Source organism: Prosthecodimorpha hirschii (assembly GCF_001305515.1).
Classification (GTDB): Bacteria; Pseudomonadota; Alphaproteobacteria; order Rhizobiales; family Ancalomicrobiaceae; genus Prosthecodimorpha; species Prosthecodimorpha hirschii.
In genome coordinates this window covers 1,628,923-1,684,451 of sequence record NZ_LJYW01000001.1, presented here as the reverse complement: position 1 = coordinate 1,684,451, position 55,529 = coordinate 1,628,923, and the positions used below count along the sequence as shown (strand labels likewise).

The 55,529-nt window shown below is 69.9% G+C and carries 53 protein-coding genes and 1 tRNA gene (2 of these 54 only partly in view); 28 read left to right on the top strand and 26 right to left on the bottom strand.

What is annotated here, in order from left to right; translation table 11 throughout:
• Window positions 1-673, top strand: partial view of a sensor histidine kinase gene (locus ABB55_RS07295; protein WP_152981957.1) — the final stretch only. It extends 1,121 nt beyond the left edge of the window; the window shows 673 of its 1,794 coding nt (coding positions 1,122-1,794); its start codon lies beyond the left edge, outside the window; its stop codon occupies window positions 671-673.
• Window positions 670-1,749 (top strand): peptidoglycan-binding domain-containing protein, encoded by a 1,080-nt coding sequence (locus ABB55_RS07290; RefSeq protein ID WP_054358220.1) that lies wholly within the window; start codon window positions 670-672, stop codon window positions 1,747-1,749. The genes ABB55_RS07295 and ABB55_RS07290 overlap by 4 nt, the downstream gene beginning before the upstream one ends.
• 337 nt (window positions 1,750-2,086) lie before the next feature.
• On the opposite strand, the gene ABB55_RS07285 is transcribed toward ABB55_RS07290, so the two are convergent.
• From ABB55_RS07285 to ygfZ, 4 genes are all read right to left on the bottom strand, one after another.
• Window positions 2,087-3,748 carry a methyl-accepting chemotaxis protein gene (locus tag ABB55_RS07285; RefSeq protein ID WP_054358219.1) on the bottom strand — a complete coding sequence of 554 codons (1,662 nt, stop codon included), beginning with the start codon at window positions 3,746-3,748 and terminating at the stop codon, window positions 2,087-2,089.
• Between the two features lie 202 nt (window positions 3,749-3,950).
• A complete protein-coding gene (locus tag ABB55_RS07280) occupies window positions 3,951-4,472 on the bottom strand; it encodes a tyrosine phosphatase family protein (RefSeq protein WP_054358218.1) in 522 nt (173 codons plus the stop codon).
• 21 nt (window positions 4,473-4,493) lie between these two features.
• Window positions 4,494-5,120: an HD domain-containing protein gene (locus ABB55_RS07275; protein WP_054358217.1), complete on the bottom strand. Its 627-nt coding sequence runs from the start codon at window positions 5,118-5,120 to the stop codon at window positions 4,494-4,496.
• A 133-nt stretch (window positions 5,121-5,253) separates the two neighbouring features.
• Window positions 5,254-6,123 carry a CAF17-like 4Fe-4S cluster assembly/insertion protein YgfZ gene (gene ygfZ, locus ABB55_RS07270; protein ID WP_054361892.1) on the bottom strand — a complete coding sequence of 290 codons (870 nt, stop codon included), beginning with the start codon at window positions 6,121-6,123 and terminating at the stop codon, window positions 5,254-5,256.
• A 170-nt stretch (window positions 6,124-6,293) separates the two neighbouring features.
• Between ygfZ and ABB55_RS07265 the strand changes: the two genes are divergently transcribed.
• Window positions 6,294-7,628: a dihydroorotase gene (locus ABB55_RS07265; RefSeq protein WP_054358216.1), complete on the top strand. Its 1,335-nt coding sequence runs from the start codon at window positions 6,294-6,296 to the stop codon at window positions 7,626-7,628.
• 336 nt (window positions 7,629-7,964) lie between these two features.
• On the opposite strand, the gene ABB55_RS07260 is transcribed toward ABB55_RS07265, so the two are convergent.
• The 6 genes from ABB55_RS07260 to ABB55_RS07235 form a co-directional block, all read right to left on the bottom strand.
• Complete coding sequence (locus ABB55_RS07260) at window positions 7,965-8,591, bottom strand: hypothetical protein (protein WP_054358215.1); 627 nt, start codon at window positions 8,589-8,591, stop codon at window positions 7,965-7,967.
• A gap of 223 nt (window positions 8,592-8,814) precedes the next feature.
• The gene (locus tag ABB55_RS07255) at window positions 8,815-9,210 is read right to left on the bottom strand and encodes an acyl-CoA thioesterase (protein ID WP_054361891.1); all 396 of its coding nucleotides are present in this window, start codon (window positions 9,208-9,210) and stop codon (window positions 8,815-8,817) included.
• 56 nt (window positions 9,211-9,266) lie between these two features.
• Window positions 9,267-9,902, bottom strand: a complete 636-nt coding sequence (locus ABB55_RS07250) for a Uma2 family endonuclease (RefSeq protein WP_054358214.1) — start codon at window positions 9,900-9,902, stop codon at window positions 9,267-9,269.
• Between the two features lie 66 nt (window positions 9,903-9,968).
• Window positions 9,969-10,541, bottom strand: a complete 573-nt coding sequence (locus tag ABB55_RS07245; RefSeq protein ID WP_244471987.1) for a Uma2 family endonuclease — start codon at window positions 10,539-10,541, stop codon at window positions 9,969-9,971.
• Window positions 10,542-10,684: 143 nt separating this feature from the next.
• Window positions 10,685-11,263 (bottom strand): Uma2 family endonuclease, encoded by a 579-nt coding sequence (locus ABB55_RS07240; protein WP_054358212.1) that lies wholly within the window; start codon window positions 11,261-11,263, stop codon window positions 10,685-10,687.
• 51 nt (window positions 11,264-11,314) lie between these two features.
• Window positions 11,315-12,916 carry a hypothetical protein gene (locus tag ABB55_RS07235; protein ID WP_152981955.1) on the bottom strand — a complete coding sequence of 534 codons (1,602 nt, stop codon included), beginning with the start codon at window positions 12,914-12,916 and terminating at the stop codon, window positions 11,315-11,317.
• A gap of 185 nt (window positions 12,917-13,101) precedes the next feature.
• Between ABB55_RS07235 and ABB55_RS07230 the strand changes: the two genes are divergently transcribed.
• Window positions 13,102-13,629 (top strand): DUF1993 domain-containing protein, encoded by a 528-nt coding sequence (locus tag ABB55_RS07230; protein ID WP_054358210.1) that lies wholly within the window; start codon window positions 13,102-13,104, stop codon window positions 13,627-13,629.
• A gap of 422 nt (window positions 13,630-14,051) precedes the next feature.
• Here ABB55_RS07230 and ABB55_RS07225 read toward each other — a convergent pair whose 3' ends face one another.
• Both ABB55_RS07225 and ABB55_RS07220 read right to left on the bottom strand, forming a co-directional pair.
• Window positions 14,052-14,627, bottom strand: coding sequence for a Uma2 family endonuclease (locus ABB55_RS07225; RefSeq protein ID WP_054358209.1), 576 nt, complete (start codon window positions 14,625-14,627; stop codon window positions 14,052-14,054).
• Between the two features lie 93 nt (window positions 14,628-14,720).
• Window positions 14,721-15,011, bottom strand: coding sequence for an HlyU family transcriptional regulator (locus ABB55_RS07220; RefSeq protein ID WP_054358208.1), 291 nt, complete (start codon window positions 15,009-15,011; stop codon window positions 14,721-14,723).
• Between the two features lie 288 nt (window positions 15,012-15,299).
• On the opposite strand from ABB55_RS07220, the gene ABB55_RS07215 reads away from it, so the two are divergent.
• Window positions 15,300-15,809: a hypothetical protein gene (locus ABB55_RS07215; protein WP_054358207.1), complete on the top strand. Its 510-nt coding sequence runs from the start codon at window positions 15,300-15,302 to the stop codon at window positions 15,807-15,809.
• Between the two features lie 56 nt (window positions 15,810-15,865).
• On the opposite strand, the gene ABB55_RS07210 is transcribed toward ABB55_RS07215, so the two are convergent.
• The 4 genes from ABB55_RS07210 to ABB55_RS07195 form a co-directional block, all read right to left on the bottom strand.
• Window positions 15,866-16,132: a hypothetical protein gene (locus ABB55_RS07210; RefSeq protein WP_054358206.1), complete on the bottom strand. Its 267-nt coding sequence runs from the start codon at window positions 16,130-16,132 to the stop codon at window positions 15,866-15,868.
• Between the two features lie 73 nt (window positions 16,133-16,205).
• Window positions 16,206-18,206 carry an RNA polymerase sigma factor RpoD gene (rpoD, locus tag ABB55_RS07205; RefSeq protein WP_054358205.1) on the bottom strand — a complete coding sequence of 667 codons (2,001 nt, stop codon included), beginning with the start codon at window positions 18,204-18,206 and terminating at the stop codon, window positions 16,206-16,208.
• A 389-nt stretch (window positions 18,207-18,595) separates the two neighbouring features.
• Complete coding sequence (locus ABB55_RS07200; RefSeq protein ID WP_054358204.1) at window positions 18,596-19,420, bottom strand: dienelactone hydrolase family protein; 825 nt, start codon at window positions 19,418-19,420, stop codon at window positions 18,596-18,598.
• 154 nt (window positions 19,421-19,574) lie between these two features.
• Window positions 19,575-20,171, bottom strand: coding sequence for a histidine phosphatase family protein (locus tag ABB55_RS07195; RefSeq protein WP_054358203.1), 597 nt, complete (start codon window positions 20,169-20,171; stop codon window positions 19,575-19,577).
• A 207-nt stretch (window positions 20,172-20,378) separates the two neighbouring features.
• Between ABB55_RS07195 and ABB55_RS07190 the strand changes: the two genes are divergently transcribed.
• A complete protein-coding gene (locus tag ABB55_RS07190) occupies window positions 20,379-21,311 on the top strand; it encodes a GGDEF domain-containing protein (RefSeq protein ID WP_054358202.1) in 933 nt (310 codons plus the stop codon).
• 25 nt (window positions 21,312-21,336) lie between these two features.
• Here the strand turns inward: ABB55_RS07190 and fabI are convergent, their stop codons facing one another.
• A complete protein-coding gene (gene fabI, locus ABB55_RS07185; RefSeq protein WP_054358201.1) occupies window positions 21,337-22,155 on the bottom strand; it encodes an enoyl-ACP reductase FabI in 819 nt (272 codons plus the stop codon).
• A gap of 293 nt (window positions 22,156-22,448) precedes the next feature.
• Here fabI and ABB55_RS07180 point away from each other — a divergent pair, with 293 nt between their 5' ends.
• Window positions 22,449-23,879, top strand: coding sequence for an FAD-binding oxidoreductase (locus ABB55_RS07180; protein ID WP_054358200.1), 1,431 nt, complete (start codon window positions 22,449-22,451; stop codon window positions 23,877-23,879).
• A 15-nt stretch (window positions 23,880-23,894) separates the two neighbouring features.
• On the opposite strand, the gene ABB55_RS07175 is transcribed toward ABB55_RS07180, so the two are convergent.
• A complete protein-coding gene (locus ABB55_RS07175; RefSeq protein WP_054358199.1) occupies window positions 23,895-24,734 on the bottom strand; it encodes an SOS response-associated peptidase in 840 nt (279 codons plus the stop codon).
• Between the two features lie 350 nt (window positions 24,735-25,084).
• Here ABB55_RS07175 and ABB55_RS30270 point away from each other — a divergent pair, with 350 nt between their 5' ends.
• The 4 genes from ABB55_RS30270 (at window position 25,085) to ABB55_RS07155 (ending at window position 27,191) form a co-directional block, all read left to right on the top strand.
• On the top strand, window positions 25,085-25,609 hold the full coding sequence (locus ABB55_RS30270; RefSeq protein ID WP_160321182.1) for a hypothetical protein: 525 nt from the start codon (window positions 25,085-25,087) through the stop codon (window positions 25,607-25,609).
• Window positions 25,610-25,668: 59 nt separating this feature from the next.
• Complete coding sequence (locus tag ABB55_RS30265) at window positions 25,669-26,127, top strand: NUDIX hydrolase (protein WP_054358197.1); 459 nt, start codon at window positions 25,669-25,671, stop codon at window positions 26,125-26,127.
• 221 nt (window positions 26,128-26,348) lie between these two features.
• The gene (locus ABB55_RS07160) at window positions 26,349-26,750 is read left to right on the top strand and encodes a TIGR02301 family protein (RefSeq protein WP_083463425.1); all 402 of its coding nucleotides are present in this window, start codon (window positions 26,349-26,351) and stop codon (window positions 26,748-26,750) included.
• Between the two features lie 180 nt (window positions 26,751-26,930).
• Window positions 26,931-27,191, top strand: a complete 261-nt coding sequence (locus ABB55_RS07155) for a hypothetical protein (RefSeq protein ID WP_054358196.1) — start codon at window positions 26,931-26,933, stop codon at window positions 27,189-27,191.
• Between the two features lie 65 nt (window positions 27,192-27,256).
• Here the strand turns inward: ABB55_RS07155 and ABB55_RS07150 are convergent, their stop codons facing one another.
• Both ABB55_RS07150 and ABB55_RS07145 read right to left on the bottom strand, forming a co-directional pair.
• Window positions 27,257-27,898 (bottom strand): LysE family translocator, encoded by a 642-nt coding sequence (locus tag ABB55_RS07150; protein WP_054358195.1) that lies wholly within the window; start codon window positions 27,896-27,898, stop codon window positions 27,257-27,259.
• Window positions 27,899-28,182: 284 nt separating this feature from the next.
• On the bottom strand, window positions 28,183-28,617 hold the full coding sequence (locus tag ABB55_RS07145) for a septal ring lytic transglycosylase RlpA family protein (RefSeq protein ID WP_083463424.1): 435 nt from the start codon (window positions 28,615-28,617) through the stop codon (window positions 28,183-28,185).
• A 599-nt stretch (window positions 28,618-29,216) separates the two neighbouring features.
• Here ABB55_RS07145 and ABB55_RS07140 point away from each other — a divergent pair.
• Window positions 29,217-29,292, top strand: a tRNA-Ile gene (locus tag ABB55_RS07140).
• A gap of 183 nt (window positions 29,293-29,475) precedes the next feature.
• Here the strand turns inward: ABB55_RS07140 and ABB55_RS07135 are convergent.
• On the bottom strand, window positions 29,476-30,666 hold the full coding sequence (locus ABB55_RS07135; RefSeq protein WP_054361888.1) for a pyridoxal-phosphate-dependent aminotransferase family protein: 1,191 nt from the start codon (window positions 30,664-30,666) through the stop codon (window positions 29,476-29,478).
• Window positions 30,667-31,009: 343 nt separating this feature from the next.
• Here ABB55_RS07135 and ABB55_RS07130 point away from each other — a divergent pair, with 343 nt between their 5' ends.
• From ABB55_RS07130 to ABB55_RS07090, 9 genes are all read left to right on the top strand, one after another.
• Window positions 31,010-32,539: a trimethylamine methyltransferase family protein gene (locus ABB55_RS07130; RefSeq protein ID WP_152982240.1), complete on the top strand. Its 1,530-nt coding sequence runs from the start codon at window positions 31,010-31,012 to the stop codon at window positions 32,537-32,539.
• Window positions 32,540-32,600: 61 nt separating this feature from the next.
• Window positions 32,601-34,226, top strand: a complete 1,626-nt coding sequence (locus ABB55_RS07125) for a (2Fe-2S)-binding protein (RefSeq protein ID WP_054358193.1) — start codon at window positions 32,601-32,603, stop codon at window positions 34,224-34,226.
• Between the two features lie 8 nt (window positions 34,227-34,234).
• Window positions 34,235-35,410, top strand: a complete 1,176-nt coding sequence (locus ABB55_RS07120; RefSeq protein ID WP_054358192.1) for an NAD(P)/FAD-dependent oxidoreductase — start codon at window positions 34,235-34,237, stop codon at window positions 35,408-35,410.
• Between the two features lie 83 nt (window positions 35,411-35,493).
• A complete protein-coding gene (locus ABB55_RS07115) occupies window positions 35,494-36,492 on the top strand; it encodes a GlxA family transcriptional regulator (protein ID WP_054358191.1) in 999 nt (332 codons plus the stop codon).
• 99 nt (window positions 36,493-36,591) lie between these two features.
• Window positions 36,592-37,245, top strand: a complete 654-nt coding sequence (locus tag ABB55_RS07110; protein ID WP_054358190.1) for an ABC transporter permease — start codon at window positions 36,592-36,594, stop codon at window positions 37,243-37,245.
• Window positions 37,242-38,348 carry an ABC transporter ATP-binding protein gene (locus tag ABB55_RS07105; protein ID WP_054358189.1) on the top strand — a complete coding sequence of 369 codons (1,107 nt, stop codon included), beginning with the start codon at window positions 37,242-37,244 and terminating at the stop codon, window positions 38,346-38,348. Before ABB55_RS07110 ends, ABB55_RS07105 begins: the two co-directional genes overlap by 4 nt.
• A 1-nt stretch (window position 38,349) precedes the next feature.
• Entirely contained in the window at window positions 38,350-39,078 is a 729-nt protein-coding gene (locus ABB55_RS07100; protein ID WP_054358188.1) for an ABC transporter permease, read from the top strand.
• A gap of 92 nt (window positions 39,079-39,170) precedes the next feature.
• Window positions 39,171-40,061, top strand: a complete 891-nt coding sequence (locus ABB55_RS07095) for a glycine betaine ABC transporter substrate-binding protein (RefSeq protein WP_054358187.1) — start codon at window positions 39,171-39,173, stop codon at window positions 40,059-40,061.
• A gap of 134 nt (window positions 40,062-40,195) precedes the next feature.
• Window positions 40,196-41,029, top strand: coding sequence for a nitrilase-related carbon-nitrogen hydrolase (locus ABB55_RS07090; RefSeq protein ID WP_054358186.1), 834 nt, complete (start codon window positions 40,196-40,198; stop codon window positions 41,027-41,029).
• Between the two features lie 22 nt (window positions 41,030-41,051).
• Here ABB55_RS07090 and ABB55_RS07085 read toward each other — a convergent pair whose 3' ends face one another.
• Window positions 41,052-42,419, bottom strand: coding sequence for an MmgE/PrpD family protein (locus tag ABB55_RS07085; protein ID WP_054358185.1), 1,368 nt, complete (start codon window positions 42,417-42,419; stop codon window positions 41,052-41,054).
• 283 nt (window positions 42,420-42,702) lie between these two features.
• On the bottom strand, window positions 42,703-43,650 hold the full coding sequence (locus ABB55_RS07080; protein WP_054358184.1) for a LysR family transcriptional regulator: 948 nt from the start codon (window positions 43,648-43,650) through the stop codon (window positions 42,703-42,705).
• A 159-nt stretch (window positions 43,651-43,809) separates the two neighbouring features.
• Here ABB55_RS07080 and ABB55_RS07075 point away from each other — a divergent pair, with 159 nt between their 5' ends.
• Window positions 43,810-44,751, top strand: coding sequence for a ring-cleaving dioxygenase (locus ABB55_RS07075; protein WP_054358183.1), 942 nt, complete (start codon window positions 43,810-43,812; stop codon window positions 44,749-44,751).
• Window positions 44,752-44,874: 123 nt separating this feature from the next.
• Here the strand turns inward: ABB55_RS07075 and ABB55_RS07070 are convergent, their stop codons facing one another.
• From ABB55_RS07070 to ABB55_RS07060, 3 genes are read right to left on the bottom strand one after another with little or no spacing between them, the layout of a single operon-like run.
• A complete protein-coding gene (locus ABB55_RS07070; protein ID WP_054358182.1) occupies window positions 44,875-45,690 on the bottom strand; it encodes an enoyl-CoA hydratase/isomerase family protein in 816 nt (271 codons plus the stop codon).
• A gap of 21 nt (window positions 45,691-45,711) precedes the next feature.
• On the bottom strand, window positions 45,712-47,007 hold the full coding sequence (locus tag ABB55_RS07065; RefSeq protein WP_244471986.1) for an NAD(P)/FAD-dependent oxidoreductase: 1,296 nt from the start codon (window positions 47,005-47,007) through the stop codon (window positions 45,712-45,714).
• A 7-nt stretch (window positions 47,008-47,014) separates the two neighbouring features.
• The gene (locus tag ABB55_RS07060) at window positions 47,015-47,647 is read right to left on the bottom strand and encodes a helix-turn-helix domain-containing protein (RefSeq protein ID WP_054358181.1); all 633 of its coding nucleotides are present in this window, start codon (window positions 47,645-47,647) and stop codon (window positions 47,015-47,017) included.
• 98 nt (window positions 47,648-47,745) lie between these two features.
• On the opposite strand from ABB55_RS07060, the gene ABB55_RS07055 reads away from it, so the two are divergent.
• The 6 genes from ABB55_RS07055 to ABB55_RS07030 all read left to right on the top strand — a co-directional run.
• Window positions 47,746-49,329 (top strand): phytoene desaturase family protein, encoded by a 1,584-nt coding sequence (locus ABB55_RS07055; protein WP_054358180.1) that lies wholly within the window; start codon window positions 47,746-47,748, stop codon window positions 49,327-49,329.
• Window positions 49,326-50,174 (top strand): ABC transporter permease, encoded by an 849-nt coding sequence (locus ABB55_RS07050; protein WP_054358179.1) that lies wholly within the window; start codon window positions 49,326-49,328, stop codon window positions 50,172-50,174. Before ABB55_RS07055 ends, ABB55_RS07050 begins: the two co-directional genes overlap by 4 nt.
• Complete coding sequence (locus ABB55_RS07045; protein WP_054358178.1) at window positions 50,171-50,947, top strand: ABC transporter permease; 777 nt, start codon at window positions 50,171-50,173, stop codon at window positions 50,945-50,947. Before ABB55_RS07050 ends, ABB55_RS07045 begins: the two co-directional genes overlap by 4 nt.
• Window positions 50,944-52,002: an ABC transporter ATP-binding protein gene (locus ABB55_RS07040; protein ID WP_054358177.1), complete on the top strand. Its 1,059-nt coding sequence runs from the start codon at window positions 50,944-50,946 to the stop codon at window positions 52,000-52,002. Before ABB55_RS07045 ends, ABB55_RS07040 begins: the two co-directional genes overlap by 4 nt.
• Window positions 52,003-52,183: 181 nt before the next feature.
• Complete coding sequence (locus tag ABB55_RS07035; RefSeq protein WP_054358176.1) at window positions 52,184-53,239, top strand: ABC transporter substrate-binding protein; 1,056 nt, start codon at window positions 52,184-52,186, stop codon at window positions 53,237-53,239.
• 222 nt (window positions 53,240-53,461) lie between these two features.
• A protein-coding gene (locus ABB55_RS07030; RefSeq protein ID WP_054358175.1) for an acetate--CoA ligase family protein crosses the window boundary here: on the top strand, window positions 53,462-55,529 show its 5' portion. The gene runs 20 nt beyond the window's last position; 2,068 of the gene's 2,088 nt are visible here — the first part of the coding sequence; it begins with the start codon at window positions 53,462-53,464; the stop codon falls past the right edge of the window.

Sequence of the window (55,529 nt, the reverse complement as noted above, 5' to 3'; positions counted from 1 at the left end):
GGATCCGCGCCAGCGCGACTATGTCCGGCTGATCAACGAATCGGGTGCGCATCTTCTTCAGGTGGTCAACGACATCCTGGATATGTCCAAGATCGAATCGGGCGCCTTCGACGTGGTGCCGGAACCCTTCGACGTGCCGCTCCTGATCGAGGGCACCCGTCAGATGATGAGCCACCAGGCCGCGGCGCGCGGGCTCAGGATCGTCACGGCCATCGGGCTCGGCCTGCCGGAATTGCAAGCCGACCGGCGCGCCTGCAAGCAGATCCTGATCAATTTGTTGTCCAATGCAGTGAAGTTCACCAATGCCGGCGGCACGATCACGGTCGGCGCGCGGCGCGAGGGCGATCTCGTCGCCCTGTTCGTCCGCGACACCGGCATCGGCATCGCCGACGGCGATCTCGGCCGGCTCGGCACCCCCTTCGTGCAGGCCGACTGCGGCTACGACCGTCGCCACGAGGGGACCGGGCTCGGCCTGTCGGTGGTCAAGGGACTGGCCAGCCTGCATGGCGGTTCGATGCATATCCAGAGCCGGCTGGGCGAGGGCACCTGCGTCACCGTGCGCCTGCCGGTGACCTCCGAGATCGCCGCCGGGGATCGTCGGACCGCCGCCGTCGTCGTGCCGCTTTCGGCCGACAAGGATCAGGCTCAAGAACCGAGGCAGATGCGCGCATGAGCCGGGTCCAACTCGCCACCACCCCGCGCGGCCCCGTCGTCCACGGCCGCAGCCCCGCCCGACCCGCCGGCGCCCGTCCGGGGCCGGCGCGCGGCGGCGATGTCGAGGCGCGCCGCCGCTATGCCGACGACGATCGCGACGATGTCGCGCAGGGCCGGGACGGCGCCGATGCCGGCGGCTGGGACGACGGCCGCCCGCGCCCGGGCGGGCTGCCCTACCGGCTGGCCATCGCCGCGATGGCCAATCCGGTGCTGACCGGCGGAACGATTCTGTCGCTGGTCGCCGCGGTCGCCATCGTCACCAACGCCCTGTCCAACCAGACGCGCCGGCATCCGGCGCCGCTGTTCGAGACCCGTCCCTTCGCCGCCGCCCCGGCCACACCGACCCGGACGGCCGGCCTTGGCGGCGCCGGCCAGATCCCGGTACCCGTCCCGGCGCCCGCGGCAGCGCCGGCCCCGGCCGCCGCCCAGATCCCCGCGCCCGCCCACGGCACGGGGGCGGTCGACACCATGGCCACGGCCGCGGTGCCGCGCGCCAAGCCGCGGCTCGACGGCACGCAGCTGATCCGCGACGTTCAGGTCGCGCTGCGCGAACGCAATTTCTACAACGGCCCGATCGACGGCATTCCGGGACCGGCCACGGCCGATGCCATCCGCGTGTTCGAGCGGCTGGCCGGCCTGCCGGTGACCGGTGAGGCCAACGAGCGGGTGCTCAGCGCCGCCATGGTCGGCGCGCAAGGCCAGGGCAGCCCGGCCGGCGCTGCGACGGTCGCGAACAATCAGGGCCAGGGTCAGCGGATGGCCCCGATCCCGGTGCGGACGACCGCGGTCACGCCGCCGGCCCCGCTCGGCCGCTCGTCCGGTCCGGAGCCGCTGGCATCCGGCGGCGACGAGAAGCTGCAGCGGGTTCAGCGCGCCCTGAATGCGGCCGGCTACGGCCCCCTGCGCGGCGACGGCCGCATGGACGAGCGGACCCAGGACGCCATCCGCCGCTACGAGCTGGAACGGGGATGGCCGGTTACCGGCCGCGCCTCCGATCGCCTGGCACTCGATGTCATGATGCAGCCGCCCCGCTGACCCGCTGAACGGCGGCCGGCACGACCGGGTGCGGGTCCGAGGACGGACCCGTACGGCCCTTGGCGGTGCAGGGCTGGGCCGCGCTCTCTGTCCGAAATTCGATTGGCAGGATGGACCTCGGCGCGCGCGCCGCGGCCTGATCTTGAGCGCCGTGCCGGGCTATGTCATAGCCGAAGATCTCCCAATCCCTCCGTCCGGCCGAGAGGGCTGCGCCTCGCGGGTGCGGCGGCGCATGTCCGTGTCGTCGCCGGTTGGGAGCCGCGGCGGCGCGGCGGCCGTGAACCGGGGAGCGTCGGCGGGGCCGACGCCTGCGGCTCGGCCTCCGTCCGGTTCCCGGTCAGGCCGCGCGGATATCGGCCAGGAAGCGGCCGAGCGCCGATTCCAGAACGGCCGACTGGCGGTCGAGATCGGCGGAGGCGGCCGACAGCGCCTCGGCGCGGCCGGCGGTCTCCTGGGAGGCTTCGGTCACGGTCGAGATGCTGCCGGCGATCGCCTGGGCGCCGCGTGCCGTGGCGGAGATCGACTCCACGATCGACCCGGTGGCGGCCTGCTGGGCATGGGTGGCCTCGGAAATGCGCTGCGACAGGCTGTCGATGTCGCGGATCGACTGCGCCACGGTGGCGATGGAGCCGACCACATCCTCGGTCGCCGTCTGCACGGCGGCGATCTGGCGGGTGATGTCCTGCGTTGCCTGCGCCGTCTGGCCGGCCAGCGCCTTGACCTCGTTGGCCACCACGGCGAAGCCGCGGCCAGCCTCGCCGGCCCGTGCGGCTTCGATGGTCGCATTGAGGGCGAGCAGGTTGGTCTGGCCGGCGATGGCCTGGATCAGCGTCACCACGTCGCTGATCCGCTGCGCCGCCGTGCCGAGCGTGCCGGCCTGATCGGCCATGTGGCCGACCTCGCCGACGGCGCGCGCTGACATGACCGAAGACTCGGCCGTGAAGCCGGAAATCTCGCCGAGCGCCTGGCCCATACGGGCGGCCGCTTCGGAGACCGCGACCGTGCTGCGCGTCGCATCGGCGGCGGTGCTGTCGACCTGACTGGCCTCGTCGGCGGTCCGGCGCGCGATGCCCTGCATGGCGCCTGCACCGGCCTGGACGCGCCGGGCGGTGTCGCGCAGGGCGGTCGCGACACCGCTCAGCGATTGCTCCAGGCCCGCGGCCAGCGATGTGGTCAGGCGCTGCCGCTCCTCGGCCTGGGCGTGTTCGGCGCGGATCCGCTCCGCCTCGAGCGCCCGGCCGCGCACCATGGCATCGCGGAACACGCCGAGCGCCGTGGCCATGGTGCCGATCTCGTCGGCACGGGACCGATGCGGGATGGCCGTATCCAGGCGGCCCTCCGCCATCACCGCCATGGCGCCGGTAAGGTCCCCGAGCGGCCGCATCACGCGCCACGCGATCATGAACACGATCGCGATCACGGCCAGACCGGCTGCGATGGCGCCGCCGAGGACCACACGGCCGCCGGACAGAATCGCCCCGCGCATGGCTTCGATCTCGCCCGCGACGGCATTGTCGGAAGCCGCCATGGCCTCGTTGGCCTTCGCGGCGAAGCCATCCAGATCGTAGTTGAGGGCTTCGGTCAGGGCCGCGAACGGGGCCATGGCGTCGTTTCCGGCCTCGACGCCCTGATCGACATAGATGCGGGCCAGTTCGAGACCCTGTTCGTAATAGGCCTCGAAACTCTCCTTCAGATCGGCCGCGATCTTGGTCATGGCGGGCGAGCCGGCCGCCTTCACGGCGGCCTCGATCTCGACGATCTTGGTCCGGAACCGCGCCGCGGCCTGCGCCGCATGCGCAAAGCCGCCATCCAGTCCGGGCGCCGCGCGGGTCGCGGCGACCTCGGTCAGCCCCTCCCGGACCTGCACGACGGTCAATTGCAGGTCGCGCGCGATCAGGCCGATCGGCAGTTCGACACGGCGCAATTGCTGGAAATGGTCCTCGACGGCATCCGCCCGTCCGCTCAGGCCCCGGAAGGCAAACCAGGTCGAGGCGGTCATTGCGATCAGGCATATCAGTAGAATACCTGATAGCGAAAGAACGACGAAGCGGAGCGAGTGCAGGTTCCGGATCAGGCGCATAAGTTCCGTCCCTTGTGCGGAACCTCACAGTCGCACCGGAAACTATGAAAACCATTAAGGTTTGCCCGCACACATGCTGATGCGAGCGATTTGCGATATCCGACTTTCAAATGTTCGCAGGTCAGCCGCCCAGCTTGAGGGCGAGCGAGAACGGGTGCCCCTCGAAGGCCTCCCGGCCGCGGCCGATCGCCTCCACGGCCGAGACCATGCGCCCCTGGCGGCCGAGCAGGTCGTCGGCCAGCCGGACCAGGCGGATGTTCGGCGTCGCGGAGGGCGACCGCGTCCGGATGTCGCGGGCGATGTCCGCCTCGTCCGCCTCCGGATGCAGGCTGCACATGGCGATGAAGGCGCCGGCGGTCGACCGGCTGATGCCGGCCCAGCAGTGGATCACCATCGGTCTGGCGCGATCCCAATCGCCGACGAAGCGGAGCAGGTCCCGGACATGCTCCTCGCCGGGCGGCAGCAGGCCCTCGGTCGGCTCGGTGATGTCGTTGAAGCCGAGAAACAGGTGGTTTTCCGCCGCGATCCGTGCCGGGCGCTGAACCGGCGTGCCGGCATTGATCAGCGTCGCGACATGGCTGGCGCCGATCGCCTCGACGGTGCGGGCCAGCCGGTTGAGGGAGCAGACATGGATGGCCGGCATGAGTGGTGACCTCGGGTTCTGTCAGGCGTCCGCGGCCCCGGCCGGGGACGCCGCAAGGGCTTCCAGGGACCGGAACCGCTCCAGGAAACGGATCTGCGCCTCGGCGGTCGGCCAGGCGGCGAGCCCGAGGCGGGCCGGAAAGCCGCGCGGGCGGCCGAAGATACGGCCGGCCTCCTGTTCGGAAAAGCCGGCGAGTTCGATCGCCTCGAAATAGGCCGAGACCGTGTCGGCGGTCTTGGTCAGCTTGAGAAGAGTCGCAGGAAGACGCGCGGGCAGGCCGAAGCGCAGATGGATGGCGGTCTGCAGGCGCGCCTCGACCTCCTTGTAGGCGCCGCCCATGACCGCCTTGAAGGGCGAGATCATGTCGCCGATGACATATTCGGGCGCATCGTGCAGCAGCACGCCGAGCCGGTCGCGCGCCGGCAGGGCGGGTTCGAGGCGCAGCGCGATCTCCTCCACCAGCACGACATGCTGGGCGACCGAGAAGGCATGATCGCCCGCCGTCTGCCCGTTCCAGCGCGCCACCCGGGCGAGGCCGTGGGCGATGTCGGCGATCTCGACATCGAACGGGGAGGGGTCGAGCAGGTCGAGCCGGCGTCCGGACAGCATGCGCTGCCACGCGCGGGGGGCTTTGGTGGGGGGCGGCATGGGCGGTCGGGTCTCCTCCGATCCGTCCATAAACGAGTCGCGCGCCGAGGGCACGGGGCGAAGGGCGTTGCCGGCCGATATGGCCGGATCGCCGGCCGATGTCGCCGTCTGTCGTCGCCGTCCGTCGCCGCCGTCAGTCGGCCGCCGGGGCCGGCCAGGTGAAGCGGGCATAGCCGGGCAGGGCGACCGAAATGCTGGTATCGCCGGCGGTGACCGGCTGGCCGGCATCGATCGCCTCGCGCACGCGGTCGATGCGCAGCAGCGCCAGGCCGGCGGTCCCGGCATGGGCGCCGAGCGTGCCGGCCGTCTTGCCGCCGGCGACGATCTCGGTGCCGGCCGGCGGCAGGGCGCGGTCGCCCTCGACCTGCACGATGCGGCGGCGCGCGGGGCCGCGATGCTTCATGCGGCTGACCACCTCCTGGCCGACATAGCAGCCCTTGGCGAAATCGACCCCGCCGAGATCGTCCATGTTGGCGTCGTGCGGGAAGGCGTCGCCATAGGCGAAGTCGAGCCCGCCCTCGGGCACGCCGAGCGCGATCCGGCGCGCCCGGAACGCCTCCGCGGTCACGGCCGTCACGCCGTCCGCGGCAAGCCAGTCCGCCACCGCATCCGCCGGCACGATCGCCCGCGCGCCGAGCGCGGCGAGGCGCGGATCGGCATAGGCGGTGCCGGGCAGGCCTGCCGGGACGCCGCCCTGCAGCGCCAGGACGCGGAGGTCAGGGCGCTCGGCAATGTCGACCTTCGCACGCAGCCTGTAGAATTTGAGACGCTTGGCGAGATCCGGCGCGAGCGAGACGGGCGTTTCGATCAGATAGCCTTCCGGCACCGCGACGACGAAGAAATCGAACAGGATCTTGCCCTGCGGGGTCAGGAGCGCCCCGAAGGCGGCCGCGCCGGGCTGAAGCGTCTCGACATTGCAGGTGACGAGGCCCTGCAGAAAGCCGGCGGCTTCCGGCCCCGACACCGACAGAACGGCGCGATCGGTCAATTCGGCACACTCGATCGGCATCGGCTCTGTCCTCGTCATTCCGCCCCGGGATCAAGCATCTAGGGACGCGGTGGGCTCCCGGCAAGCCGGGCGCTTCCCCTGGCGGCGCCGGGCGGTTATGACCTCGTCCATGCAAGCGGCGGACCCATTGGCCTCCGCCTCGTATCCGCCTCACAGGAGCTCCCATGCCCGAGACCTTCGATCTCGTTCTCGCCGGCGGCACGGTCGTCAACCATGACGGCGAAGGCCCGCGCGACATCGGCATCCGCGGCGGCCGGATCGCGGCGATCGGCGCGCTCGCCGGGGCCGCGGCGGGCGAGACGATCGATTGCCGGGGCTTGCATCTCCTGCCCGGCGTGATCGACAGCCAGGTGCATTTCCGCGAGCCCGGCGGCGAGCACAAGGAAGACCTGGAGTCCGGCTCGCGCGCGGCCGTGCTCGGCGGCGTCACGGCCGTGTTCGAGATGCCGAACACCAACCCGCTGACCACCTCGCCGGAAGCGCTGGCCGACAAGATCCGGCGCGGCCGGCACCGGATGCACTGCGATTTCGCCTTCTGGGTCGGCGGCACGCACGAGAATGCCCGCGACGTGGCCGAGCTGGAGCGCCTGCCGGGCGCGGCCGGCATCAAGGTGTTCATGGGCGCCTCGACCGGCAATCTCCTGGTCAAGGACGATGCCGGCGTGACCGAGATCCTGAAACGGACGCGCCGCCGCGCCGCCTTCCATTCGGAGGACGAGTACCGGATGGAGGAGCGCCGCGGCCTGCGCGTGCCCGGCGATCCGTCGTCGCATCCGGTCTGGCGCGACGCGGTGGCGGCGCTGCGCTGCACCGAGCGGCTGGTCGGCATCGCTCGGGCGACCGGCGCGCGCATCCATGTGCTGCACATCTCGACCGCGGACGAGATGCGCTATCTCGCCGCCCACAAGGACTGGGCCTCCTGCGAGGTCACCCCGCACCATCTGACGCTCTCCGCCGACGACTATGCCCGCATCGGCACGCGGCTGCAGATGAACCCGCCGGTGCGCGACAAGGCGCATCAGGCCGGCATCTGGTGGGGCGTCGAGCAGGGCATCGCCGACATTCTCGGTTCCGACCACGCCCCGCATACCCTCGACGAGAAGGCCAAGCCCTATCCGGATTCGCCCTCCGGCATGCCGGGCGTGCAGACCCTGGTGCCGGTGATGCTCGATCACGTCGCCAAGGGCCGCCTGTCGCTCGCCCGCTTCGTCGACATGACCAGCCACGGCCCGCAGCGTCTGTTCGGCCTGGCCGGCAAGGGGCGGCTGGCGGTCGGCTGGGACGCCGACGTGACCGTCGTCGACCTGAAGCGGACCGAGACCATCACGGATGCCTGGTCGGCCTCGCGCGCGGCCTGGACGCCCTATGACGGCATGTCGGTGACCGGCTGGCCGGTCGGCACCATCGTGCGCGGCCGGCGCGTGATGTGGGACAACGAGATCGTCACGCCTGCGACCGGCGAGCCCTGCCGCTTCGCCGAATGCCTGCCGGTGGGGTGAGGTCCGGTCGGCGGCCCGTTGCTCTCAGGTCGTTGAAAAGACAGTCGTATCGCGATCAGAGGCGGGCAGTTTCAACTCTGTCATCCCCGGGCTTGTCCCGGGGATCCAGACTTTTCAAAGGTTTGCTCTTCGCACTGGATCCCCGGGACAAGCCCGGGGATGACAGAATGATACCAACGGCCCAGGATGCTGACGCATCGGGTCGTTGAAGTAACGCGAATTTCTCATTTGCGTCAGAGGCATGAGAAATTCGCGTATCGAATACCGACGATCATTCCATGACCGTCGGTATGGCGGGTTCTGAATGTTTGCAGCAGCCCGATAGCGCCGGCGGCATCAATCGGTCAGCTTGAAATAGTGCCAGGTGCCGTCCGGGCCGATGCCGACGCTGTAGAAGGTGTATTTGCCGGCATTCTTCATCTCGTCGAAATCCGACGAGGTGACGATCTTGTAGAGCTCGACCTTCTCGCCCGGGCTCAGCTTGTCGAGCGGCAGGACCGCGAAGGCCGGCCAGATATACATTTCCTGCGCCGTGCCGGCGCCTTTTAGGGCCCAGCCGGCCTCCAGCACGTCGGTCAGGATGGCCAGGACTTCGAGCCCCTCGCCGTCGCCGGACTGCGATTTCAGATAATCGATCGGATCGCCGACCTCGTTGACCGACAGGCTCGGCGGCGTCTCGTTGCGCTGCATGACGGCGCGCAGGCTGCCGAGATCGCCCGAATAGGCGGCGTCCAGGATCGCCTGCCGGGTCTTGGCGACCAGCGGAGGCAGGCCGGTCGCGCCCTTGCCGAGCTTCGGCTCGGCGACGGCATTGGCGGCCTTGCCGGGCGGATCGACCGGCTTGGTCGGCACGGTGATGCGCTCGGTCTCGACCTTGCGCGGCGCCGCCGCCTCCGCGCCGGTCGCGCGCCAGGGCATCGCGGCGATCGCCAGCAGGGCGAGAGCGGGAAGGATACGGATCATGCGATGTCTCCAGGCCGACCGGCGCGCCCGACCATAGCCCATCCGGTGGCCGGATTCCCGCCTCCCTGCAGCAACGGTCGGGCCAAATTTCGGCCGCGCCGAAACCCGGTATCGCGGAGCCCCGAGGCAGGCCGAGGATCACTGCCCATTGCCCACTGCCCATTGCCCACTGCCAATCGGCGACTGTCCTCCGCCCGGCTTCCTTCGCCAGGGGGGCGGGCGCTCAGAGCGGCGGGACGGGGCGCGGCCGGCCGTCGTCGTCGATGGCGACGAAGGTGAAGGTGGCGTCGGTGACCTTCTCGCGGCCGTCGGTGCGGAACCGCCGCGCCCAGGCCTCGATATGGATCTTCATCGAGGTCCGGCCGACCTTCTCGACCTCCGTGTAGACGCAGAGCACGTCGCCGACCTTGACCGGCCGGATGAAGGTCATCGCATCGACCGCGATGGTGACGACGCGGCCGCGCGCCCGCTGGACACCCGCAATGCCGCCGGCCACGTCCATCTGGCTCATCACCCAGCCGCCGAAGATGTCGCCATTCGCATTGGTGTCGGCCGGCATCGCGATGGTGCGCACGGTCAGTTCGCCGCGCGGCTGCTCGGGCTCGGGCAGGGGCGGCATACGGGCGGGCGCGGCGGCGGGCATCGCGTCGGTCAAGGCGAGGTCCTCATTCGGTTTCAGGGGGCGGCTTCGCGGTCGGTCTCAAGGGCAGGGGTCAGGCCAAGTTCGGCCAGCGTCACGGCGAGGGCCGGCACCCGGACCGGCACCAGCCGCTCGGCCGGGCCGAGATCGCGGACATCCGCATAGCCTTCCGCGCCGAGCCGGCGGTGGATGCGGGTGACGAGCGTCGCCGCATCGACGACCCAGACCTCCGGCACGCCGAAAGCGGCATAGAGCCCGATCTTGCGGCCGAGATCATAGGCGAGGCTGGAGGCGGCGACCTCGACGGCGAGGAACAGATCGCTGGCGGCGACCGGGGCCGGGGCGGCCGTGCTGCGCACGACGCAGAAATCCGGCTCGAGGAAGGACTGTGCGTCGAGGCGCACCGTCGTCTCGACCAGCACGTCGAACGCCGGCCCCGCCTCGATCTGAAAATGCCGATTGAGCTTGCGCTTGACCCATTCGTGCAGGGTGCCCTTCGGCGACATCGGCACCATCTCCCCGCCGATCAGCTCGAACCGCTCGTCCGCCCCGACGATGCCGGCCGCCACCATCGCCTCGACCTCCTCGACCGTGAAGGCGCGCCGCTCCATCCCGTCGGCGGCGCGGGTCGTGCGGGGCTCATTCGCTGTCGGGCGGACGGCGTGGTTCATGGGCGTTCGCGCGATCGCGTTCGGGCTTCTTCGGCGGAAGGCATCGCGTCGGTCATGGCGGGAGCCTCATTCCGGATCGGGGGCGGGGTCGCGGGCGGGGGTGAGGCCGAGTTCGGCCAGCGTCACGGCGAGCGCCGGCGCCCGGACCGGCACCAGCCGCTCGGCCGGGCCGAGATCGCGGACATCCGCATAGCCCTCCGCGCCGAGCCGGCGGTGGATGCGGGTGACGAGCGTCGCGGCATCGACGACCCAGACCTCCGGCACGCCGAAGGCGGCATAGAGCCCGATCTTGCGGCCGAGATCATAGGCGAGGCTGGAGGCGGCGACCTCGACGGCGAGGCGCACGCGCGAGCCGTCGAGTTTCGTCAGATCCAGCGCACGATCGAACACGCAGAAATCCGGCTCGATGAAGTTCAACCGGTCCAGCCGCAACGTCGTCTCGGGCGCCACGGACACATCCTTCGGGGCCATGACCTGGAACCAGCGGTTCAGCTCGATCTTGACCATCTCGTGTCGGGCGCCCTTCGGCGACATCGGCACCATCTCCCCGCCGATCAGCTCGAACCGCTCGTCCTCGCCGACGATGCCGGCCGCCACCATCGCCTCGACCTCCTCGACCGTGAAGGCGCGTCGCTCCATCCCGTCGGCGGCGCGGGTCGTGCGGGGCTCATTCGCGGTCGGGCGGACGGCGTGGTTCATGGGGCGAAGGATAGCACGGGGGCGGGGGGCGGCAAGGATTGGGGAAGGGGCGGATGGAGGAGGGATGGGGAGGGGCGCCGCCGTCAGGCGGGCAGGCGCAGAGCGGCCGGGCGCAGCGCGAAGGCGGCGGCGCGGGTCGGCACGATCATGGCGTCGGCGGCATGGATCGCGACCGAGCGGTAGCCGTCCGGCCCGGGATCCGTGTGGACATGCACGGCGAGCGTCCAGGCCTCGACGACCCAGAGTTCGGCGATGCCGAAGCGGGCATAGACGGCGGCCTTGCGGCCGAGGTCGTAGCCGAGCGAGCTGTCGGCGATCTCGACCGCCAGAAGCGCCGTCTCCGGCCCGAGCCCGTCGATCCCGGCCGCGAAGGGGAAGATCACGAAATCCGGTTCCAGATAGCTGTCCGGCGACAGGCGGACCGTGGTCCCTTGTGCGACCAGCCTGTCGTCCGGACAAAGGCGCCCCCAATGCAGGTTGAGCGCGATCTTGACCGTCTCGTGGCGGCTGTCCTTCGGCGACATCGGGATCAACTCCCCGTCGATCAGCTCGATCCGCTCGTCCTCGGCCAGGATCCCGGCCCGCACCATCGCCTCCACCTCCGCCACCGTAAAGGCACGGCGCGGCAGACCATCGGCAGCGATCAGGGTCCGGGCGTTCATGGGGGAAAGGATAGCACGGGGGCGGGGGGCGGCAAGGATGGGTTGTAAGGGTCAAAGGCCGGTCATGTTCCGAAGCCACTCGATGATCGTGTGGAGATAGGGGAGTAGCCGCGTGCTGACCTTTTCCCACGCTTCCATATTCTTGACGTAGTCCGGCCCCTGCTTGAGGACTTTTCCAAGGGCGTTTAATGTCCTTGCGATCGCGCCTGATTTCTCAATCTCGGGATCCAGCGTCTGAATGGGATCGGGCGGGAGTTCGATCTTCGAGATGCCGGACTCGCCTGCGACCGACGGCTGTTCCACGGTCGACGGCGGACCGCTTTCCACGTCCAAAGCCTGACCGACATTCGGTGCGAACACCTCCGGCGTCGCCTCGGCGATCGCCTGACGGGCCTGGTCGACGGCATCCTGGGGCAAGGGTTCCGGCAGGGCGTGCGTGCGAACGCTTTCGAAGAATTCAAGCAGCTCCTGGAAGTGAGGGCGGATTCCAATGTGCTGCTCGAGAAATCCTTTCACGTCGGCGACAAACGGCCGCGGCAGCTCATCCTGCTCCGCGACCAATAATTCGCGCAAGGCGCGAGCGCTGCGGTCTGCCAGATAGATGTTCCCGTCGTCGCCGTCCGGGAACCACTGGAGATATCCTTCCAGATGCTCCCGGTACTCAACCCGGCAATTGTAGCGACCTTTGGCAATCTTCGCTGAGATGTCCTTGGCTATCTCGCGGCATGCCTGCATCTTGCGCGCAAGGTCGCGCGGATCGTTCCGCGGTCCCAGCACCGGCAAGGCCGAGCCGCCTAAGGCGATCACGCCATCCTGCCATTTGAAGCTGACCGGCGAGGGAATATCGAGCGGTTCCAGATCGCCTATGCTCTGGACGCCATCCCGGGACGCCCGCCGATTGGCGGCGGTCTTCGCCTTCTCCGCCGCGATCAGGCGCTTGATCTCCGCATTGACCGCCTTGGGGCCTTGCTCCCAGAGATCGTCCGGCAAGGTCGCACGGGCGATCTCAAGCGATCGGCGCCAGGGACGTTTGCCGGCGAGGCGGTCGTCGTACCAGTCGGTCCAGACGTCCCAGTCGTCACCAGCCGAGAGCAGGTCGCGCTTCAATGCGTCCCATCCTGCTTTGCTCGAACTCGTTATGCGGTCCGGCCAGAGCGGCCTTCCTGCGAGGATAGTAGGTGTTAGTCCCTCCTCCATGGTGGCGGCGTCAAAGGAAAGGGCTTCAGCTGAGGCTTTGCGGTCGTCTGCGGCGGCTGCCAAAGCCGCAGAAACGGAATAGGCTGCGAAGGCAGCAGCCTCCCCCGAGGCATTCGATGCCACGGCAGCAGCTGTGTAGGCTGCGGACGTCGAGGTTGAGGCGGCTACTGCAACGACAGACGCAGCAGAGGCAGCAGCAGACGCGGCGTCATCCGCAGCGGAAGCATAAGGACGAAGGCCTACGCTCTGAGCCGGAAACCTAGAAGCAACCCATGACACGGCCATACCGCGGAATGTTGGAAGGACAATATCCTGGATCCGCTCATGGGGAATGATCACCCGGTGAAGAGTCGGTAGCACTCGCAGCGCAGCTCTGGCAGCTAGAACAATCGCCACATCTCGGGGCTTTTCCGAAAGCCAGGCTTCTGTTTCGCGGCGATTTGTGAAATCAACCATCCGCCCATCCCGCCCGAGTCCGAACTCAGTATCCCCCAACGGCACTTCTGTTTCAACCAGCCTTCCGCCCCCGCGCCGCCGACAACCCACCGCCCGCCTTCCCCGGTCGCCTCAGGTGCGCTATCCCGGGCGCATTCCGGTTCTTCACCCTTCGGCGGCCGGTGCCGAGACAGGATTCCCCCCCAATGACCCTCTCCCTTTCCGAAATTTCCGTGCCGGTCTTCGTTCGCACGCTGGAGGCGCTTTCGGGTGTGCTCGACAAGGCGGCGGGGCATTGTGCGGCGAAGAAGATCGATCCGGCCGTGATGGCGGCGACGCGGCTCATTCCGGACATGTTCGCGCTGTCGCGCCAGGTTCAGATCGCCTGCGACTTCGCCAAGAACGCCACGGCCCGGCTCGCCGGCGTCGAGGCGCCGCGCTTCGAGGATGACGAGACGACGCTCGACCAGCTGAAGGCGCGCATCGCCAAGACGGCCGACTTCCTGAGAAACGTCGATGCGGCGGCCATCGATGCCGGCGGTTCGCGCCAGATCGTCTTCCCGGTCGGGCCGAACAAGATGCAGATGGGCGGCACCAACTATCTCGTCCATTTCGCGATGCCGAACTTCCATTTCCACATCGTCGCCGCCTACGCGATCCTGCGCGCCGCCGGCGTCGAGATCGGCAAGCGCGACTTCATGGGCGCCGTGCCGGACTTCAAGCCGGCCGCCTGACGTCGGATCGGTCGCGGCGCGTCGGCGCGGCATACCCGGCCGGCCGGCCGCCGCGCGGCGCTGCGAAGCCCGGCCCCTGCCGGCTCAGTCGCGGGGGCGGGGCTCGGCCCGGACCGGGCTTGCCGGGCCGCTCTCGAACCCGGAGCGACCGGCCGGACCGGATCGGTTGCTTCGGGGCGCCCCAGGGCGGGGGAGGTTGGCGCCGGGCGCGGACGACACCGCCGGACGGCGTCGGCATGCGGGCCGGAGGCATAATACCAACGGCGCAGGATGCTGACGCATCGGGCCGTTGAAGTAACGCGAATTTCTCATAGGCGTCAGAGGCATGAGAAATCCGCGTCTCGAATACCGACGATCATTCCATGACCGTCGGTATAAGCGCGCGCCCTCCGATCGGCCGATGTCGTCCGACGGCGTGCGGTTCAGTCTTCGGGGAAATCGGCGAGGCGGACCGAGAAGCCCGGGATCAACTGCGGGCGGAGTTCGGCCTCCGCCGGCCAGGCGGCGACGGAGCGGTAGCCGTCTCCGGCGGGGTCCCGGTGGACATGCGTGACGCGCCGCGCCGCGTCGATCACCCAATATTCGCGGACACCCTCGCCGGCATAGAGCGCCGGCTTGCGGCCGAGATCGTAGCCGAGCGTGGAGTCCGACAGTTCGATCACCAGCAGCGCGTCGCGGCCGGTCACCGCGGCCTGCCGGACGCCGGCCGGAAAGATCAGGAAATCCGGTTCCAGATAGAGCGTCGGTTCCAGCCGCCAGCCGGTTTCGGGGATGAACAGCGCCTCCGGCGGCAGGCCGCGGACGAGGCGATAGATCATCGCGCGCTTCAGGATTTCGTGGCGCGCGCTCTTGTCGGCTCGCGGGATCAGCTCCCCGTGGACGATCTCCAGCCGCTCCTCAGGCCCGACGATCCCGGCCTCGACCATGCGGTCGAGATCCGCGATCGTGAAGGCGCGGCGCGGCAGACCATCGGCGGCAAGGACGGTTGGAGCGCTCATGGTGCCGCAATCTATAGTGGCGGCGCCGATCCGTGAAGCCGGGGCCGGTATCGCGGGCGTACGCGTGCCGCAGGCACCCGGCGCGCCGGCCCGTCAGTCGAAAATCTTGCCGCGGCGTTCGTCGATGATCTGGCGCGCCTTGCGGAAGGTCATGTCGAGGGCGTCGTCGCGCGACGCCATGCGGTCGGCGCGGATGAAGCGATGCTCCTTCAGGACGCCGTCGATCTCGCGCCGGATCACCCCGCAGACCTGATGCTGGCCGCCTTCGAGAAACGGCGTCGCCTCGATCACGAAGCCCTCATGCTCCTGGGTCGGGCCGGGCTGGGGCGCGGCCGGCGCGGACGGGCCGCCGCCGAGGCCGAAAAGCTTCTTCAGGAAGGACATCGGTGCCGCTCGCTCTGCATGGCCGGTTCAGCGCCGGCGGTCGCCGACCGCCGCCGTCCCGGCAGGCAAACCACGCCGGCCGGACGAGCGTCAAGCCTCGCGCGCATCGGCCCATCGCGTAAGCCCGCCAAACAGGCATCCTGCCGCGCATTGCCACCTTGCCGGTCCGGTGTCCGGTCGACTAAGGGTTGAGCGATCCGAACCGGCCCCACGCCGCCGATCGATCCCGCCCCTCCGGCCCGCAAGCCCTCGTGCGCCGCCCCGTCTTCGCGCTCGACATGTTTTCCGATGATGCGCTCCGGTGTCGCCGCCCTTCTGGCGGTGCTCGTCCTCTCCGGCCCGCCGGCGGCGGCCCTCGATCCGACCTCGGCCTTTTCGAACCCGGATTTCCAGCCGGTCGACCTCGATGGCTTCATCGCAGGGCGCAACGCACTGCGGTTCCGCAAAGGACCGAATTTCTTCCGGCCGCTCGATCCCGTCGTGGTCATGGGTACGCTGAAGCGTCCGCCCTTCCTGTGGCCGGCCGGCGCGCCCTATTACGAAGAGTCGGCACGCCTCAACGAAATCCCCACCCCGCCGACCGCCCGCTACGGGCTGGAGGTCACGAGCCGGGCGGGGCGCACGGTGATCTTCCACCTGCAGGACATGACGGCGGCTTCGATCATGGCCGAGATTGCCCGCGACGGGACGCAGTGCTGCATCGGCAAACCGGTCCGCATCTGGGCGCGCTCGGCCTATATCACCAAGGACGGCCGCCACGGTTTCATGGCGATCGGCGTCGCCACCCACGCGAAATGATGCAGGGGTGGCCGGCGGGCGGCTTCGTTCGGTCGCCGCCCGTTCACACCGGACCGTCAGGCCTGCTCGGCCCGATACCGTTCGATGGCGGCGAGGATGAAGGCGTGCGCCTCGTCCTGAGGCATGTAGCTCGCGTCATAGCCGTCCGGCTTCCCGTACGGCTCCTCATAGTACCAGAGCGGGTCCCCGGCCGGATCGCTGCCGCCGATGCCGACCGACCAGTGATCCCAGCGGGCGCGGAAATAGATCGGCAGGCCGTCGAAGGTTCCTTCGGCTTGGACCGGTGCCGCGCGGGCCGTCCATTCCAAGACCACTTCGACCATGGCTGGGCCTCCCCGGTCGGTCTTTGACGGATCGAGCGGTCCGCCGCGACCGGAACCGGACGCGGCGGTGTCTTCAGTTGTCCAGGAAGCTGCGCAGCTTGCGGCTGCGGCTGGGGTGCTTGAGCTTGCGCAGGGCCTTGGCTTCGATCTGGCGGATGCGTTCGCGGGTGACCGAGAACTGCTGGCCGACCTCTTCGAGCGTGTGGTCGGTGTTCATGCCGATGCCGAAGCGCATGCGCAGCACGCGCTCCTCGCGCGGGGTGAGCGAGGCGAGCACGCGCGTGGTGGTCTCGCGCAGGTTCGACTGGATCGCCGCGTCGATCGGCAGGATCGCGTTCTTGTCCTCGATGAAGTCGCCGAGATGGCTGTCCTCCTCGTCGCCGATCGGGGTCTCGAGGCTGATCGGCTCCTTGGCGATCTTGAGGACCTTGCGCACCTTTTCGAGCGGCATGCCGAGCTTCTCGGCCAGCTCCTCCGGGGTCGGCTCGCGGCCGATCTCGTGCAGCATCTGGCGCGAGGTGCGCACGATCTTGTTGATCGTCTCGATCATGTGCACCGGGATGCGGATCGTGCGCGCCTGGTCGGCGATCGAGCGGGTGATGGCCTGCCGGATCCACCAGGTCGCATAGGTCGAGAACTTGTAGCCGCGCCGGTACTCGAACTTGTCGACCGCCTTCATCAGGCCGATGTTGCCCTCCTGGATCAGGTCCAGGAACTGCAGGCCGCGGTTGGTGTATTTCTTCGCGATCGAGATGACGAGGCGCAGGTTGGCCTCGACCATCTCCTTCTTGGCCTGCCGGGCCTCGCGCTCGCCCTTCTGCACCATGTGGACGATGCGGCGGAACTCGGTGATCTCCAGGCCGGTCTCGGTGGCGAGCGTCTGGATCTCCAGGCGCAGGTCCTGGACCGCATCGGAATCCGACTTGACCAGGTCGCGCCAGCCGCGCGTCGTCAGGGTGGCGACGCGGCGCACCCAGTGCGGATCGAGCTCGGAGCCCTGGTAGTTCTTGAGGAAGTCCTCGCGCCCGACGCCGTAGCTTTCGGCCAGACGCAGCAGGCGGCCTTCCTGGCCCATCAGACGCTTGTTGATGTCGTAGAGCTGTTCGACCAGGCTGTCGATGCGGGCCTGGTTGAGCGACAGGCTCTTCACGTCGAGGATCAGCTCGTCCTTGAGCTTCTTGTAGCGGCGCTCCTGCGACGGCGACAGGGCTTCGTTCTTGAGCGCGCCTTCGACATGCTGGTCCTGCAGGCGGCGCAGCTTCTTGTACTGGTCGGCGATGCGGTCGAAGGTCTCAACGACCTTCGGCTTCAGCTCGGCCTCCATGGCGGAGAGCGAGACGTTGCCCTCCATGTCGTCGTCCATGTCGTCGGCCAGTTCGCCTTCCGGCAGTTCCGGCTCGGCTTCGCCCTCGGCCGCATCGGCGGGCACCATCGGCGGGCCGCCGGCGAGCGGCGCCTTGCCGTCCGGGCCGGCATAGGTGGCCTCGAGGTCGATGATGTCGCGGAGGAGGATCTTCCCCTCGTTGAGCTCGTCGCGCCAGATGATGATGGCCTGGAAGGTCAGCGGGCTCTCGCACAGCCCCGCGATCATCGCCTCGCGGCCGGCCTCGATGCGCTTGGCGATGGCGATCTCGCCTTCGCGCGACAGAAGCTCGACCGAGCCCATCTCGCGCAGATACATGCGCACGGGGTCGTCGGTGCGGTCGGCCGGCTCGCGCGCGGTCTTGGTCAGGGTCGGTGCGGTCGAGGTCGCCTCGACGAGGTCGCCGCCCTCGGCTTCCTCTTCGGCATTGTCGGCGCCCTTCTCGGCCGCCTCGGCATCCTCGACTTCGTCCGATTCGATGACGTTGATGCCCATCTCGTTGAGCATGGCGAGGATGTCCTCGATCTGCTCGGAGGTGACCTCCTCGGAGGGCAGCACGTCATTGAGTTCGTCATAGGTGACAAAGCCGCGCTTCTTGGCGGCCTTGATCATCCGCTTGACGGCGGCATCGGAGAGATCGAGCAGCGGCCCATCCTGGGTCTCGGGGGCCTGGACTTCGCCCTCTTCCTGCTCCGCAGCCTTCGTCGCCATGTAGCTCAGTCTCCTGATGTGCCGCCGGGAACGCCCCCCGTCGTCGATCGCTCGCCGACAGGTGAACCGAAACAGCGTCCCTCGCGTAGTGCCGTCGAATACAGGTCGCGCCTTAAACCGCGCTTAACCGTGCAAGGCAGCGACGGTTCCTCACTCACTTGGAGCCGATCAGCCCGTCCGGGTCCTGTCCGGATAGCTAAAGCGCCCGCCGCATTCGACAATAGGTCCGGGACTCCGCACGGGCGGAGTTTTCCGGAGGACGCTTATGTAACGGGTGATTCGGATTCCGCAAGGGTGATTCGTTAAGGCATCGGCGCGCCGGCGCGAACCGGCCGCACCGTTGCCAGTCTGCATTGTCCGCGCCGGCCCCGGCGACGGGGCGGCGGCCGTCAGGCGAGATGCTTCCTCAGGAAGAACAGCGTCCGCTCCCAGGCGAGCGCCGCGTCCTCGGCATCGTAGCGCGCCCCGGTCGGGTTGGCGAAGGCGTGGTCGGCCTCGTACCAGTAGACCGTCAGGATGTCGGCCTTGCCGGCCTCGCGCATGGACTTCTCGAAGCCGGCCACCATGTCGGCGTTGATCGACTTGTCGAGCGTGCCGAAATGGCCGAGCACCGGCCCCTTCAGCGGCTTGAGCTCGGCGGCCGTCTTCTTGACGTTGCCGTAATAGACCACCGTCGCCTCGACCGGCGTCGCGATGGCGGTGTTCAGCGCCCAGCCGCCGCCGAAGCACCAGCCCATGGTCGCGACCTTGCCGTTCGCGCGTTCGTGCCGGCGCAGGAAGGCGACCGCGGCGGTCAGGCCGGCCGTGGCGGCTGCGGGGTCGAGCGCCTGCACGAGGGTGCGGGCGGTCTCGGAATCCTCGGCGACCTTGCCGAACAGGTCGACGGCCAGCACCAGGAACCCCTGCTGCGCCATCTCGGCGGCGACGGCCTTGATCTGGTCATTGAGGCCCCACCATTCGTGGACGATCACCACGGCGGGCGCCTTGCCGCCGCCGTCCGGGATGGCCAGCGATCCGGTCAGGCTGCGTCCGCCGGCGACCGGGACCGAGACATCGGCGAGCGTCGCGGCCGCGCCGGCGGCGAGCGCCTTGTCGGCCAGGACCGCGGCGAGCGGCAGCGTGGCGGCACCGAGCAGGAAGGCCCGGCGGAGTTCGTCCGGCACCTTGATCGGCGGCATATCGCGGTGGTGGCCGCACCCATCCAGACTGCACATCGGCCGTCTCCGAACCCTGCTCAGAACCCGTTCGGACGCCGGCGCTCTCGGCCGGACCGCCAGGGTCGCTTGTTGTGCGTCCCGGACGGTTGCCGTCGGTTCCGGCTTGCAGACGCCGTGCCGACCGATGCCGGGCAAATCGTTGGGACACGAACTATATCCAGTTTTCCGCGCCGTTGCGCCAGACGGATATCATGTCCTGGGGCACGAAAATTTCGGCCAGATGCGGATCGAAGGTGCCGAGCATCAGCGCCTTCAGGACGCGGTAGACGCCGCCGTGGGAGACCACCACCGTATCCGGGCCGACGGTATCGAGCCACCGCCCGACGCGGTCCTGCAGCATCACGTAGCTCTCGCCCCGCGGCGGCAGATAGTGCCACTTGTCGGCCCGGATCGCCGCGTGGGCGGCCGGATCGATCGACCGGATGTCTTCGTAGGTGTAGCCCTCGTAGTCGCCGAAGGAGACCTCGGCCAGCGCCGGTTCGACCGTGTAGCCGGCCGGGTCGAGGCCGAGCGCGCCGCGGACGATCTCCATGGTCATGCGGGCGCGCCCGAGCGGGCTTGCCACGTAGCGGAACTCGGCCGGTGAGCGGCCGGTCTCGGCAAGGAAGGCGGCGAGCGTCCTGCCGTTGCGCAAGGCCTGGCCGCGCCCGACTTCGTTGAGCGGGATGTCCTTCGAGCCTTGCAGGCGGCCGGCCAGGTTCCAGTCGGTCTGGCCGTGGCGGATATGGATCAGGTCGGGTCGGCTCATCCTGCGGCGAACTCGGCTTCATGGGCGGGCGTCACGGCGCCCTGTCTCTGCCTGACCGCCTGTATGCCAGGACGCTGCCGCGCCCGCCAGGGCCTGCCGCGGCGAAAGACGGCGGCCGGCGGCATGGTTCAAATGCAATGGAAATTGTTGACGCTTTGCCAGACGGCGCGGCGTTACCATGCTGGCCGGATCCTCAGGACATGCGAGATGTCGGAATTCACTCTCTACAGGCTGCTCGATCGGGTGTTTCCCAGGAGCTACAATCTCAAACTCTTTCTGGTCGCCTTCATCGGAACGCACCTGCCGCTCCTGGCCACGCTCGCCTTCTTCACCTTCGACGAGCAGGCCGGCAAGGATACCGTCAGCATCGTGGTGGTTCTGCTGGCCGCGACCCTGATCGGGACGGCGATCACGCTGACGGGCCTGCATTTCGTGCTGAAGCCGATCGAGACGGCGACCGAGGCGCTGAAGAGCTACGAGGCCGAACGGACCGTCCGGTCGCTCCCGGTCGACCATGACGACCAGGCCGGGCAACTGCTGAAGTCGGTGCACACCCTGATGCAGACGGTCGAACTGCTGCTGCATCGCCAGGAGCGGGCGGCCGTGATCGACCCGCTGACCGGCCTCGCCAACCGGCGCGGCTTCCGGGAATGCCTCGACCGGCTGGAGCGCCAACTGAAGCCGACCGCGACGGTCGCGCTGTTCGTGATCGACATCGACCGGTTCAAGTCGGTCAACGATACCCACGGCCACGTCGTCGGCGATCTGGTGCTGGCCGATGTCGGCCGCATCCTGGCCGACCATGTCCGCGACGCCGAGATCGCGGCACGCCATGGCGGCGAGGAGTTCGTGATCTTCCTGCCGGATGCCGCGCCGGACTATGCGCTGGCGCGCGCCGAGCGCCTGCTCGCCGCCATCGAAGGGCACGAATTCGAAGCCTGCCCGCATCTTCGCGTCACGGCCAGCGCCGGCATCGCGGTCATGCCGGCGGCGTCGCTCGATATCGACGACCTCTTCGACCGGGCCGACCGGGCGCTCTACCGGGCCAAGCGCTCCGGCCGCAACAAGGTCGTCGCCGCCCATGCGGCCAGCGACGATCTGATCAATCCGGAGGACGGGGTGATCTGGGCGGCCGGCTGAGCCGGTCGTCCGCAGCGCCGGCGGGTCAGTCCTTGACGACCGAGATGTCCGGCGCGTCGACCGCCTTCATGCCCACGACGTGGTAGCCGGCATCGACATGGGTGATTTCGCCCGTGACGCCGCGCGACAGGTCGGACAGCAGGAACAGCCCGGTGTCGCCGACCTCCTCGATGGTCACGGTCCGCTTCAGCGGGGCGTTGTATTCGTTCCAGCGCAGGATGTAGCGGAAGTCGCCGATTCCGGACGCCGCCAGGGTCTTGATCGGGCCGGCCGAAATGGCGTTGACGCGGATCGCGCGGCTGCCGAGGTCGACCGCGAGATAGCGCACCGAGGCCTCCAGGGCGGCCTTGGCGACGCCCATCACGTTGTAGTGCGGCATCACCTTCTCGGCGCCGTAATAGGTCAGCGTCAGCATCGAGCCGCCGTCGGTCATCAGCTTTTCGGCGCGCTGCGCGACAGCCGTGAAGCTGTAGACGGAGATCAGCATGGTCTTGGCGAAATTGTCTTCGGTCGTGTCGACATAACGACCGGTCAGCTGATCCTTGTCGGAAAAGGCGATCGCGTGGACGATGAAGTCGATCTTGCCCCACAGCCGTTCGACCTCGGCGAAGACCGCGTCGATGGTGGTCGCATCGGTCACGTCGCAATGGCCGACCACCTTGGCGCCGATCTCGGCGGCCAGCGGCTCGACCCGCTTCCTGAGCGCATCGCCTTGATAGGTCAGCGCAATCTCGGCGCCCGCGGCAGCCGCCGCCTTGGCGATACCCCAGGCGATCGACCGGTTGTTCGCGATCCCCATCACGAGGCCGCGCTTGCCGGCCATCAAACCCGTCGTATCTGCCATTTCCACCGCCCCGATCCAGAGCGGGCGCACCTCCAGGCGCGCCCTGAGCGGCCTCCTATGGCACAAGCCTATCCTGCACCGCAAGAAGCCGGCCTCACCCTGCTACCGCATCGGGAACCGACCCGGGCGGTTCGGAGACCCACGTTGGGCATTCTCGACCGGCGCGACCGCGGTGCGGGACGGCGCGACAGTCCCGGTTCGGCGCGGGGCGGGACGGCCCGGCCGATGAAGCGGGTTACACGACCGCGCCGCAATGCTAAGGGCAGGGACGAGGCCCACCGGAACCCCCGCTCATGCCGAGCCGTCCCGCACCGCCGTCCGCCGATCTCATCGCCCGGTTCGCCGCCATCGTCGGCGGGCGCCACGCCCTGACGGCCGCTGACGATACCCGCCCCTACCTGATCGAATGGCGCGATCGCTACGAGGGCGTCTCGCCCCTGGTGCTGCGGCCCGGCTCCACGGCCGAGGTGGCGGCGATCCTGAAGCTCGCCAGCGAGACCGGCACGCCGATCGTGCCGCAGGGCGGCAATACCGGCCTGGTCGGCGGCCAGGTGCCCGACGAGAGCGGCACCGAGATCGTGCTGTCGCTCGGCCGGCTCGACCGTATCCGCGCCATCGATCCGGCGGCCAGCACCATGACGGCCGAGGCCGGCGTGATCCTCGACCGCATCCACGACGCGGCCGACGCGGTCGACCGCCTGTTTCCGCTCACGCTCGGCAGCCAGGGCAGCTGCACCATCGGCGGCAATCTCTCCTCCAATGCCGGCGGCACCGCCGTGCTCGCCTACGGCAATGCGCGCGACATGGTGCTCGGCCTGGAGGTGGTGCTGCCGACCGGCGAGATCGTCGAGGGCCTGCGGGCGCTGCGCAAGGACAATGCCGGCTACGACCTGAAGCAGCTCTTTCTGGGCACCGAGGGCACGCTCGGCGTGATCACCGCCGCGGTCCTGAAACTCTGGGCGAAGCCGAAGGCGCAGGAGGTGGCGGTCGCCGGCGTCGCGACGCCGGCCGACGCGCTCGCCGCTCTCGGGCTCGCCAAGACCCGCGCCGGCGCTCAGTTGACCGCCTTCGAGATCATGCCGCGCCGGCTGGTCGAATTCTATCTCGCGCACCAGCCGGGCAGCCGGGATCCGCTGTCGACGCCGGCGCCCTGGTATCTCCTCGTCGAGGTCTCGGTCGGCACCGGCCTGGCCGAGGCGCGCGCCTTGATGGAGGCGGTGCTCGAGGACGGGCTCGCCGCCGGCTTGATCCAGGATGCGACCATCGCCCAGTCGGTCGCCCAGGCGAAGGACTTCTGGCGCATGCGGCACGGCATGTCGGAGGTGCAGAAGCATGAGGGCGGCTCGATCAAGCACGACGTGTCGCTGCCGCTCTCGGCCCTGCCGGACTTCCTCGCCCGCGCGACCGAGGCCGTCGAGCGGCTGGTTCCCGGCTGCCGGCCGGTGCCCTTCGGCCATCTCGGCGACGGCAACATCCACTTCAACGTCAGCCAGCCGGTCGGCGGCGACAAGGCCGCCTTCCTGGCCGGATGGGAGGCGATGAACGCGGTCGTCCACGGCATCGTCACCGAACTCGGCGGCTCGATCGCGGCCGAGCATGGCGTCGGGCGCATGAAGCGGGCGATACTTGCCGGCGTGCGCAGCCCGGTCGAGATGATGCTCATGCGCCGCCTCAAGGCGACCCTCGACCCGGCCGGCATTCTCAATCCCGGCAAGGTGGTGTGACGGCGGCCGGCGGCTCTACAGGAGATCGAGCTGGCCGCCTGCAGCCTTGCCGCCGGCGGCCTTCTTGCGCGGCGCGGCCCGCCGGGTCGGGTTCGGCGCGCCGGTGGGCCCGGCCGGGTCCTGCGTCTGCTCCTGCACCCGCGCCCCTGCGGCGGTTTCGCCTTCCGGCGCGGCCGGCGGCGGCAGCGGTTCGGTCAGCGGCAGCAGCAGCCGCTCGTCGTCGTTGACGACCTTGTTGACCCTCTCGGAGACCGGCACGGCCTCGAAATAGTCGTCGTCGACCGGGGCGATCAGGCGCATCGCCTCCGCCACGTCGACATGCATCGTGTCGATCCAGGCGGCGTGATGCTCGGGGCCGACCACGGCCGGCATGCGGTCGTGGATCGCCGCGATGGCGCGGTTGGCCGGCACGGTCAGGATGCAGGCGGTGTCGATCTCCGAGCCGTCCTTCGACGACCAGGTTTCCCACAGCCCCGCGAAGGCGGTCAGCCCGCCATGGCGCGGGCGGATGAAGAAGGGCTGCTTGCCGGCCGGCGTGCGCCGCCACTCGTAGAAGCCGCTGGCCGGCACCAGGCAGCGCCGGTGGCGCATGGCGGCGCGGAACGACGGCTTGGTCGCGGCCGTCTCGGCGCGGGCATTGATAATCAGTGAGAACGCCTTCGGATCGGCCACCCATCCGGGCAGGAAGCCCCAGCGGGCGAGCAGGAATTTCGGTGTCGCCCCCGGGCCGGTGACGATCGCGATCGGCTGCGTCGGCGCGATGTTGAAGCGCGGCGGAAAGTTCGGCTGCTCGGCATAGCGGAACAGCGCGCGCACTTCCTCGGGCGTGGCGGTCAGGACGAAGCGTCCGCACATGTCAGGTCTCCTTGGCCGGCAGTCTAGCAGGCTTCTGAAAATCTCTCCGACCCCGCCATTCTGTCATCCCCGGCTTGTCCCGGGGATCCAGTGCGATGGCCAAGTCCTTGGAAAGTCTGGGTTCCCGGGACAAGCCCGGAGATGACAGAGTTGAAACGGCCCGCGTCTGATCGCGTACCGACGTGCTTTTCAGCAATCTGCTAGCCCGCAGAATCCGAATATGCGCGCTTCCCGTCCGCCGGCGGCCCCCCGCCGGTCTTGCGGCGGATGACGCTGCGTCTGGTTAAGAAAATTGGAAACATTGCAGGCCATAGTCGTCGGAAGGCCGGAAAGGCGCGGGGGTTGGGGACATGCAAGCGGCATTGATGGAGAGCGAGGACGTCGATCGAGACCGTCTCAGCCCCGAAAAGCTCGCCGCTGCCAACATCAACCCGACGACACGTCTCGCCACCGACTATCTCAACCACTACAACAACGCGGTGATGCTGCTGGACATCCTCCCGGCGATGCCCGAATGCGCCGCGGAAATCGAGGCCTGGCAGCCGATCGCCTACGAGGATTATTTCTCCCATTCGCATTTCCGCGAGCGCGACCTGGCGATCTCGGCCTATCGCCGCGCCGATCCGGCGGTCCGCCGCGCTTTCGATGCCGCGGTCAGCGAACTCGACACCGCCATGCTGGAGACCCGCCATCTGGTGCTGTCGGGCGATCCCACCGATCCCGTCATGGCGGCGGAACTGCACCGCCAGCAACGCGAATACCTACAGCCGCTGATCGCGCGCACCTCGGCCATCGTCAACGGCGCCGGTGCGCTGCGCGAGGCCGACCTGGATGTCGATGCCGCCCAGCACTCGGTCGACCAGCTCTTTCCATAACGCGCAGTCTGCGCCATCCGGGGCGCGACAGGCGCCGCCGCCTTGCCTATCGTCGCCCCATGAGCGAATCCACGACGGACATTCTCGCCCAGCTCGGGCGGCCGCTTCTCGGCGTCAGCGTCTCGGTCTGGCGCGGCGATCGCGTGCTGCTGATCCGGCGCGGCCGCGATCCCGGGCGCGGATTGTGGGCGCCGGTCGGCGGCAAGGTGGCGCTCGGCGAGCGCCTCGCCGAGGCCGCGTTGCGCGAGGTGCGCGAGGAGACCGGTGTGGAATGCCGGCTGACGCCGCTGTCCGATCTGCGCGAGATGATCATGCCCGCACGCGACGGCCGTCCGGCCAGCCATGTCGTGCTCGCGGTCTACGGGGCCGACTGGATCTCCGGCGAGCCGATCGCGGGCGACGATGCCGAAGCGGCATCCTGGTTCGCGCCCGCCGACTTCGACGGCCTCGCGATGGTGCCGGGCACGGTGCCCTACATTCTCGCCACCCGCCGACTGATCGGTGGCGGGGCGCCTTGAAAATCGGCTAGAAGGGCAATCGCAAGGAGGGCCGTTCCGATGCGGCACGGCATGACGGGACGGCGACCCGTGAGGAGCGGCACGGCATGACGGGACGGCGACCCGTTAGGAACGGCACGGCATGACGGGACGGCGACCCGTGAGGAACGGCACGGCATGACGGGACGGCGACCCGTGAGGAGCGGCACGGCATGACGGGACGGCGACCCGTGAGGAGCGGCATGGCTGGACGGGCGCGGCGGGCGTTGGCCCGGCTGCTGGCGGCCGGCATCGCCGCCACGCTGGTCGCGGCGGTCCCGGCCCGTGCCCTGCCGGGCGATCCGCCCTATGCCGAATCGCTGATGCGGCTGGCCGAGATCCTGGGCGGCCTGCATCACCTGCGGCCGCTGTGCGGCGCGCCGGACGGTCAGATCTGGCGGCAGAAGATGTCGGCGCTGCTCCAGGCCCAGGACCCGACCCCGGAGGACCGCAAACGCCTGGTCGAGCGCTTCAATCAGAGCTACCGCTCGCTGGCCGAAATCCACCGGACCTGCACCCCGGCGGCGATCGAGATCATCGACCGCTATCTGGCCGAGGGCGGACGGCTGACGCGGGACATCGTCTCGCGCTACGGCCGGCCCTGACGGGCCGCGCCGGGGCTCGACAGGGCCCTTGTTTATCAACCGAAATTAACCATTTCTTGAGAAACTTTAATACTCGTTAACGTTGGCACGAGGTTAACCGCGCCAGAGAAATTTCGCCATGCTACCAATTCTGTCGGGGATAGGACCGGGTGCAGGACGCACCCTGGATGGGACGACATCATGCTCGACGAGCGGAAGGCCGACGAGGTCGAAACGACAGTCGCCGACAAGAAGCGCGCGGCCTACGAGATCGTGGCCGATGCCATGGCGGAAGCCGAGGCGGAGGGGATCGAATACGAGATCGTCACCCAGGCGGCGCTGTTTGCCGTGCTGACGGAACTGGTCGGGCACTATGGCGAGGCCGCCGTGGCGGCCCTGGCCGGGCGCCTCTCCGACCGGATCATGGCCGGCGAATATACCCTGGTGCGCCCGCTGCAGTAGCGCCGAGGTATCGGCGCTCACGCGAAGCCGTGCGCCGGATGCGCCAATGACGATGCCGGGTGCTCTCACGCGAAGCCGAGCGCCGCGCAGGCGAGGCGGCCCAGGATCGCCGCACCGAAGACAATCAGAACGGCGCCGGCACCCTGGTTGATTCGCTCCAGGCCGCGATCGGTCAGCTTGTCTCGGACCACCGAGACCAGCGAGGCGACGAAGAACCACCAGCCGCAGCCCCCGGCGAGGACGCCGAGCACCAGCAGCGTCGCGCCGAGATAGTCGCCGGGCGCCGGGGCGAGATCGCCAAGCGAACCGAACACGGCGATGAAGCCGAGCACGGTGGCCGGATTGGTCACCGTCATGCCAAACGAGGTCAGCGCGGTCGAGAGAATGCTGTCGCGCGCGCTGCCGCCGGCGGCCAGATGCGGGTGCATGCGCATGATCCGGATGCCGAAGACGATCAGCACCAGGCCGCCGACCAGTTGGAAGAGCGAGGAATAGCCCGCGATGAAGGCGGCCGTGGCGGTGAAGCCGTAGGCGGCGAGTGCGGCGAACAGGCCGTCGGCGAACACGGCGCCGATGCCGGCGGCGAGCCCGGCCAGGAAGCCGCGCCGGAAGGCGAGCTGGATGCACATGATGTTGACGGGGCCGATCGGGGCGGAGAACAGGATGCCGATCCCGATGCCCTTGACCACCAACCAGATATCGATCACCCGCGCCTCACGTTCCGTCGCCCGTGAAGAGTTAGAACACGGCGCGCGGGTCGACAACCGTTCCCGACAGTTCGCGGTTCCCAAATCCCGGCCGTCTCGGGCACCGGGCTGTCACGGTGTCATGGGCCGGTCGCCCGGGCGGAGGCGGATCGGAGCGGAAGCCGCCGGGGGCGACGTGCCCCAGCGGCTTCCTGATGGTTCGTCGCGGGGCGCGCGCCTTGGGGCTCAGGGGCCGAACGGCATCCGTCCGGCGCGACCGCGTGCGCCCCGCGAGAGGATGGCGTTTAGCGCTCGACCATCCGGACCGGCTCGGCGGCGTCCGCGTTGGCACCAACGCGTTCGACACGGACCTTGGCCAGGCCGCTGGCGATGAAGCCGAGCTGGGCGGCGGCGCCCCGGCTCACGTCGATGATGCGGCCGCGGACGAAGGGCCCGCGATCGTTGATGCGCACCATCACGGTCTTGCCGTTGTTGAGATTGGTGACCTTGACCCGCGATCCGAGCGGGTAGGAGCGATGGGCGGCGGTCATGGCGTTCTGATTGAAGCGCTCGCCCGATGCGGTCGGTCCGCCATGCAGGCGGCCGCCGTAGAAGGAGGCGATGCCGACACCTTCGGCAGACGCCGGGTTGCCCGTGACTGCCGAGAGGCCGAGGCCCAGCATGGCGGCAGCGAGGGGCGTGCCGCGCGACACGCGCGGCGAGACAGTGCAATTCTTCATTGTTGGGTTCTCCAGGTTTGGTTGCGGGGTCGCATGCCCCGATGCCGTGTCCTTTGGTCTCCTGGTTGAAGGGGGCGACCGCGTGCGGCTCGCGAGCCGGTCCGACGGTCGTGCTGGGTCCGGTGGCGGCCGACTGCGCGTCGGGCCGGCACGGCGGAACGTGGGGGTGGGCGAAGTCCGGCACCGGACGGGCGCAAACCGCAGATCGGGGCCGGAACCGAGGCGTCAGTGACGCGGGGCGCGGAGGCGGCGCTTGAGCCGCAGGAGGCGCCCGGCGGACAGCGCTGTTGCATGTCCGCCACAGAGGACCCGACTTGTCGGGCATTCGACGCCGTTGGCGCCGGAAACGAGGAGTTCAATGCGGCTTGCAATGCGCCGATCTGGGCCCGAGGGCAGGAACGGGTCCGGCTGGAACTGAGCCGGCAAGGCCAGAAACGCATTACAAATCATTCACTTACTCACTCTTTTGCACTTCACTTGCGAAAGCCACCATATCCCGGACTGTGACCAGAATGGGGCGTGCTTGTCCGCACTGCCCGGGGGTGCTACTCAGCCACACGTCGCAATCGGCCTCACGGCGACTCGTTTCCGTGTGGTCCGGGCCCGTAGCTCAACGGTTAGAGCTGGCCGCTCATAACGGTCTGGTTGCTGGTTCGAATCCGGCCGGGCCCACCAAATCGCACCGACAGAACGGTCATGCCGCCGCCGGCCGGACGGAGATCCGGTCCGGTCTCATGTCATTGACAGGGCGGGGAGAATTCCGTGGCGCGTCCGGGTGCGGAGCGCCCTTGCGCATGGAGCCACGCCCGGGCTGAGCGGCGGAGTCGTGCGCCGCCGCTCAGCCGTCGCGCGGATGCCTCAGGCCGGCGCGCCGAAATGCCGTTGCAGCGCGGTCAGGGCCGCCTGCACGCCGCCGTCGCCGATCGGCAGGCCGAGGGCCTTCAGCGCAACTTCCGTGGCGCCGAGCGTGCCGAGCACCATCGGCGCATTGGCATAGCCCATATGGGCGATGCGGAAGGCCTTGCCGGTCAGATCGCCGATGCCGGAGCCGAGCACGACGCCGGCATTCTGCCGCGTGAAGTCGCGCAGGGCCTGCGGATCAAAGCCGGGCGTCAGAATGGTCGTCACCGCCGGCGAGCGTTCGGCCGGGGCCAGCACGTTGAATTCGAGCGCGCCGCCCTCCGCCCAGACCGCCACGGCCGCCTGCACGGCCGCCGCCAGGCCGAGATGGCGGGCCCAGACCCGTTCCAACCCTTCCTCGAACAAGAGGCCGAGCGAGGCCTCCAGGCCGAACAGCATGTGCTCGGGCGCGGTGCCGCAGAATTTCCGGTAGTTCTCGGGCAGGTCGCGCGCCGTCCAGTCCCAATAGGCGGTGCGCAGGCCGGCCGTCCGGTGCGCTGCCTTGGCCTTCGGGCTGGCGGCCACGAAGGACAGGCCGGGCGTCATCATCAGCCCCTTCTGCGAGCAGGTCACCGAGACGTCGATCGCCCAGCGGTCCATTTCGTATTCCATGCAGCCGACCGAGGCGATGCCGTCGACCATGAACAGCGCCGGATGGCCGGCCGCGTCGATCGCCGCCCGGATCGCCGGGATGTCGTTGACCACGCCCGAGGCGGTGTCGATCTGGACGACCAGGATGGCCTTGATCGCGTGCAGCGTGTCGGCCTTGAGCCGGGCCTCGACGGCGGCCGGGTCGACCGCCTTGCGCCAGTCGCCCGGCAGCACCTCGATCGTGAGCCCCAGGAATTCGCCCTGGTCGCCCCAGCCGCGCGCGAAGCGCCCGCTCTCCAGGACCAGCACATGGTCGCCGCGCGACAGCGTGTTGGTCAGGGCCGCCTCCCAGGCGCCATGCCCGTTGGCGATATAGATGTAGGTCGAGCCCTCGGTCCGGAACACCGCCTTCAGGGTTTCCAGGCAATGGCCGGTCGTGGCCAGCAGTTCGTCGGCATAGATGTCGACCGCCGGCCGGTGCATCGCCTGCAGGACCACGTCGGGCACGTTGGTCGGGCCCGGAATGGACAGGAACTCGCGACCGCGGGCGAGCGGCACGGGCGCGGCTTTCGGTCGGGCCGGGGCGGGTCCGCCGGTCTTCGAGGCATGATCCTGGTACATGGGAGGCTGTGTTTTCCGGGTTTTCGGGGCCGACCGGGTCCGCTGCGTCCCGAACCGGCCGGTTTGAATGCCGGATTATGCGTCGAACCGGCGTCCGGCACCAGGACCGAACGTCTTCGAGGAGCCATGCCGGGATGGCAGGCCGCCGGCCTCCGGTGATGGTCATGTCGCATTTCTGGGGGGTGCGGTCGCATATCCCGCGGTGCTGCGGTCTCCTGGCGACCGATACTGCGGGCATGACCTCGGTCCGAGGCCGCAGGAGATGGGTTCGATGAACGAGATGAGGCGGCGTCGCGAGGGCGGACGGGCGCGTCAGACGGGGCCGGCGCGCTTGCCGCAGCTGCCGCTTCAGCGCGTCGCAAATCCCTATCCGCCGATGGAGCTGCTCTCCGCCGACCAGGTCGAGGCGATCCACCTCACGTCGCTGCGCATTCTCGAAGAACTCGGGATCGAAGTGATGTCGCCGCGCGCGCTGTCGCTCTTCGCCGCGGCCGGCGCCAAGGTCGACCATGCCTCGATGACGGTGCGCATCGACCGCGGGCTGGTCGAGCAGGCGCTCGCGACGGCGCCGGCCAGTTTCGCGCTGACGCCGCGCAATCCGGACAAGCAGGTCTTCTTCGGCGGCAACGTGATCAATTTCGGCCTCGTCGCCGGGCCGCCCAACGTGCACGACCGCGAGCGCGGCCGGCGGTCGGGCAATTTCGCGGACTATTGCGATTTCATCCGCCTGACGCAGTATTTCAACACGCTGCACCTGATCGGCAATCAGGTCTGCGCGCCGGTCGAGATGCCGGCCAATTCGCGCCATCTCGACACCTATCGCGCCAACCTGACGCTGTCCGACCTCGTCTATCACTGCTCGGCGATCGGTGCCGGCCGGGCCATCGACGGCATCCGCATGATGGCGATCACGCGCGGGCTGACCATTGAGCAGATGAAGACCGATCCGTCGGTCCTGACCATCATCTCGGTCAACAGCCCGCGCCGGTTCGACGACGCCATGTCGGAGGGCCTGATGGCCATGGCCGAGCATGGCCAGGCGACCGTGATCACGCCCTTCACGCTGATGGGCGCCATGGCGCCGGTCTCGCTGGCCGGGGCGCTGGCGCAGCAGAATGCTGAGGCGCTGGCTGGCATCGTGCTGACTCAATTGGTCAATCCCGGCGCGCCGGTGATCTACGGCGCCTTCACGTCGAATGTCGACATGCGCTCCGGCGCGCCGGCCTTCGGCACCCCGGAGAACACCAAGGCCAATGTGATCGGCGGCCAGTTCGCCCGGCGCTACCGGCTGCCCTACCGCTCGACCAACGGCAACGCGTCCAATGCGGTCGATGCCCAGGCGGTCTACGAGACCGAAATGGCGCTCTGGGGGGCCGTGCTCGGCCATACCAACCTGCTCTATCATGCCGCCGGCTGGCTGGAAGGCGGGCTCACGGCCTCCTACGAAAAGCTGGTGCTCGACATCGAGATGCTCCAGCACATGGTCGAGTTCCTGAAGCCGATCCCGGTCGACGACGGCGAACTGGCCTTCGACGCCATCGCGGGCGTGCCGACCGGCGGCCACTTCTTCGGCTCGCCGCACACCATGGGCCGCTACGAGACCGCCTTCTACCGGCCGCTCGTCTCCAACTGGCAGAATTACGAGAACTGGCAGATCGCCGGCGGCAAGGACGCGACCGAGCGGGCGACCGACATCTGGAAGCGGGCGCTCGCCGAATATGAGGAGCCGCCGATGGACCCTGCGATCCGCGAGGAGCTCGACGCCTATGTGACGACACGGCGCGAGGCGATCGGCCACGACGAGCCGTGATCCCGCGGTTGCGCCGCCCGCCTTGCGCCCCGCCGTCCTCCCATCCGGACCCGAGCCCACGATGACAGAAGTCCGTCCAGACCCGAAATCCGTCGCCGGCAAGGCGGTTCCGCCCGCCGAGACGGCCGACCTCGTGGTCATCGGCGCCGGTCCGGCCGGCCTTGCCGCCGCCATCGAGGCGGCACGGGCCGGTCTCGGCGTGATCCTGGTCGACGAGCATCCGGTCGGCATCGAGGTGATGGGCGACGAGGTGCCGCTGCATTTCGGCCAGGCCATGACCGGCGCGGTGCGCAACCGCAACGCCATGATGGAGGCGGTTCTCGCCGCCGCGCCGGAGATCGAGGCGGCGGTCGAGGCCGGCGTCGATGTCCGCCTCGGCACGGCGGCCTGGGGCCTCTATGCCAACGGGCCGGGTCTCGCCTGGCTGCCCGGCACGCTGGTCGGCGTCGCGGCCGACGGCGTCGCGCATCTGATCGGCGCCCGGCGGGTGATCGTGGCGGCCGGGCGGCGCGACATGGGGCTGGCCTTTCCCGGCTGGGACCTGCCCGGCGTGGTCGGGGCGACGGCGGCGGTCACGCTGGCGCGCCGCTATCAGGCGTTGGCGCCGCGCCGCGTCGTGTGGCTCGGCTCCACGTCGGAAGCCCTCGCCGCCGCGCTCGACCTGAAGGCGGCCGGCGTCGAGATCGCCGCGCTGGTCGAATGCGCGGCCGCGCCGGTCGGGGCGCCGGATCTCGTCGCCGCGCTCGCCGCCGGCGGCACCGAGATTCTGGCCGGCCATGCGGTCCGCCGCGCCGAAGGCGCAGATCGGGTCGCGTCGGTGACCGTGGTCCCGGTCGATGCCGCCGGTGCCGATGCGGGGCCGGCGCGCAGCATCGCCTGCGACGGCGTCGTGCTGGCCGTTGCGGCGGTGCCGGTGGTCGATCTGCTCGACGCGGCCGGGTGCCGGATCGGCTTCGATCCGGCGCGCGGCGGCCATGTGCCGGTCGTCGACGGCGACCAGCGGACCTCGATCGCGGACATCCATGCGGTCGGCGACTGCGCCGGCCTCTGGCCCGCCAAGGCGCGCGATCCGGAGATTGCGCGGGCCGAGGGCCGTCGCGCGGCGCGGGCCGTGGTGGCAAGCCTCGGCGGCGCCGCCGGACCGGAGGCGGCGCCGACGGACGGTCCCGGGCAGCCGGAGGTCGATCCATCCGCCTACCGGACCGCCTGGGTGGCGGCGAGCGTGGTGCATGCCGCTCGGGACTGCACGGTCTGCCAGTGCGAGGAGGTGACGGCGCGGGAGATCCTGGAGGTCCGCCCGCCGCGCTATCTCGATGCCGCGCACGATGCGCGCAACGACCGCTCGCTCGCCTCGCTGCTCGGCGAGGGGCCGCCGGACCCCGATCAGGTCAAGCGCCTGACGCGCGCCGGCATGGGGCCGTGCCAGGGGCGGCGCTGTCGCGAACAGGTCGCCGCGCTGCTGGCGATCGGCGGCGCCGTGCCGCTCGATCGCATCCGGCTCGCCAGCCACCGTGCGCCGGTCAGGCCGCTGTCGCTGGCGGTGCTCGGCAGCCTGCCGGAGCATCCCGATCAGGCGGCGCATTGGGACAGCTGGTTCGGCATGAAGGGCCAGTGGCGGCCCTTCTGGGAGGTTCCGCCGCAATTCCGGGTCGGCGACGACGCCGATGGGCCGCAGGTCAGCGAGTGAGGGGCGCCATGGAGGATATCCGCAAGGCCGCCGTGGTGATCATCGGCGGCGGCGTCACGGGCCTGTCGGCCGGCTGGTGGCTGGCGCGCGACGGCATCGACGTGGTCGTGGTCGAGAAGGGCACGCTCGGCGCCGAGGCCTCGGGCCGCAACGGCGGCGGCTGCTCGCATCACCATTCGCCGCTGTTCCGGGAAGAGCAGCGGCTCTGGCCGATGATGGACGAGCTGCTCGGCTATCCGACCGAGTTCCGCCCCAACCGCGTGCGCCTGGCGCGCAGCGACGAGCAGATGGTGCTCTACGGGCGGGCGCTGACCAACGCCGCCGCGCAGGGCTTCCGCTCCGAGGTGCTCGACGCGAAGCAGGCGCAGGAGTTGGTGCCGCTGGCCGGGGAAGGCATCGTCGGGGGCTACTACTATGCCTTCGGCGGCCACGCCAATCCGCACCGCACCCTGCAGGGCTATGCCTGGGCGATGCAGGACCACGGCGGCACGCTCCTGCAGAATTGCGCCGTCACCGGCTTCCGCCGGGCGGGCGGGCGCGTCGTCGCGGTGGAGACCGAGCGCGGCGCGATCGCCTGCGACCACGTGGTGATCGCCGCCGGGCCGCATACCGGCCGGCTCGCCGCGCTGCTCGGTGCCGACATCCCGCTCGCGGTCGCCCGGGCCGAGATGATCGTCACCGAGGCCCTGCCGCTGATGCCGCTCGGCGGCGTCGACGGCAACGGCCTCTATGGCCGCCAGACGCTGCGCGGCAATCTCGCCTATGGCGGCGGTCCGCATGAATGGCTCGACCTGCCCCATGAGGGCGCGCCGCCCAAGCCCTCGACGCCGCTCGCCGGCAACATCGCCCGGCGCGTCGCCGAACTGCTGCCCAAGGCCGCCCATGCCCGGGTGATCCGCTCCTGGGCCGGCGTGATCGAGAATACCCCGGACGGCCGGCCGATCATCGACCGGCTGCCCGAGCCCGACAACGTGATCGTCGCGACGCTGTCGAGCGTCGGCTTCGGCCTGTCGCCGGCGAGCGGCCGGGCGATCCGCGACCTCGTCGTCGACCGCGCCTGCAGCTTCGCCGATCTGTCGACCTTCCGCCTCGACCGCTTCGCCGCGCTGGAACCGGACTGGCGCGAACGGCTCGGCTGGCTGTCCGCGGAGGCCTTCGCGCATCGGCAAGGGTCCGCCGTCTAGAGGCCGAAGGTTCGGTCGTAAATCTGTTGTCGATGTCGATTATCTGATAGACTGCCCGCACTCCATGGGACGTGCGGGGAACGATGGCCACCGATACCGACACGAAAGCGATCGCCTTCCTGCTGGTGGAAGGCCTCTCGATGATGAGCCTCGCCTCGGCGATCGAGCCGCTGCGCTCGCTCAACCGGCTGGTCGGGCGCGAGGCCTGGCGCTGGCGGCTGGTCAGCCTCGGCGGCCGGCCGATCGCGGCTTCGAACGGCATTCCGCTGCCGAGCGAGCCGGCCGAGCAGGCGGTCTCCGAGGCCGACATGCTGTTCGTCTGCGGCGGCCTGCGCATCCAGTCGGAGGACGAGCGCTCGTATCTGGCGCTGCTGCGCAAGGCGGCGCGCGCCGGCATTCCGATCGGTTCGCTCTCGACCGGCTCCTACCTGCTTGCCCGGGCCGGCCTCCTGGACGGCTATCGCTGCACGATCCATTGGGAGAACCGGCCGGCCTTCCAGGAGGAATTCCCGGATCTCGACTGCACTGACAAGATCTACGAGATCGACCGCGACCGGCTGACCTGCTCGGGCGGAACCGCCGCCATGGACCTGATGCTGCATCTGATCCAGCAGCGCCACGGCGCCGATCTCGCCCGCCGGGTTGCCAACCAGTTTCACCACGAGCGCATCCGCAACGAGCGCGACAACCAGCATGGCGGCAGGCTCGAGCGGCTCGCCGGCCTGCCGGCGCCGCTGCGCACGGCCGTGACGCTGATGATCGAGCATACCGAGGACATGCTGGCCATTCCGGCGATCGCGCGCCGGGCCGGCGTGACGGCGCGCCAGTTGGAGCGGCTGTTCCTGCGCTACTGCGAGATGACGCCGACCCGCTACTATCTGGCGCTGCGGCTCGACCGGGCGCGCGAACTGCTGATCTACAGCGATCGCCCGATCTTCGAGATCGCGGTCGCCACCGGCTTCACCTCGGCGTCGCATTTCAGCCATTGGTTCAAGCGCATCCATGGCGAGCGTCCCTCGGAGCTTCGCTCCGCCCGGCAGGCCCGCCACGACATGGCACCCCCGCCGGGCCTGCATCCCTGAGGTCGAATTTCTGGCCCCTGGCGTCGTTTCGCTGACGCCCGTGCCCGGTCGGCTGCCTGACACTTCTCCCCGGAAACAGCGGATTTCGGGGGCTCTCGCATGGAGACGTTCGCCTTCATCCTGGCGAACCTGCCGGTGATCGGGCAGCGCATGCTCGAACACGTCTCCCTGGTCGCCGTCTCGGTCGGGGTGGCGATCGCGACCGGCGTGCCGATCGGCATCGCCATCACGCAGAGCCGGGCCGCCGCGGACCGTGTGCTCTATGTCGCCGCGATCGTGATGACCATCCCGTCGATCGCGCTGTTCGGCATCCTGATCCCGATCCTGTCGACCATCGGACACGGCATCGGCTATCTGCCGGCCGTGATCGCGCTGATCCTCTATGCGCAGCTGCCGATCATCCGCAACACCTATACGGCGATCATGAATGTCGACCCGGCCCTGCGCGAGGCGGCGCGCGGCATGGGCATGACCACCCTCGACCGGCTGCGCCGGGTCGAGATCCCGGTCGCCCTGCCGGTGATCGTCACCGGCATCCGCAATGCCGTCGTGCTGAACATCGCGATCGCCGCGATCGCGACCTATATCGGCGCCGGCGGGCTCGGCACCTTCATCTCGCGCGGCATTTCCCAGACCGATATCCGCCAGCTCCTGACCGGGGCGCTGGCCGTCAGTCTGCTGGCGATCCTGGCCGATCTGGCGCTTCTCGGCGCGCAGCGGCTGATGACCTCCCCGGGCTTGAGGCCGCGATGATCCGACTGGAACAGGTCTCCAAGCAGTTCGGTCCGGTCACGGCGGTCGACCGCGTCGACATGGTCGTTCCGGCCGGGGCGGTCTGCGTCCTGCTCGGCCCGTCGGGCTGCGGCAAGACCACCACCATGCGCATGATCAACCGGCTGATCGAGCCGACCTCCGGCCGCATCCTGGTCGACGGACGCGATACCGCCACGGTCGACCAGGTCTCGCTGCGCCGCTCGATCGGCTACGTCATCCAGCAGATCGGCCTGTTCCCCAACATGACCGTCGAGGACAACATCTGCGTCGTCCCCGATCTGCTCGGCTGGCCGCGGGCGAAGGCGCGCAAGCGCGCCGCCGAACTGCTCGAGCTCGTCAATCTCGATCCCGGCATCTTCCTCAAGCGCTACCCCAAGGAACTCTCCGGCGGCCAGGCGCAGCGCGTCGGCGTCGTCCGGGCGCTGGCCGCCGATCCGCCGGTGCTCCTGATGGACGAGCCCTTCGGGGCGATCGACCCGATCAACCGCGAGGTCATCCAGGACGAGTTCATGAAGCTCCAGGCGGAGCTCAGGAAGACCGTCGTCTTCGTCAGCCACGACATCGACGAGGCGGTCAAGATGGCGACGCGCATCGCCATCTTCCGCGACGGCCGGCTGATCCAGTACGACACGCCCGACCGCCTGCTCGCCCATCCGATCGACGCCTTCGTGGCCGAGTTCGTCGGGTCCGACCGCACCTTGAAGCGGCTGCGCCTGATCCGGGTCGCCGAGGCCATGATGGCCGACCCGCCGCGCGTCACCGCCGAGGAGACGGTCGAGACCGCCGTCGGCCGCATGCAGGACCACGGCCATGTCGCCATCGTGATGGTCGGGCCGCGGGGACGGGCGCGCGGCGTGGTGCGGCTCGATGCGGTCCGCGAGGCGAGGGGGCTGGTCGGCGAGCACCAGGAGCCGCTGCCGGGCGTCGTCAACGTCAAGGACGACCTGCGCGCCGCCGTCTCGCAGATGTTCACCCATGGCGTGACCTGGCTCGCCTGCGTCGACGACGAGGGCTTCTATCGCGGCTACATCACCCAGACCGGCATCACCAGGATGCTCGGTGCGACCGCGGGCGAGGGCTGACATGCGCGCGGGCGGGCTCGGCGGTCTGGCGCGCTTCGCCTTCGTGGCCGGCGTTTTCGCGCTCGGCGCCTGGCTGCAGGCACGCGGCACGCTGCCGTCGATCCTGCAGCATCGCGGCGACGTGATCTATCTCGCCCGCCAGCATCTGGTGCTGGCGGCGATGTCCGGGGCGATGGCCATCGCGGTCGGCGTGCCGCTCGGCATCCTCTTGACGCGCGAGCGCTATGCCGCGATCGCCGGGATCGTGACCCAGATCGTCAATCTGGGCACCACCATCCCGACGCTCGCCCTGATCGCGCTGGCCATGTCGGTGCTCGGCATCGGCGCGCCGCCGGCCGTGTTCGCCCTCTTCGTGCTGACGCTGCTGCCGATCCTGCTCAACACCGTCGCCGGCCTCAACGCCGTGCCGCCGCCGCTGGTCGATGCCGCACGCGGCATGGGCATGACGCCGGGCCAGATCCTGCGTCGGGTCGAACTGCCCAATGCGGTCTTCGTCATCCTGGCCGGCATCCGCACGGCGCTTGCCATCAATATCGGCACGGTCCCGCTCGCCTTCCTGATCGGGGCGGGCGGGCTCGGCGAACTGATCTTCACCGGCATCGACCTGATGGAGCCCGGGATGCTGCTGGCCGGGGCGATCCCGACCGCACTGCTCGCCGTCGCCGTCGATTTCCTCATCGGCCAGATCCAGTTCTGGTTCGTGCCGAGGGGCGTCAATCCACTGCGCTGATCCCGCTCAAGACCCGCAACCGAGGCGGCTCGCCGCCCGCAACAGCAACCGCGGCACTGCAGCCGTCCGCAAATGCAACCGGAGACCCGACCATGCTGAAACGCAGCCTTCTCGCCTTCGCCTGCGCCGCACTCGCCGTCCTGGCCGCGCCGCGCGACGCCGCCGCCCAGACCGTCGTGGTCGGCGGCAAGAATTTCACCGAGCAGCAGATCATGTCGGAGATGACGACGCAGCTCCTGCGCGCCAAGGGCTTCACGGTCGACAAGCGCGCCGGCCTCGGCACCGCGCCGCTGCGCCAGGCCCAGGAGGCCGGCCAGATCGATCTCTATTGGGAATATACCGGCACCTCGCTGATCAACTTCAACAAGATCACCGACAAGCTCGATGCCGCCCAGACCTACGCCAAGGTCAAGGAGCTCGACGCCGCCAAGGGGCTGGTCTGGCTTCAGCCGTCCAAGGCCAACAACACCTATGCGCTCGCCATGCGCAAGGATGACGCGGCCGCCAAGGGGATCAAGTCGCTGTCGGATCTGGCCGCCAAGGTCAAGGGCGGCGCCGGCTACAAGTTCGGCTGCAACGCGGAATTCTACTCGCGCGCCGACGGCCTGACGCCGCTGCAGAAGACCTACGATTTCGAGTTCGGCCGCGACAACGTCGTGCGCATGGATACGGGCCTCGTCTATCAGGCCCTGCGTGACTCGCAGGTCGAAGTCGGCCTCGTCTTCGCCACCGACGGCCGCGTGCCGGCCTTCAACTTCGTCATTCTGACCGACGACAAGGGCTACTTCCCGACCTATGCGATGACGCCGGTCGTCCGCAAGGAGACGCTCGACAAGAATCCGAAGCTCGCCGAGATCCTGAACGGCCTGTCGGCCAAGCTCGACGACGCCACCATGGCCAAGCTCAACGCCTCGGTCGATGTCGAGAAGAAGACCATCGAGGAGGTCGCCACCGGCTTCCTGAAGGCGCAGTCGCTGATCTGACCGGCTGATGCACGGCAGGCCGGCGGCACACCGTCGGCCTGCCGCCGCCTGCGGCAGTCGCCCCGACCCTCCGAGACCACAGCGGCCGGCATGCCGCCGTGGTCCGCTGTCGTTGTCCCCGGAGCCCTTCCGCCATGACCCGCCTGCGCGTCGCCGCGGCCCAGATCGAATGCCGGCCGGGTGATCTTGCGGCCAATCTCGGTCTGCATCTCGAGGCGATCGGCGCGGCCCGGGCGGCCGGGGTCGATCTCGTGGTCTTCGCCGAACTGTCGCTGACCGACTATCTCGGCGCGCCCGATTGTGCGGCCCTGGCGCTGCCGCCGGACGCCGCCCCGTTCGCCGAAATCGCCGCGGCGGCCGGACCGATGGCGGTTTCGCTCGGCTTCATCGAGCGGGCGGCGGACGGCCGCTGCCACAACGCCCAGGCGCTGCTGGCGGGCGACGGTGGGCGCACGGTTCACCGCAAGCTCAATCTGCCCGGCTACGGGCGGCTGACCGAGACCCGCCACTATGCCGGCGGCGACCGGCTCGATCCGGTTCCGCTCGGCGGCTGGTCGGTCGCCACGCTGATCTGCGCCGATGCCTGGAACCCGGCGCTGCCCTGGCTGGCCGCGCTGCGCGGGGCCGATCTGCTCGCCCTGCCGACCGCCTCGGCCCGCAGCGCGGTGGGGGCCGAGTTCGACAATCCGGGCGGCTGGCGCACCGTGCTTGCCCATACCGCGCTGGTCTACGGCTTGCCGACCGTGTTCGTGAACCATTGCGGCACGCGCGGCGCGCTCGATTTCTGGGGCGGCTCGCGCATCCTCGATGCCGACGGATCGGTCCTGGCGCAGGCCGGCGAGGGGCCGGAGCTGCTGGTCGCCGATCTCGCGCTCGCCCGGGTCCGCCGCGCCCGCGACCTCCTGCCGACCATGCGCGACGCCGATCCGGACCTGATCGCGCGCCTGCTGGCAGCGTCGGCCCAATAGCCCGATGGGCGGCGGATGCGATCTACCCGACGATGGTGCGGGCCGGGTTCGCCGGCGCGTCGGCGGCCTCCAGGACCAGGTCGCGCAGGTGGTCGACCGCATGGGCCGGGCCGGTGCCCAGCGCCAGCACGGTATTCTCGATCAGATGGGCGCGGACAGGGCCGAGATGGGCGGTCGCGCTGCGATATTTCTCGACGATCTCGCTGGAATCGAGCGGGTTGAGTGGACCGCCGCGGGCGACCGTCCAGGGCGAGGTCACGGTTCGGCCGTCCCGGGTGGTCAGGGTGACGACGGCGAAACGCTCGGCCGGGAAGCGGGCCTCGATCTCGGGATCGACGACGAGGCGGATGCGCTCGGACAACGCCAGCACCTCGGCATCCGCCAGTCCGGCCCCGACGATCTCGTCGGCGCCGACCCGGCCGCGGAGAATCGCGCAGGCGAGCGGGAAGGGCAGGCTGTACTGCGCCTCTTCGGTGGTCGCGGGCCGAGCACTGGCCAGCCGGATGGCCGCCGCGAAGCTGCGCACCTCGACATCGGCGACATCCGCACCGGTGAGGCCATGGTCCAGCATGAGGCCGCGCGCGGCCTCGATCGCCGGCTGGGCCCAGCGGCAGACCGGATAGGGCTTGAAATACTGGTCCTCGATCGTCCAGCGCCGGCCGAGATCCGCCCAGATCGCCGCCTGTTCGGGGGCCTCCAGGGTGATCGCCGGCGCGCCGGTGAAGCCGTCGGCGGCCAGGAAGGCGGCCGAGACGCCGGCCAGCGCCCCCCAGCCGGAGCCGTCCTTGACCATGGTCGGATAGTCGATGCAGCGCATCATCTGGCTGCGCGGCCCGTGATACTCGGCGATGCCGAGCGCCTCGCGCGTCGCCGCATTGGAGAGGCCGAGCAGGCGCGCGCCGAGGCCCGCGCAGGCGATCGCGTTCCAGGCGCCGGAGGTGTGGTAGTCGCAGGCCGAGGCATGCAGGGCGATGCCGGCGCGGGTCGCGATCTCGTAGCCGAGCACGATCGCGGTCAGGAGTTCGCGGTCGTCGATCGCCAGGCCGCCGGCATCCCAATAGGCGAGGATCGCCGGCAGGATGGCGACGCCGGCATGGCCCTTGGTCAGGGCATGGCCGTCATGGGCATCGTAGCTGTCGATCAGCGAGGCGCCCGCGAAGGCCGCGCCGACCTCCGAGGCCCGGCGCCCGTCGAACAGCATCCGGGCGCCGCGGCCCTCGCCCGGGCCGAACTGGCGGGCGGCATGATTGAGCGCGATGCGCGCGAGGTCGGTCTTGCGGCCGGCGGCGGCGACGCCGACCAGGTCGAGCAGGCAGCGCTGCGCCGCCGACCGGACCGCGGGCGGCAGGTCGTCGAAGGCGAGGGCATGGATGAAATCGACGACCGGCATCGGCGCATCACTCCTTGAGGGCGGGACCGGCCCGGGCGCGGTGGGCCGGCGGCGGCTGGCGACGCCGGATCGCGGGCGCCACGGTGGACCGCCGGGGTGGACCGCCGGGGTGGGCCGCCGGCCGGACGGCGGCAGCCCGCCGGCGGATGCCAGTGTCGGGCGGGAAGCGGAGGCGCGGCACCATCCCGGCGACATGGTCGGCGAGATAAGCGACCTGCCGCGGACCGCGCCGGTAGGTTGCCGGATCGGGTTCTCCCGAGCCCCCGGGTGGGGCGGCGCCCGGTCAGGCCGGCGCGGCCTCGACCGCCATGTCGTCCGCGGCGGTGCGGCCTTCCAGCAGGGGACGGCAGCGGGTCAACTCGGCGCCCATGACCTCCAGAAAGGCGCGGATGCGGGCGGCATGGCGCAGGTCGGGATGGGTCAGAAGCCAGAGGTCGGTAGCGAAGGCCTCGATCGTCGGGCCGAGGCGGCGGAGACCGGGGCGCAGGTCGCCGACGAAGCAGGGCAGGTGGCCGATGCCGAGCCCGGCCTCGACCGCCTCGGCGAGGCCGAGCACGGTGTCGATCCGGCAGGCGAGCCGCTCCGGCGCCACCTGCTCGCGGGCATGGCGGACCGCCGCGATGGCGCCGAGCGCGTCGCCGAGCGCGACCCAGTCGCGGTCCGCGAGCCGCGCCGCCTCGACCGGTCCGGGATCGGGGAAATCCTGGGCGCGGCCGTAGAGCGCCCAGGCGATCCGCGCGATCCGCCGGCCGACCAGCGTCTCCGGCGGACGGTCGGTCGCCCGGATGGCGATGTCGGAATCGCGCCGGGACAGATCGAGCGCCCGGTTGCCGATGACGATGTCGAGCCGGATGCGCGGATAGCGCCGCCGGAACACGGCGAGAAGCGGCGTCAGCAGATGGATCAGCAGGGAATCGTTGGTGGTGACGCGCAACTCGCCGCTCGGATCCGGCGCGCGGCCGGCGATCCGGCGGGTCAGGGCCGTGATCTCCTCGTCCATGCGCAGGGCGAGCCCGACCACCTCCTCGCCGGCGGCCGTCACCGCGTAGCCGGTGCGGATGCGATCGAACAGGCGCAGGCCGAGCACCCGTTCGATCTGGTTCAGCCGGCGGAACACCGTGGAATGGTCGATGCCGAGGCTCGCCGCCGCGGCCGGCAGGGCACGCGCCTCGGCGATCGCCTTGATCACGCGGAAATCGTCCCAGGCGAGAGACTTGGCGGCGTCCGGCACGATCGCACTCCCGTGGTTTCCGTGGTGCAATATGGATTGCCGAGAGGCGATCATATCATTGCATCCGTGCAATCGAAAGCGCATGCGCCGAGGGCTCGGGATGCCTATCTGTGGAGCCATCAAGGCCCCCGGTTCTGGCCGGGGCAAGGAGGTTCCGCCATGACACACGGCATCCATCACGTCACCGCCATCGCCGGCCCGGCGCGTCGCAATCTCGATTTCTACACCCGCGTGCTCGGCCAGCGGCTGGTCAAGAAGACCGTCAATTTCGACGATCCCGGCACCTATCACTTCTATTTCGGCGACACGGTCGGCCGGCCCGGCACGATCCTGACCTTCTTCCCCTGGGCCAATGTGGCGCCGGGCCGGCTCGGCCTCGGCGAGACCCAGGAGACCGCCTACCGCATCCCGGCGCGTTCGCTCGGCTGGTGGACGCAGCGCTTCATCGAGGCCGGCGTGCCGCACGAGGCGCCGGAGAAGCGCTTCGGCGAGACGGTGCTGCCGTTCCGCGATCCCGACGGCATGCGCCTGGCGCTCGTCGCGGTGCCGGGTGCGGAGGCTGAACCGGCCTGGGACGGGTCCGAGGTGCCGGCTGAACACGCCCTGCGCGGCTTTCACGGCGTGACGCTGCTGCTCGATCGCAGCGAGCCGACCGCCGCCATCCTGACCGACGTGCTCGGCTTCGAGGCCGGCGGCCAGGAGGGCAACCTGACGCGCACCATCGCGCCCGGGGCCGTGCAGGGCGGCATCGTCGACCTGAAGGCCGTCGGCGGGTTCCTGCCGGCCCGGCCGGGTGGCGGCTCGGTGCATCACGTCGCCTTCCGGGCGGCGGACGATGCCGAGCAGGAGGCGATGGTGGCGCGGCTCGCCGAGAACCACGGCATCCGCACCACCGAGCAGCGCGACCGCAACTACTTCCGCTCGGTCTATTTCCGCGAGCCCGGCGGCGTGCTGTTCGAGATCGCGACCGATCAGCCCGGCTTCGCCGTCGACGAACCGGTCGATGCGCTCGGCACCGCCCTGAAGCTGCCGGCCGGGCTGGAGCGCCAGCGCACCCGGATCGAGGCGGTGCTGCCGGACCTGACGCCGGAAGCCGTCTGACGGCGCTGACGAAGGAGCCCTCACGCGATCCGATGATCGCGTGAGGGCATCATCCTGCGATGCCGTCATCGCCCGGCCGGTGCCCGATCTCCGGGTGCCGGCCGGGCTTTGCCTTGTCTGCGCTCAGGAGGCCGCGCGCGCGTCGCGCCATTCCAGCGCGGCCTTGAGGCCCTGCTCGCGGCGGATGCGGTCGAACTCGGCGCGTTCGGGGCCGCCCGAGCCCTCGATATAGATGTCCAGTTCCAGTGCCGAGGCGAGCGCGGCGCGCAGCCCCATGGCATCGAAGCTGCGGTTGATGGCGAGCTTGGTCAGCCGCACCGCCGCCGGGGCCGCCGACGCCATGCTCTCGGCGATGGCGATCGCCCGATCGAATTCCTCGCCGTCGGGGACGACGTGATTGACGATGCCGAGCGCCAGGGCGCGGGCGGCGTCGAGCCGGTCGTCGCCGGTCAGCAGCAATTCCTTGGCGGCCTTCGGGCCGGCGATCCAGGGCAGCAGAAGCGCGACGGCGCCGGAGCCGAACTTGACCTCCGGGGCGCCGAAGCGCGTCGAGGCGGCCGCGACGGTCACGTCGCAGGCGAGCGACAGCTCGAAGGCGCCGCCGATGCAGTAGCCGTGCACGGCCGCGATGGTCGGCTTCGGGCAGTCCCAGAAGCCCATGATGAAGTCGAAATCGGCCTCCAGCATCCGCCGCCAGTGCGGCAGGGTGCGGCTGCCCGCGGTGGCCGCGCCGGCCTTCAGGTCGAAGCCGGCCGAGAAGGCGCGGCCGCTGCCGCGCACCACGATCGCCAGGATGCGGTCGTCGGCGCCGAGCGCCTTCAGCGCCCCCATGGTCTCGTCGACCAGGACGCCGTCGAAGGCATTGAGCACCTTCGGACGGTTGAAGGTCAGGACGGCGATGCGGCCGCGGATGTCGACCTCGATGGTCTCATAGGTCAAGGGTCTTCCTCCCGGGATGGATCACCCGATGCCGAGGCGATCGAGCGCGCGATAGAGCGTGATGGTGGCGGTGACGCCCAGCGCCTTGAAGGCGTGGAACGGGATCGGCCGGATCGGCGTCACCGGCAGGATCGGCTCGGCGCGCGGATCGCGGTCGAGCCGGGCGAGTTCGATGCCCATGGCGGTCTGCAGGCCGATGCCGCGGCCCTGGCAGCCGATCGCGACCGTCAGCCCCGGTTCCGGCCGGTGCAGGCGCGGCATGTAGTCGGGATGGATCGCGACCCGGCCGCCCCAGCGGTGGGTAACCGGGATGCCGGCGAGCGCCGGAAAGAGCTTGCGCAGGTCGCGCACGATATGCGCCCAGTCGGCCTCCGGCCCCGGCTCGCGATAGGGACCGCGGCCGCCGAGCAGCAGCCGGCCTTCGCCGTCGAGCCGCCAGTAGCGGATGATGCGGCGGGTATCGGACAGCACCTCGCCGCCCGGCAGCAGCGTCGGGCGCAGGGCGGGCGGGATCGGCGCCGTCGCGATCTGCAGCGAGTTGGCGGCGACCACCGACGGCGCGAGGCCCGGCACCAGGCGGTCCGAATAGGCATTGGTGGCGACGATCACGCGCTGTGCGCGGATGCGGCGGCCTTGAGCGGTCGTCGCCGTCCAGCCGAGGCCCTGCCGCTCCAGGGCGGTGACGCGCTGGCCGGCATGGAGCCGCGCGCCGTGGGCGAGCGCGACGCGGGCCAGTTCGCGGGCATAGGAGAGCGGCTGCAGCGCCCCGGCGCGCCGGTCGACGAAGGCGCCGCGATAGATGTCGGTCCCGGCGATCGCGGCGACGCCGGCGCGGTCGAGGAGTTCGACCGGGGCACCGCGCCGCTGCCAGTCGTCGGCGCGGCGCCGGGCCCGTTCGAGCGCGGCCTCGGCATGGAGCGCCTGGACCCAGGCCGTGCGCCGGGCCTCGCAGGCGAGGCCATGGCGTTCGACCAGCCCGAACACGGCGTCGGCGGTCGCCCCGGCGAAACGCCCGATGCGCGCGCCGACCTCGGGGCCGAACATCGCCTCCAGCTCGCCCGGATCGTATTTCAGGCCCGGGATGATCTGCCCGCCATTGCGCCCGGAGGCGCCCCAGCCCGGCGCCTCGGCATCGAGCAGGATCGCGTCGGTGCCGGCCTCGGCGAGGTGCAGCGCCGCGGTCAGGCCGAGATAGCCGCCGCCGACGACCAGGACTTCGGCGACCCCGTCATTGACGAGCGGCGCCAGCGGCGGCGCCGGGACGGCCGTCTCTTCCCAGACGTTTCGGGCCGGAATCGGGTTCGCCATGGCGGTCATGCGCCTTTCAGTAGCTCGGCGGCGTGATGGCCCAGATCACCTCCGCCTCCTCGTTGCCGGGGTTGCGGTAGCGGTGGGGCAGGTGGCTCGGAAAGCCGAAGCTGTCGCCGGCTTCGAGCAGGAAGATCTTGCCGTCGATCCACAGTTCGAGCGAGCCGCGCAGGACCACGCCGGCCTCCTCGCCGGTATGCGAATAGGGCGCATCGCCGGACGACGAGCCGGGCGGGAAGCGGCTGGCCAGCAGTTCCAACTGCCCGGCCAGCGAGGGGCTCAGCAGTTCGTCGACGATGCCGGCCGAGTAGTCGAGCCGGCGGCGGCGGTTGCGGCGCACGACCAGGTCGCGTTCCTCCGCCGGGACCTCGCCGGCATCGAAGAACCAGCTGATGGTGACCCCGAGCGCACGGCTGATCGCATGCAGGGTGTTGATCGACGGCGTCGACATGTCCCGTTCGATGAGGCTCAGATAGCCGACGGAGACGCCGCACTTCTCCGCCAGCACCGCCAGCGTATAGCCGCGCGCCTTCCGGAGCGTCCGGATCTCGCCGCCGATCCGCCGTTCGGACGGATCCGCCGGGGCGGCCTCGGGCAGCGATTCGGTCGGCGCGGGACGGCCCGCACGGCGCAGTCTGGGGACTTCCATAATTTTCTCTCACTAAAAATATGACCGCATTTTTTTAGCTTGACAAAAATAGTAGGGGGAAGCCCTTAATTTGTAAACCGGACAGGGAGCGGTCTCACATGGCGGCACGCTACGACGCGATCGTGATCGGCGCGGGACACAACGGACTGACCTGCGCCAGCTACCTCGCCCGCGCCGGGCTGAAGACGCTGGTGCTCGAACGACGCCCGGTCATCGGCGGCGCCGCGGTGACCGAGGAGATCATCCCGGGCTTCAAGTTCTCGGTCTTCAGCTACCTGATGAGCCTGCTGCATCCGAAGGTCATCGCCGATCTGGAGCTCCGGCGCTTCGGCTTCGAGGTGCTGCCGGCCTCCGACATGTTCGGGCCTCTACCGGGCGGCAACCACATCCTGTTCAGCGATTCGATGGAGAAGACGCAGAAGAGCTTCGCGCGCTTCTCCCGCAAGGATGCGGAGATCTATCCGGAATTCGACAAATATCTGATGGAATCGGTCGCCATCGTCCGCAAGATCCTGCTCGACACGCCGCCGGATCCGACCTGCCGGGACTGGAAGTCGTTCAAGCAGACGGCCTCGTTCCTGTGGAAATACCGCAAGGTCGGCGGCAAGCTGTTCCGGCTGATCGACCTCTTCACGATGAGTGCGGACGACTATCTGTCGGAGTGGTTCGAGTCCTCCGAGGTGAAGGCGGTCCTGGCCTACTATTGCGGCATCGGCACTTTGGCCGGACCAAAAAGCCCCGGCTCCGCCTACGTGATCACCCATCACGTCATGGGCGAGCATGCCGGCGCCGGCGGCTGGGGCTTCGTGCGCGGCGGCATGGGCACGATCACGCAGGCGATCGCGGCTTCTGGGCGCGAGAAGGGGCTGGAGATCCGCACCGAGGCCGAGGTGGTGGCGATCGACACGGCGAACGGAAGGGCGACCGGCGTCACGCTTGCCGACGGCACCCGCTACGAGGCCGGCATCGTCGCCAGCAACGTCTCCGCCAAGCTGACCTTCCTGAAGTTCCTGCCGAAATCCGCGCTGCCGTCCGAATTCGTGCGCGATGTCGAGAGCTACCGGACCTATTCGGGCGCCTTCAAGATCAACATCGCCTGTGAACGCCTGCCGCAATACACCGCCTTCGATCCCGCCGTCTGCGGCTTCGAGTATCCGAGCTACACCCATATCGGGCCGACCATCGAATATCTCGAGAAGGCCTATGACGACGCCAAGTACGGGCGCTGGTCGGCCGATCCCTTCATCACCCCGGTGACGCCGAGCTTCGTCGACAAGACCGTCGCTCCGCCCGGCAAGCATGTCGTCCACCTGTTCGGCGGCCACGCCCCCTATAAGCTCGCCGAGGGCGACTGGGAGACGCGCAAGGACGAGTTCGTCCGCAACGCGCTGCGCGTGGTCGACGAGCATGCGCCCGGCTTCTCGGACGGCATCATCGGCATGCAGGTGCTGACCCCGCCCGACATCGAGCGGATCATCGGCTCGCCGCACGGCCACATCTTCCACGGCGAACTGCAGATCGACCAGCTGTTCTGGTCGCGGCCCGCGCCGCACTATGCCGACTATCGCAGCCCGATCGCCGGGCTCTACCAGTGCGGCGCCTCGGCCCATCCGGGCGGCGGCGTCGGCGCGGTGGTCGGCCACAATGCGGCGCGCGAGATCCTGAAGGATCTCGGCAAATGAGCGGCGCGGGCGGGACCTCGAAAGGAGCGGCGGCGGCGCTGATGGCGCCGGCCCTGCTGGTCGTCGCGATCGTCTTCCTGGCCCCGCTCGTCCGCCTCTTCGCCATGAGCTTCGAGGCCAAGGCCGGCCCGATGGCGACCTATCTCGAAGTCCTCGGCGACCCGATCTACCGCCATGTCTTCGTCAACACCTTCGTGGTCTCCGCGACCGTGACCGTGGTGGCGATCGCGATCGCCTATCCGACCGCCTTCGCGCTGACCCGGATCGGCCCGGCCTGGCGGACGCTGCTGTTCGCCTGCGTCCTGTTCCCGCTCTGGATCAGCGTCCTGGTCAGGACCTTCTCGTGGATGCTGCTCCTGGAGCGCAACGGGCCGATTAACCGCGCGCTGGTCGGCTCGGGCCTGATCGACCAACCCCTGTCGCTGCTCTTCAACCGCACCGGCGTGCTGATCGGCATGGTCCAGGTGCTGCTGCCCTATGCGGTGCTGCCGATCTATGCTGCGGTGCTCCGCATCGATCCGGCGCTGATCCGGGCGAGCGAGGGGCTCGGCGCCTCTCGGCTGCGCACCTTCCTGTCGGTCCTGCTGCCGCTCTCGATGCGCGGCGTCGCGACCGCGGCGACCTTCGTCTTCCTGCTCGCGCTCGGCTTCTTCATCACCCCGGCGCTGCTCGGCGGGCCGGCCAGCATGACCCTGTCGATGCTGATCGACAGCCTCGTCAACGAGCGGCTGGACTGGCCGCTGGCGGCGGCCGCCTCGATGGTCCTCATGGTCGCCGCGCTGATCGTCGTCGGCCTGGCCGGGCGCTTCGTCTCGGTGCGCGCGATCGCGGAGGCGCACCGATGAGCGGGCGCGTCTGGCTCTACGGCTTCGTCGCCCTGACGGCGGCCTATCTGGTGCTGCCGATCATGGCGGTGGTGCCGGCCGCCTTCAGCGCGCAGAGCTTCATCAAGCTGCCGCCGGACGCCTGGTCGCTGCGCTGGTGGACGGCCTTCGCGGCCGATGCCAGCTGGCGCCGCACGCTGGTGACCAGCCTGCAGGTCGCCGGCCTGACGACGGTCGTCGCGGCGCTCGCCGGCACGGCCGCCGCCCTCGGCATCGACCGCTGCGGTCCGCGCCTGAAGCTCTTGTTCGGCGCCCTGTTCCTGGGGCCGGTGGTGACGCCGGTGATCGTGATCGCGGTGGCGCTCTACGCCATGGCGCGGGCGGCCGGGCTGGTCGGAACCCTGACCGCCCTGGTGCTTGCCCATACCATGCTGGCGCTGCCCTATGTGGTGCTCAATGTCGGCGTCTCGCTCGGCGGGCTCGACCGGCGCCTGCTCCTGGCCGCGGCCGGGCTCGGTGCCGGACCCTGGCGCATCTTCCGCACCGTGACGCTGCCGCTGATCGCGCCGGGCGTCATCGGCGGCGCGGTCTTCGCCTTCGTGACCTCGTTCGACGAGGTCGTCCTGTCGATCTTCCTGTCCGGACCGACGGTGAAGACCCTGCCGGTGCGCATCTGGGAGGAGATCCGGGTGGAATACACGCCGCTCGTCGCCGTCGCGGCGACCATCATGCTGACGCTCGCCCTGCTCGCTGCCCTGGTCAGCCGGCTGATGACAAAAAGGGCCGCCACATGAGCACCGTCCGCTTCGAGGGCATCGCCCGCCATTTCGGCCCGGTCCGCGCGCTGCTGCCGACCGACCTCGACATCCCGCAGGGCGAGTTCCTGACCCTGCTCGGGCCGTCGGGGTCCGGCAAGACGACGCTGCTCAACATCTGCGCCGGCTATCTGGAGCCGAGCGCCGGCCGGCTGATCGTCGATGGGCGCGACGTGACCGCGGCGCCGCCGCGCCTGCGCAACATGGGCATGGTGTTCCAGAACTACGCGCTCTTTCCGCATATGACGGTCGCCGAGAACGTCGCCTACGGGCTCAAGGTGCGCAACGTGCCGCGGGCCGAACTCAGTCGGCGGGTCGACGAGGCCCTGCGCCTCGTCCGCCTGGAGGGCTATGGCGGGCGCGCCATCCGGCAGCTGTCCGGCGGCCAGCAGCAGCGCGTCGCGCTCGCCCGCGCCATGGTGATCGAGCCGGCCATCCTGCTGATGGACGAGCCGCTCGGCGCGCTCGACCGCCAGCTGCGCAAGGAGGTGCAGCTTGAGATCCGCCGCCTGCATCTCGCCCGGCCGCGCACCTCGATCTACGTGACGCACGACCAGGAGGAGGCGCTGGTCATGTCCGACCGGATCGCGGTCATGCGCGGCGGGCGGATCGTGCAGATCGGATCGGGCGCGGACCTCTACGAGCGCCCGGTCGACACCTTCGTGGCCCGCTTCCTGGGCGAATCCAACCTGATCGAGGGCCGCGTCGAGGCGATCGCCGACGGAAGGGCTCGGCTCGCCGTGCCGGGGCTGTCTGCGCCGATCGAAGGCCGCGCGGCGGCCGGGCTGGCGGTCGGGGCCGTCGCCTCGGCGCTCATTCGGCCGGAGGCGATCCGCGCCGCGGCGGGCGGCATCGAGGCGGGCGTGATCGAGCGGGTCTATCTCGGCGAGATCGTCGCCCTGCGGCTGCGGCTCGACGGCGGCCACGAGGTCTGGTCGCGCCGCTTCGCCGGCGAGGTGCCGGCCGGCGATCGGATCGCGATCGGCTGGGATGCCGGCGCCGTCTCGATCTTGCCGCCTGCGGAGGCGGTGTGATGGATAACCCGGCGGGAGCCGCCGGCGCGTGAGACCGGCTTCGGCCGGACGAAACCGAGAAGAGCGGCGGAAAGCCGCCGGAGACGCTGCATGCGGCCGACATCGCCGGGGGCTTGGCCGCCGGCGGTCTCGACCGCCAGATCGGTCAACGCGGCGGGTGCCGCCTGAACGGGAGGTAGAAATGCTGACGAGACGCAGATTGCTGTCCATCGGTGCCGCCGGCCTGGCGGCCGGGCCGGCATTCCTCGCCGGGCGCGCCGCGGCGCAGGGCCGGCCGCTGACCTTCTGCTCGTGGGGCGGTGCGCTCAGCGAGCTGGAGAAGACCGCGCTGCTCGACCCCTTCGCCAAGGCCAAGGGCATCGAGATCGCCCATGCCTCGCCGACCAACTATGCCAAGATCAAGTCGATGGTCGAAGCCGGCGCGCCGGAATGGGACATCGTCGATGTCGGCGGCCGCTTCGTCACCCAGGGCAAGGACCTGCTCGAACCGCTCGACATGTCGCTGATCCCCAACGCCAAGGCGCTCGATCCGGGCTGGGTGACCCCGAAGGGCATCTTCACCTCGACCGGCGCCACCGTGATCGCCTGGAACACCAACGCCTTCCCGGCCGACAAGGGGCCGAAAAGCTGGAAGGACTTCTGGGACGTGAAGGCCTTCCCGGGCGCGCGCGGCCTCTACAAGCAGTTCTACTACAACTACGAGGCCGCCCTGCTCGCCGCCGGCGTGGCGCGCAAGGACGTGTTCCCGGTCACCGACGACAAGATCAAGCTGGCCTTCGACAAGCTGCGCGAGATCAAGCCGCATGTGAAGGTGTGGTGGAATGCCGGCGCCCAGCCGCCGCAGCTCCTGTCGAGCGGCGAACTGGCGATGTCGTCGGCCTGGTCCGGCCGCATCCTGGCCGGCATCAAGGAGAAGGCGCCGATCGCGATGACCTACGAGGACGGCATCGCCTGGGGCAATGCCTGGGTGGTGCTGAAGGGCACGCCGCATCTGAAGGCCTGCATGGAGGCGATCAACTACGCCATCTCGGAAGAGGCGCAGTCGCGGCTGCTCGATGCCGGCACCTACGGCCCGGCGCTGGGGGCGGCCTCCGCCAAGGCGAGCGAGGCACAGCGCAAGGTGCTGGTCACGGCGCCGGAGAATGCCAAGAACATGTTGATCCTCGACGAGGAGCAGGCGGCCGCCTACTCGGCCAAGTACGAGGCCGACTGGAACCGCTTCCAGCTCGGCGGCTGATCGGCGGGCCGGTCCGATCGGCAAGCAAGCAAGAATCCCCTGCGGCGACGATCAGGTCGTTCCTCGCATGGGCCGGAAGGCTCCGGCTCTTCCTCGCATGGGCCGGAGGGCTCCGGCCGGCAGCCCGCGCCGCCGGTGCCTCCGGCCCGCACTCTCGCGGGGGCCGTCGCAAGACGGTTCCCGCGAGACCAATGCCCCGTCCCCGTATCCCCCGGACCCGCCATGACCGACCATCGACTGACGCCGCTTCTGGCGCCGCGCTCGATCGCCTACGTGGGCGCGAGCGGCCGGCCCAACACGCCCGGCCACGACATGCTGCGCACCAACCGGCGCGGCGGCTTTGCCGGCACCGTCTGGGGCGTCAATCCCAACTATCGCGAGATCGAGGGCTTCGCCTGCGTGCCGACGCTCGCCGACCTGCCCGCGGCGCCCGACCTCGCCGTCCTGTCGGTGCGCAACGACCGGCTCGAGGCGACGCTCGCCGAGGCGATCGCGGTCGGCGCCCGTTCGGCGGTGATCTTCGCCTCCGGCTATCTCGAGGCCGACCGCGACCCGCCGCTCGCCGCGCGTCTCGCCGCCATGGCGCGCGAGGCCGGCATGCCGATCTGCGGCGGCAACTGTATGGGCTACTACAACGATCTCGACGCGACCTGGATCTGCGGCTTCCCGAGCCCGCGCGAGCGGCGGCCGGGCGGCATCGCCTTCATCGCCCATTCCGGCAGCGTGTTCGGCGCGCTGGCCCACAACGACCCGCGCCTCAGCTACGCGCTCGCCATCTCGCCCGGCCAGGAACTGGTCACCGGCATCGCCGACTACATGGACTATTGCCTGTCGCGCCCGGAGGTGAAGGTCATCGGCCTGTTCATGGAGACGGCGCGCGATCCGGACGGTTTCGCCGCGGCGCTCGCCAAGGCGGCGGACCGCAACGTCCCGGTCGTCGTGCTGAAGGCCGGCCGCACCGAGGCGGCGGCCGCGGCCGCGCTGACCCATACCGGCGCGCTCGCCGGCAACGATACCGGCTATCAGGCCCTGTTCGACCGCCACGGCGCCATCCGGGTCGAGACGCTCGACGAACTCGCCTGCACCCTCATGCTCATGTCGACCGGCCGGCGCGCGGCTGCGGGCAAGCTGGTCTCGATCCACGATTCCGGCGGCGAACGCGAACTGATCATCGATCTCGCCGACCGCGCCGGCGTCGCCTTCGCGGAGATCGCCCCCGCCACCAAGGCGGCGATTGCGGCCCGGCTCGATCCGGGGCTGGAGGCCGCCAATCCGCTCGATGCCTGGGGCACCGGCGCCGATTTCGTGCCGCAGTTCGAGGCCTGCCTGACGGCGCTGATGGACGACCCGCAGGCCGCGCTCGGCGTCTTCTGCGCCGACATCCGCGACAACTACTATCTGAGCGAGGGCTTCGCCGCGGCCGCCATGGCGGCGGCCGCCAAGACGACGAAGCCGGTCGCCTTCGTCACCAACTATACCCAGGTCAACCATCGCGACCTGTCGCTGCGCCTCGCCGAGGCCGGCGTGCCGGTGCTCGACGGCACCCTCAACGCGCTCGCCGCCGTGCGCGGCGCGCTCGCCCACCGGGATTTCCTCGCCCGCCCGGCCGATCCCGCGCCGGTGCTCGACGGCACGCCGGCCGATCGCCGCGACCGGGTCAGCGCCCGGCTCGCCGTCAGCACGGACGAAAGCGCCGCGCTCGACATCCTCGCCCTCTACGGCATCCCGGTCGCCGAGAATGCCGTCGTCGCCTCGGAGGCCGAGGCGGTCGCGGCGGCGGCGCGGATCGGCTACCCGGTCGTGCTCAAGACCGCGGTCGAGGGTATCCTGCACAAGTCCGACGCCGGCGGCGTCAAGCTCGGCCTGAAGGACGAGGCGGCGGTCAGCGCCGCCTGGACCGATCTCGCCACGCGGCTCGGGCCCCGCGCGACGGTCGCGCGCATGATCCCGCCCGGCGTCGAGGTCAGCCTCGGGCTGGTGCGCGATCCGCAATTCGGCCCGATCGTCACGGTCGGCGCCGGCGGCGTGCTGATCGAGCTTCTCGCCGACCGGCAGGCGGCGCTGGCGCCCTTCGGCCCGGCGACGGCGCGGCGCCTGCTCGACCGGCTCGCCATCCGCCGGCTGCTCGACGGCTTTCGCGGCGGGCCGGCGGTCGACCTGGACCACCTCGCCATCCTCCTCGCCCGCTTCTCGGTGCTTGCGCTTGAGACCGACGGTCTCGTCGCCGAAATGGACGTGAACCCGCTCGTCTGCGGCGCCGGCATCGTGGCGGTCGACGGGCTCGTCATTC

Excerpts from the sequence above, each read along its gene's own strand:
- ABB55_RS30265 (WP_054358197.1), top strand. The coding sequence starts at position 25,669 with ATGAGCGAATCCACGACGGACATTCTCGCCCAGCTCGGGCGGCCGCTT.
- ABB55_RS07265 (WP_054358216.1), top strand. The coding sequence starts at position 6,294 with ATGCCCGAGACCTTCGATCTCGTTCTCGCCGGCGGCACGGTCGTCAAC.
- ABB55_RS07240 (WP_054358212.1), bottom strand. The coding sequence starts at position 11,263 with ATGAACGCCCGGACCCTGATCGCTGCCGATGGTCTGCCGCGCCGTGCC.
- rpoD (WP_054358205.1), bottom strand. The coding sequence starts at position 18,206 with ATGGCGACGAAGGCTGCGGAGCAGGAAGAGGGCGAAGTCCAGGCCCCC.
- ABB55_RS07060 (WP_054358181.1), bottom strand. The coding sequence starts at position 47,647 with ATGGAAGTCCCCAGACTGCGCCGTGCGGGCCGTCCCGCGCCGACCGAA.
- ABB55_RS07280 (WP_054358218.1), bottom strand. The coding sequence starts at position 4,472 with ATGCCGGCCATCCATGTCTGCTCCCTCAACCGGCTGGCCCGCACCGTC.
- ABB55_RS07275 (WP_054358217.1), bottom strand. The coding sequence starts at position 5,120 with ATGCCGCCCCCCACCAAAGCCCCCCGCGCGTGGCAGCGCATGCTGTCC.
- ABB55_RS07095 (WP_054358187.1), top strand. The coding sequence starts at position 39,171 with ATGCTGAAACGCAGCCTTCTCGCCTTCGCCTGCGCCGCACTCGCCGTC.
- ABB55_RS07075 (WP_054358183.1), top strand. The coding sequence starts at position 43,810 with ATGACACACGGCATCCATCACGTCACCGCCATCGCCGGCCCGGCGCGT.
- ABB55_RS07090 (WP_054358186.1), top strand. The coding sequence starts at position 40,196 with ATGACCCGCCTGCGCGTCGCCGCGGCCCAGATCGAATGCCGGCCGGGT.
- ABB55_RS30270 (WP_160321182.1), top strand. The coding sequence starts at position 25,085 with ATGCAAGCGGCATTGATGGAGAGCGAGGACGTCGATCGAGACCGTCTC.
- ABB55_RS07215 (WP_054358207.1), top strand. The coding sequence starts at position 15,300 with ATGATGCGCTCCGGTGTCGCCGCCCTTCTGGCGGTGCTCGTCCTCTCC.
- ABB55_RS07125 (WP_054358193.1), top strand. The coding sequence starts at position 32,601 with ATGACAGAAGTCCGTCCAGACCCGAAATCCGTCGCCGGCAAGGCGGTT.
- ABB55_RS07085 (WP_054358185.1), bottom strand. The coding sequence starts at position 42,419 with ATGCCGGTCGTCGATTTCATCCATGCCCTCGCCTTCGACGACCTGCCG.
- ABB55_RS07225 (WP_054358209.1), bottom strand. The coding sequence starts at position 14,627 with ATGAGCGCTCCAACCGTCCTTGCCGCCGATGGTCTGCCGCGCCGCGCC.
- ABB55_RS07210 (WP_054358206.1), bottom strand. The coding sequence starts at position 16,132 with ATGGTCGAAGTGGTCTTGGAATGGACGGCCCGCGCGGCACCGGTCCAA.
- ABB55_RS07290 (WP_054358220.1), top strand. The coding sequence starts at position 670 with ATGAGCCGGGTCCAACTCGCCACCACCCCGCGCGGCCCCGTCGTCCAC.
- ABB55_RS07220 (WP_054358208.1), bottom strand. The coding sequence starts at position 15,011 with ATGTCCTTCCTGAAGAAGCTTTTCGGCCTCGGCGGCGGCCCGTCCGCG.
- fabI (WP_054358201.1), bottom strand. The coding sequence starts at position 22,155 with ATGGCAGATACGACGGGTTTGATGGCCGGCAAGCGCGGCCTCGTGATG.
- ABB55_RS07285 (WP_054358219.1), bottom strand. The coding sequence starts at position 3,748 with ATGACCGCCTCGACCTGGTTTGCCTTCCGGGGCCTGAGCGGACGGGCG.
- ABB55_RS07250 (WP_054358214.1), bottom strand. The coding sequence starts at position 9,902 with ATGAACCACGCCGTCCGCCCGACAGCGAATGAGCCCCGCACGACCCGC.
- ABB55_RS07160 (WP_083463425.1), top strand. The coding sequence starts at position 26,349 with ATGGCTGGACGGGCGCGGCGGGCGTTGGCCCGGCTGCTGGCGGCCGGC.
- ABB55_RS07175 (WP_054358199.1), bottom strand. The coding sequence starts at position 24,734 with ATGTGCGGACGCTTCGTCCTGACCGCCACGCCCGAGGAAGTGCGCGCG.
- ABB55_RS07190 (WP_054358202.1), top strand. The coding sequence starts at position 20,379 with ATGTCGGAATTCACTCTCTACAGGCTGCTCGATCGGGTGTTTCCCAGG.
- ABB55_RS07065 (WP_244471986.1), bottom strand. The coding sequence starts at position 47,007 with ATGACCGCCATGGCGAACCCGATTCCGGCCCGAAACGTCTGGGAAGAG.
- ABB55_RS07230 (WP_054358210.1), top strand. The coding sequence starts at position 13,102 with ATGACCCTCTCCCTTTCCGAAATTTCCGTGCCGGTCTTCGTTCGCACG.
- ABB55_RS07145 (WP_083463424.1), bottom strand. The coding sequence starts at position 28,617 with ATGAAGAATTGCACTGTCTCGCCGCGCGTGTCGCGCGGCACGCCCCTC.
- ABB55_RS07045 (WP_054358178.1), top strand. The coding sequence starts at position 50,171 with ATGAGCGGGCGCGTCTGGCTCTACGGCTTCGTCGCCCTGACGGCGGCC.
- ABB55_RS07200 (WP_054358204.1), bottom strand. The coding sequence starts at position 19,420 with ATGTGCAGTCTGGATGGGTGCGGCCACCACCGCGATATGCCGCCGATC.
- ABB55_RS07110 (WP_054358190.1), top strand. The coding sequence starts at position 36,592 with ATGGAGACGTTCGCCTTCATCCTGGCGAACCTGCCGGTGATCGGGCAG.
- ABB55_RS07100 (WP_054358188.1), top strand. The coding sequence starts at position 38,350 with ATGCGCGCGGGCGGGCTCGGCGGTCTGGCGCGCTTCGCCTTCGTGGCC.
- ABB55_RS07260 (WP_054358215.1), bottom strand. The coding sequence starts at position 8,591 with ATGATCCGTATCCTTCCCGCTCTCGCCCTGCTGGCGATCGCCGCGATG.
- ABB55_RS07050 (WP_054358179.1), top strand. The coding sequence starts at position 49,326 with ATGAGCGGCGCGGGCGGGACCTCGAAAGGAGCGGCGGCGGCGCTGATG.
- ABB55_RS07195 (WP_054358203.1), bottom strand. The coding sequence starts at position 20,171 with ATGAGCCGACCCGACCTGATCCATATCCGCCACGGCCAGACCGACTGG.
- ABB55_RS07035 (WP_054358176.1), top strand. The coding sequence starts at position 52,184 with ATGCTGACGAGACGCAGATTGCTGTCCATCGGTGCCGCCGGCCTGGCG.
- ABB55_RS07155 (WP_054358196.1), top strand. The coding sequence starts at position 26,931 with ATGCTCGACGAGCGGAAGGCCGACGAGGTCGAAACGACAGTCGCCGAC.
- ABB55_RS07245 (WP_244471987.1), bottom strand. The coding sequence starts at position 10,541 with ATGGAGCGACGCGCCTTCACGGTCGAGGAGGTCGAGGCGATGGTGGCG.
- ABB55_RS07180 (WP_054358200.1), top strand. The coding sequence starts at position 22,449 with ATGCCGAGCCGTCCCGCACCGCCGTCCGCCGATCTCATCGCCCGGTTC.
- ABB55_RS07105 (WP_054358189.1), top strand. The coding sequence starts at position 37,242 with ATGATCCGACTGGAACAGGTCTCCAAGCAGTTCGGTCCGGTCACGGCG.
- ABB55_RS07130 (WP_152982240.1), top strand. The coding sequence starts at position 31,010 with ATGAGGCGGCGTCGCGAGGGCGGACGGGCGCGTCAGACGGGGCCGGCG.
- ABB55_RS07115 (WP_054358191.1), top strand. The coding sequence starts at position 35,494 with ATGGCCACCGATACCGACACGAAAGCGATCGCCTTCCTGCTGGTGGAA.
- ABB55_RS07235 (WP_152981955.1), bottom strand. The coding sequence starts at position 12,916 with ATGGTTGATTTCACAAATCGCCGCGAAACAGAAGCCTGGCTTTCGGAA.
- ABB55_RS07055 (WP_054358180.1), top strand. The coding sequence starts at position 47,746 with ATGGCGGCACGCTACGACGCGATCGTGATCGGCGCGGGACACAACGGA.
- ABB55_RS07040 (WP_054358177.1), top strand. The coding sequence starts at position 50,944 with ATGAGCACCGTCCGCTTCGAGGGCATCGCCCGCCATTTCGGCCCGGTC.
- ABB55_RS07255 (WP_054361891.1), bottom strand. The coding sequence starts at position 9,210 with ATGCCGCCCCTGCCCGAGCCCGAGCAGCCGCGCGGCGAACTGACCGTG.
- ABB55_RS07120 (WP_054358192.1), top strand. The coding sequence starts at position 34,235 with ATGGAGGATATCCGCAAGGCCGCCGTGGTGATCATCGGCGGCGGCGTC.